The sequence below is a fragment of the Planococcus circulans genome, assembly GCF_020023385.1.
Taxonomy (GTDB): Bacteria; Bacillota; Bacilli; order Bacillales_A; family Planococcaceae; genus Planococcus.
Genome location: NZ_JAIQCL010000005.1, coordinates 57,672 through 115,342, shown reverse-complemented (window position 1 = coordinate 115,342; position 57,671 = coordinate 57,672). Strand labels below are relative to the sequence as shown.

58 protein-coding genes (2 of these 58 cut by a window edge) are annotated in these 57,671 nt (G+C 46.5%); 51 read left to right on the top strand and 7 right to left on the bottom strand.

Translation table 11 applies throughout. The features are described 5' to 3' along the window. The 11 genes from K8U60_RS10130 to K8U60_RS10080 form a co-directional block, all read left to right on the top strand. Positions 1-76 carry the end of a YqeG family HAD IIIA-type phosphatase gene (locus tag K8U60_RS10130; protein WP_223638075.1) on the top strand. The gene continues 446 nt to the left of window position 1, outside the view, so only the last 76 of its 522 coding nucleotides appear in the window; its start codon lies off the left edge, out of view; it ends in the stop codon at positions 74-76. Next, positions 73-1,176 (top strand): ribosome biogenesis GTPase YqeH, encoded by a 1,104-nt coding sequence (gene yqeH, locus K8U60_RS10125; RefSeq protein WP_223638073.1) that lies wholly within the window; start codon positions 73-75, stop codon positions 1,174-1,176. Before K8U60_RS10130 ends, yqeH begins: the two co-directional genes overlap by 4 nt. Positions 1,177-1,187: 11 nt before the next feature. Continuing rightward, on the top strand, positions 1,188-2,015 hold the full coding sequence (gene aroE, locus K8U60_RS10120; RefSeq protein WP_223638071.1) for a shikimate dehydrogenase: 828 nt from the start codon (positions 1,188-1,190) through the stop codon (positions 2,013-2,015). After that, the gene (gene yhbY, locus K8U60_RS10115; protein ID WP_142827770.1) at positions 2,002-2,301 is read left to right on the top strand and encodes a ribosome assembly RNA-binding protein YhbY; all 300 of its coding nucleotides are present in this window, start codon (positions 2,002-2,004) and stop codon (positions 2,299-2,301) included. The genes aroE and yhbY overlap by 14 nt, the downstream gene beginning before the upstream one ends. Then, entirely contained in the window at positions 2,298-2,885 is a 588-nt protein-coding gene (locus K8U60_RS10110; protein ID WP_223638069.1) for a nicotinate-nucleotide adenylyltransferase, read from the top strand. Before yhbY ends, K8U60_RS10110 begins: the two co-directional genes overlap by 4 nt. Beyond that, complete coding sequence (gene yqeK / locus K8U60_RS10105) at positions 2,854-3,429, top strand: bis(5'-nucleosyl)-tetraphosphatase (symmetrical) YqeK (protein WP_223638066.1); 576 nt, start codon at positions 2,854-2,856, stop codon at positions 3,427-3,429. The genes K8U60_RS10110 and yqeK overlap by 32 nt, the downstream gene beginning before the upstream one ends. Further along, complete coding sequence (gene rsfS, locus K8U60_RS10100; RefSeq protein WP_223638063.1) at positions 3,426-3,764, top strand: ribosome silencing factor; 339 nt, start codon at positions 3,426-3,428, stop codon at positions 3,762-3,764. The genes yqeK and rsfS overlap by 4 nt, the downstream gene beginning before the upstream one ends. After that, complete coding sequence (locus tag K8U60_RS10095; RefSeq protein WP_223638059.1) at positions 3,761-4,483, top strand: class I SAM-dependent methyltransferase; 723 nt, start codon at positions 3,761-3,763, stop codon at positions 4,481-4,483. Before rsfS ends, K8U60_RS10095 begins: the two co-directional genes overlap by 4 nt. 174 nt (positions 4,484-4,657) lie before the next feature. After that, positions 4,658-5,245, top strand: a complete 588-nt coding sequence (locus tag K8U60_RS10090; protein WP_223638056.1) for a helix-hairpin-helix domain-containing protein — start codon at positions 4,658-4,660, stop codon at positions 5,243-5,245. Positions 5,246-5,326: 81 nt separating this feature from the next. Further along, complete coding sequence (locus tag K8U60_RS10085) at positions 5,327-5,899, top strand: ComE operon protein 2 (protein WP_223638053.1); 573 nt, start codon at positions 5,327-5,329, stop codon at positions 5,897-5,899. Positions 5,900-6,003: 104 nt separating this feature from the next. Continuing rightward, complete coding sequence (locus K8U60_RS10080; protein WP_223638050.1) at positions 6,004-8,172, top strand: DNA internalization-related competence protein ComEC/Rec2; 2,169 nt, start codon at positions 6,004-6,006, stop codon at positions 8,170-8,172. Positions 8,173-8,732: 560 nt separating this feature from the next. Here the strand turns inward: K8U60_RS10080 and K8U60_RS10075 are convergent. Then, positions 8,733-8,867 carry a YqzM family protein gene (locus K8U60_RS10075; RefSeq protein WP_008431587.1) on the bottom strand — a complete coding sequence of 45 codons (135 nt, stop codon included), beginning with the start codon at positions 8,865-8,867 and terminating at the stop codon, positions 8,733-8,735. A 157-nt stretch (positions 8,868-9,024) separates the two neighbouring features. On the opposite strand from K8U60_RS10075, the gene holA reads away from it, so the two are divergent. Beyond that, a complete protein-coding gene (gene holA / locus K8U60_RS10070; RefSeq protein WP_223638047.1) occupies positions 9,025-10,053 on the top strand; it encodes a DNA polymerase III subunit delta in 1,029 nt (342 codons plus the stop codon). Between the two features lie 51 nt (positions 10,054-10,104). On the opposite strand, the gene rpsT is transcribed toward holA, so the two are convergent. Further along, entirely contained in the window at positions 10,105-10,353 is a 249-nt protein-coding gene (gene rpsT / locus K8U60_RS10065; protein WP_223638044.1) for a 30S ribosomal protein S20, read from the bottom strand. 216 nt (positions 10,354-10,569) lie between these two features. Between rpsT and lepA the strand changes: the two genes are divergently transcribed. From lepA to recO, 20 genes are all read left to right on the top strand, one after another. Next, positions 10,570-12,399: a translation elongation factor 4 gene (gene lepA, locus K8U60_RS10060; protein ID WP_223638042.1), complete on the top strand. Its 1,830-nt coding sequence runs from the start codon at positions 10,570-10,572 to the stop codon at positions 12,397-12,399. Between the two features lie 59 nt (positions 12,400-12,458). After that, the gene (hemW, locus tag K8U60_RS10055) at positions 12,459-13,598 is read left to right on the top strand and encodes a radical SAM family heme chaperone HemW (RefSeq protein WP_223638039.1); all 1,140 of its coding nucleotides are present in this window, start codon (positions 12,459-12,461) and stop codon (positions 13,596-13,598) included. A 90-nt stretch (positions 13,599-13,688) separates the two neighbouring features. Beyond that, positions 13,689-14,723, top strand: coding sequence for a heat-inducible transcriptional repressor HrcA (hrcA, locus tag K8U60_RS10050; RefSeq protein WP_223638037.1), 1,035 nt, complete (start codon positions 13,689-13,691; stop codon positions 14,721-14,723). Positions 14,724-14,740: 17 nt separating this feature from the next. Then, positions 14,741-15,355 carry a nucleotide exchange factor GrpE gene (gene grpE, locus K8U60_RS10045; RefSeq protein WP_298830295.1) on the top strand — a complete coding sequence of 205 codons (615 nt, stop codon included), beginning with the start codon at positions 14,741-14,743 and terminating at the stop codon, positions 15,353-15,355. Positions 15,356-15,376: 21 nt separating this feature from the next. After that, positions 15,377-17,203: a molecular chaperone DnaK gene (gene dnaK / locus K8U60_RS10040; RefSeq protein ID WP_223638035.1), complete on the top strand. Its 1,827-nt coding sequence runs from the start codon at positions 15,377-15,379 to the stop codon at positions 17,201-17,203. 109 nt (positions 17,204-17,312) lie between these two features. Further along, on the top strand, positions 17,313-18,431 hold the full coding sequence (dnaJ, locus tag K8U60_RS10035; RefSeq protein WP_223638033.1) for a molecular chaperone DnaJ: 1,119 nt from the start codon (positions 17,313-17,315) through the stop codon (positions 18,429-18,431). Between the two features lie 129 nt (positions 18,432-18,560). After that, a complete protein-coding gene (gene prmA / locus K8U60_RS10030) occupies positions 18,561-19,502 on the top strand; it encodes a 50S ribosomal protein L11 methyltransferase (RefSeq protein WP_223638030.1) in 942 nt (313 codons plus the stop codon). Positions 19,503-19,514: 12 nt separating this feature from the next. Continuing rightward, positions 19,515-20,255, top strand: a complete 741-nt coding sequence (locus K8U60_RS10025; RefSeq protein ID WP_223638027.1) for a 16S rRNA (uracil(1498)-N(3))-methyltransferase — start codon at positions 19,515-19,517, stop codon at positions 20,253-20,255. A 123-nt stretch (positions 20,256-20,378) separates the two neighbouring features. After that, the gene (deoC, locus tag K8U60_RS10020; protein ID WP_223638024.1) at positions 20,379-21,047 is read left to right on the top strand and encodes a deoxyribose-phosphate aldolase; all 669 of its coding nucleotides are present in this window, start codon (positions 20,379-20,381) and stop codon (positions 21,045-21,047) included. 95 nt (positions 21,048-21,142) lie between these two features. Continuing rightward, positions 21,143-21,316, top strand: a complete 174-nt coding sequence (rpsU, locus tag K8U60_RS10015) for a 30S ribosomal protein S21 (RefSeq protein ID WP_006828698.1) — start codon at positions 21,143-21,145, stop codon at positions 21,314-21,316. 342 nt (positions 21,317-21,658) lie between these two features. Then, positions 21,659-22,984 (top strand): NfeD family protein, encoded by a 1,326-nt coding sequence (locus tag K8U60_RS10010; RefSeq protein WP_223638022.1) that lies wholly within the window; start codon positions 21,659-21,661, stop codon positions 22,982-22,984. A 4-nt stretch (positions 22,985-22,988) separates the two neighbouring features. Then, positions 22,989-23,975: a flotillin-like protein FloA gene (gene floA, locus K8U60_RS10005; RefSeq protein WP_223638019.1), complete on the top strand. Its 987-nt coding sequence runs from the start codon at positions 22,989-22,991 to the stop codon at positions 23,973-23,975. A gap of 30 nt (positions 23,976-24,005) precedes the next feature. Further along, positions 24,006-24,500, top strand: a complete 495-nt coding sequence (locus tag K8U60_RS10000) for a hypothetical protein (RefSeq protein WP_223638016.1) — start codon at positions 24,006-24,008, stop codon at positions 24,498-24,500. 233 nt (positions 24,501-24,733) lie between these two features. Then, positions 24,734-25,693, top strand: a complete 960-nt coding sequence (locus tag K8U60_RS09995; protein ID WP_223638013.1) for a PhoH family protein — start codon at positions 24,734-24,736, stop codon at positions 25,691-25,693. Positions 25,694-25,871: 178 nt separating this feature from the next. After that, positions 25,872-27,992, top strand: coding sequence for an HD family phosphohydrolase (locus K8U60_RS09990; RefSeq protein ID WP_223638010.1), 2,121 nt, complete (start codon positions 25,872-25,874; stop codon positions 27,990-27,992). 14 nt (positions 27,993-28,006) lie between these two features. Beyond that, a complete protein-coding gene (gene ybeY / locus K8U60_RS09985; RefSeq protein WP_223638007.1) occupies positions 28,007-28,489 on the top strand; it encodes an rRNA maturation RNase YbeY in 483 nt (160 codons plus the stop codon). Beyond that, a complete protein-coding gene (locus K8U60_RS09980; protein ID WP_223637992.1) occupies positions 28,476-28,829 on the top strand; it encodes a diacylglycerol kinase family protein in 354 nt (117 codons plus the stop codon). The genes ybeY and K8U60_RS09980 overlap by 14 nt, the downstream gene beginning before the upstream one ends. Positions 28,830-28,848: 19 nt before the next feature. After that, positions 28,849-29,259, top strand: a complete 411-nt coding sequence (locus K8U60_RS09975) for a cytidine deaminase (protein ID WP_223637990.1) — start codon at positions 28,849-28,851, stop codon at positions 29,257-29,259. Continuing rightward, positions 29,243-30,160, top strand: a complete 918-nt coding sequence (era, locus tag K8U60_RS09970) for a GTPase Era (RefSeq protein ID WP_223637988.1) — start codon at positions 29,243-29,245, stop codon at positions 30,158-30,160. Before K8U60_RS09975 ends, era begins: the two co-directional genes overlap by 17 nt. 12 nt (positions 30,161-30,172) lie before the next feature. Then, a complete protein-coding gene (gene recO / locus K8U60_RS09965; protein ID WP_223637986.1) occupies positions 30,173-30,955 on the top strand; it encodes a DNA repair protein RecO in 783 nt (260 codons plus the stop codon). 223 nt (positions 30,956-31,178) lie between these two features. Here the strand turns inward: recO and K8U60_RS09960 are convergent, their stop codons facing one another. After that, a complete protein-coding gene (locus K8U60_RS09960; RefSeq protein ID WP_223637984.1) occupies positions 31,179-32,555 on the bottom strand; it encodes a glycine--tRNA ligase in 1,377 nt (458 codons plus the stop codon). A gap of 324 nt (positions 32,556-32,879) precedes the next feature. On the opposite strand from K8U60_RS09960, the gene K8U60_RS09955 reads away from it, so the two are divergent. The 10 genes from K8U60_RS09955 (at position 32,880) to K8U60_RS09910 (ending at position 44,418) form a co-directional block, all read left to right on the top strand. Next, positions 32,880-33,518: a helix-turn-helix transcriptional regulator gene (locus K8U60_RS09955; RefSeq protein ID WP_223637982.1), complete on the top strand. Its 639-nt coding sequence runs from the start codon at positions 32,880-32,882 to the stop codon at positions 33,516-33,518. Positions 33,519-33,528: 10 nt separating this feature from the next. After that, entirely contained in the window at positions 33,529-34,335 is an 807-nt protein-coding gene (locus K8U60_RS09950) for a pyruvate, water dikinase regulatory protein (protein ID WP_223637980.1), read from the top strand. 469 nt (positions 34,336-34,804) lie between these two features. After that, complete coding sequence (gene dnaG / locus K8U60_RS09945) at positions 34,805-36,610, top strand: DNA primase (RefSeq protein ID WP_223637977.1); 1,806 nt, start codon at positions 34,805-34,807, stop codon at positions 36,608-36,610. Positions 36,611-36,643: 33 nt separating this feature from the next. After that, complete coding sequence (rpoD, locus tag K8U60_RS09940) at positions 36,644-37,798, top strand: RNA polymerase sigma factor RpoD (RefSeq protein ID WP_142827801.1); 1,155 nt, start codon at positions 36,644-36,646, stop codon at positions 37,796-37,798. 154 nt (positions 37,799-37,952) lie between these two features. Further along, positions 37,953-39,092, top strand: coding sequence for an acyl-CoA dehydrogenase (locus tag K8U60_RS09935; protein ID WP_223637974.1), 1,140 nt, complete (start codon positions 37,953-37,955; stop codon positions 39,090-39,092). A 250-nt stretch (positions 39,093-39,342) separates the two neighbouring features. Continuing rightward, complete coding sequence (gene cccA / locus K8U60_RS09930) at positions 39,343-39,732, top strand: cytochrome c550 (RefSeq protein WP_223637971.1); 390 nt, start codon at positions 39,343-39,345, stop codon at positions 39,730-39,732. A 62-nt stretch (positions 39,733-39,794) separates the two neighbouring features. Continuing rightward, on the top strand, positions 39,795-40,508 hold the full coding sequence (locus tag K8U60_RS09925) for a tRNA (adenine(22)-N(1))-methyltransferase (RefSeq protein ID WP_223637968.1): 714 nt from the start codon (positions 39,795-39,797) through the stop codon (positions 40,506-40,508). Further along, positions 40,495-41,607: a Nif3-like dinuclear metal center hexameric protein gene (locus K8U60_RS09920; RefSeq protein WP_223637965.1), complete on the top strand. Its 1,113-nt coding sequence runs from the start codon at positions 40,495-40,497 to the stop codon at positions 41,605-41,607. Before K8U60_RS09925 ends, K8U60_RS09920 begins: the two co-directional genes overlap by 14 nt. 343 nt (positions 41,608-41,950) lie before the next feature. After that, the gene (locus K8U60_RS09915; protein WP_223637946.1) at positions 41,951-43,420 is read left to right on the top strand and encodes a glycoside hydrolase family 32 protein; all 1,470 of its coding nucleotides are present in this window, start codon (positions 41,951-41,953) and stop codon (positions 43,418-43,420) included. 32 nt (positions 43,421-43,452) lie between these two features. Beyond that, positions 43,453-44,418 carry a carbohydrate kinase family protein gene (locus K8U60_RS09910; protein WP_223637943.1) on the top strand — a complete coding sequence of 322 codons (966 nt, stop codon included), beginning with the start codon at positions 43,453-43,455 and terminating at the stop codon, positions 44,416-44,418. Between the two features lie 89 nt (positions 44,419-44,507). Here K8U60_RS09910 and K8U60_RS09905 read toward each other — a convergent pair whose 3' ends face one another. Beyond that, positions 44,508-45,488, bottom strand: coding sequence for a 4-hydroxy-3-methylbut-2-enyl diphosphate reductase (locus K8U60_RS09905; protein ID WP_223637940.1), 981 nt, complete (start codon positions 45,486-45,488; stop codon positions 44,508-44,510). A gap of 130 nt (positions 45,489-45,618) precedes the next feature. Here K8U60_RS09905 and K8U60_RS09900 point away from each other — a divergent pair, with 130 nt between their 5' ends. From K8U60_RS09900 to K8U60_RS09880, 5 genes are all read left to right on the top strand, one after another. Further along, the gene (locus K8U60_RS09900) at positions 45,619-46,914 is read left to right on the top strand and encodes a DEAD/DEAH box helicase (protein WP_223637938.1); all 1,296 of its coding nucleotides are present in this window, start codon (positions 45,619-45,621) and stop codon (positions 46,912-46,914) included. Between the two features lie 12 nt (positions 46,915-46,926). Next, on the top strand, positions 46,927-47,820 hold the full coding sequence (locus K8U60_RS09895; protein WP_223637935.1) for a deoxyribonuclease IV: 894 nt from the start codon (positions 46,927-46,929) through the stop codon (positions 47,818-47,820). A gap of 193 nt (positions 47,821-48,013) precedes the next feature. After that, positions 48,014-48,781: a metal ABC transporter ATP-binding protein gene (locus K8U60_RS09890; RefSeq protein WP_223637933.1), complete on the top strand. Its 768-nt coding sequence runs from the start codon at positions 48,014-48,016 to the stop codon at positions 48,779-48,781. Then, positions 48,778-49,632, top strand: coding sequence for a metal ABC transporter permease (locus K8U60_RS09885; RefSeq protein WP_223637930.1), 855 nt, complete (start codon positions 48,778-48,780; stop codon positions 49,630-49,632). Before K8U60_RS09890 ends, K8U60_RS09885 begins: the two co-directional genes overlap by 4 nt. Next, positions 49,629-50,039, top strand: a complete 411-nt coding sequence (locus K8U60_RS09880; protein WP_223637927.1) for a Fur family transcriptional regulator — start codon at positions 49,629-49,631, stop codon at positions 50,037-50,039. The genes K8U60_RS09885 and K8U60_RS09880 overlap by 4 nt, the downstream gene beginning before the upstream one ends. A 48-nt stretch (positions 50,040-50,087) precedes the next feature. Here K8U60_RS09880 and K8U60_RS09875 read toward each other — a convergent pair whose 3' ends face one another. From K8U60_RS09875 to K8U60_RS09865, 3 genes are all read right to left on the bottom strand, one after another. Next, complete coding sequence (locus K8U60_RS09875; RefSeq protein ID WP_223637924.1) at positions 50,088-50,678, bottom strand: hypothetical protein; 591 nt, start codon at positions 50,676-50,678, stop codon at positions 50,088-50,090. A 13-nt stretch (positions 50,679-50,691) separates the two neighbouring features. Then, entirely contained in the window at positions 50,692-51,819 is a 1,128-nt protein-coding gene (ispG, locus tag K8U60_RS09870; protein ID WP_317851921.1) for a flavodoxin-dependent (E)-4-hydroxy-3-methylbut-2-enyl-diphosphate synthase, read from the bottom strand. Between the two features lie 176 nt (positions 51,820-51,995). Continuing rightward, positions 51,996-52,520 (bottom strand): DUF1189 family protein, encoded by a 525-nt coding sequence (locus K8U60_RS09865; protein WP_223637921.1) that lies wholly within the window; start codon positions 52,518-52,520, stop codon positions 51,996-51,998. Positions 52,521-52,687: 167 nt separating this feature from the next. Between K8U60_RS09865 and K8U60_RS09860 the strand changes: the two genes are divergently transcribed. From K8U60_RS09860 to K8U60_RS09845, 4 genes are all read left to right on the top strand, one after another. Continuing rightward, positions 52,688-54,319, top strand: coding sequence for a Na/Pi cotransporter family protein (locus tag K8U60_RS09860; protein WP_223637916.1), 1,632 nt, complete (start codon positions 52,688-52,690; stop codon positions 54,317-54,319). Between the two features lie 222 nt (positions 54,320-54,541). Then, the gene (locus K8U60_RS09855; protein ID WP_223637914.1) at positions 54,542-55,021 is read left to right on the top strand and encodes a DUF456 domain-containing protein; all 480 of its coding nucleotides are present in this window, start codon (positions 54,542-54,544) and stop codon (positions 55,019-55,021) included. Positions 55,022-55,167: 146 nt separating this feature from the next. After that, positions 55,168-55,776, top strand: a complete 609-nt coding sequence (locus K8U60_RS09850; protein WP_223637910.1) for a superoxide dismutase — start codon at positions 55,168-55,170, stop codon at positions 55,774-55,776. Between the two features lie 112 nt (positions 55,777-55,888). After that, positions 55,889-57,671: the 5' portion of a peptidoglycan D,D-transpeptidase FtsI family protein gene (locus K8U60_RS09845; protein ID WP_223637907.1), read on the top strand. Its footprint extends 395 nt past the window's final position; 1,783 of the gene's 2,178 nt are visible here — the first part of the coding sequence; the start codon lies at positions 55,889-55,891; the stop codon falls past the right edge of the window.

Sequence of the window (57,671 nt, the reverse complement as noted above, 5' to 3'; positions counted from 1 at the left end):
CAACCGGAGAGTCGAACGCAGAATCATGAAGAGATTGAAAGATAAAGGACAATTGATGTGGGAGGAAGAAAATTGAGTGAAATGCCAACTTGCATCGGATGCGGTGTACAGATTCAAACAGAAAACAAGGAAGAGGTAGGATATGCTCCGCCCTCTTCATTGGAAAAAGAAGAAATTATTTGCCAGCGTTGTTTCCGCCTGAAGAATTACAATGAACTTCAACCGGTTTCTTTGACGGATGATGATTTTCTGCGTATTTTAAACGGCTTAGGGGAACGCGATGGCCTAATTGTGAAGATTGTCGACATTTTCGACTTTAATGGCAGCTGGCTTCCGGGCCTTCACCGCTTTGTCGGAAATAACGATATCTTGTTGATTGCTAATAAAGCGGACTTGCTGCCGAAATCAGTCAAACAGCATAAACTGATCCATTGGATGAAACAGGAGGCCCGCAAGCTGGGCTTGCAGCCAATCGATGTGTTGACTGTCAGTGCCCATAGAGGGACTGGAGTTCCGGAAGCGATGGAAGCCATCGAAAAATACCGCAAAGGCAAAGATGTCTATGTGGTCGGCTGTACGAATGTGGGGAAATCGACGTTCATCAATCGCGTCATCAAACAGGCTACAGGACAAGCTGATGTCATTACAACTTCCCATTTCCCGGGAACCACGTTGGATATGATCGAAATCCCATTGGATGACAAACGTTCATTATTCGATACGCCAGGCATCATCAACCATCATCAATTGGCGCACCATCTCCAAACGGCAGATCTTAAGCAGATCATGCCTAAAAAAGAGATCAAGCCGCGCGTCTTCCAATTGAATGCGGAACAGACGTTATTTGTTGGCGGATTAGCTCGTTTCGACTTTATCCAAGGTGAACGCTCGTCTTTCACTGTCCATATCGCAAATGACCTGCCGATTCACCGTACCAAACTGGAAAACGCAGATGCTTTATATGAACAGCATTTGGGTGATATGCTGGCACCGCCATCGGCCGAATACAAAGATGATTTTCCGGAATTGGTGCGCCATGAGTTCAGCGTCAAGGAAGCGAAGACCGATATCGTCTTTTCGGGGCTTGGCTGGATTACCATTCAACACGGCAATGCTGTCATTGCTGCCCATGCACCTAAAGGTGTAGAAGTTCTATTGCGCCCATCGTTGATCTAGGAGGTTTTTAGATGAAGAAATGGTACGCGGTGATCGGTGATCCGATCTCCCATTCCTTATCCCCATTCATGCACGATACATGGTTTAGTGAACATGGCATTGATGCAGCCTATATTCCGGTTCATGTGGAACCGTCACAGCTGGAAAAATCATTCGAAGCCATGAAAACGCTGGGAGTCAGCGGTTTTAATATCACGCTTCCGCATAAACAGTCGATTGTTCCGTTTCTGGGCAAACTGGAAGAAAATGCCATGCAGATGAATGCCGTGAATACGGTGAATTTCGATGGGAAACAGTATGTCGGTTCCAATACGGATGGTGATGGCTTTGTCCAATCCATGCTTGTTCATCCTGTCGATAAAGCATCTAAAGTCTTGCTGATTGGAGCGGGTGGTGCAGCAAGAGGCATCGCTTTCGCGTTGAAGCGCGCCGGGTTCAGTGACGTCACGATCACCAATCGGACTTTCCGCCGGGCGGAGGAGCTGGCTGCTGAAACTGGCGGTTCCGCTATAACGCTTAAGGAATCCGAGGAACAATTGGCGGAATTTGCGATTCTGATCCAAACGACATCTGTCGGTTTGGCGACGGGCGAAGCTTTGCCGATTTCCCTGGAGCAGGTCAAGGCGGGAACTTTGGTGGCGGATATCATCTATGTTCCACTAGAGACACCTTTTTTAAAGAAAGCCGAAGAAAAAAATTGCGTTATATTGAATGGTGTCGGCATGTTTGTCTATCAGGGTGCAATTGCATTCGAAAAGTGGACAGGCGTACAGCCGGATACTGAAAAAATGATCAAATTGATCACAGAAAAACTAGGAGGCACTTATGTTAACAACTAAACAAAAAAGCTTTTTGAGAAGCGAAGCACATCATCTTGATCCGATTTTCCAGGTAGGCAAAGGCGGAGTCAACGAAGCCATGCTCGTTCAAATCAAAGAAGCATTGGAAAAGCGTGAATTGGTGAAAATCAGCATTCTTCAAAACAATGAAGATGGCAAAGATGAAGTGGCGAAAGCTCTTGCCAAAGGCACAAAATCACAATTGGTTCAATTGATCGGCCACACAGTGATTCTTTATAAACAATCGGTCAACAACAAAAAGATCGAGCTGCCGGTTAAAAGATGAAAAAAGTCGGGATTCTGGGCGGAACGTTCAATCCACCTCATCTCGGCCATCTGATTATGGCCAATGAAGCGTATCATTCAGCCGGATTGGACGAAGTGCGCTTCATGCCCAACTATATTGCACCACACAAGGATGTGGCGGGAGCCAGTGCGCACCAGCGTTTGGAGATGACGGGACTGGCCATTTCAGGCCGTCCGCAATTCCGGCTGGAAGCTTTTGAAATCGACAGCGGCGGGGTTTCCTATTCGTTTGACACACTGACGCGGCTGACTGAAAAAGAACCTGATAAGGAGTTCTACTTCATCATCGGAGGCGATATGGTGGAAGGTTTGCCTTCCTGGTATCGCATCGACGAATTGGTGAAGTTGATTCGCTTTATCGGAGTCAAGCGTCCGGGTTATAATATAGAAACACCTTATCCTGTCATGATGATTGATTCACCCGAATTACTGCTGTCATCCACGATGTTGAGAGAGCGTGCCGCTAAAGGCGGACCCCTCACTTTTTTGGTGCCTGATAAAGTAGAAGCGTTTATCCGAGAGGAGGGCTTATATGGATTCCAGCGAAATGCTGCAGAAAGTTAAGGAACGGCTGCCTGAAAAACGCTTTACGCATGTGCTGGGCGTGGTGAAAACAGCAAGAGAACTCGCCAAGGAATTTGATGTATCCGAGTCTAAGGCGGAAACTGCCGCGATTTTGCATGACGCAGCAAAATTTTCAGATCGGGAGTGGATGAAGTCCATTATCGTCTCTGAGAAGCTGGATCCCCTATTGCTCGATTATCATGCGGAACTTTGGCATGCACCTGTGGGCGCGTATATGGCGAAAACTGAATTTGGCGTGGAAGATGAAGATGTTCTGAATGCTATCCGTTACCATACAACCGGACGCGCGGAGATGTCTGATTTGGAAAAAGTCGTCTATATTGCCGATCTGATCGAACCGAACCGCAAATTTTCAGGTGTTGAAGAATTGCGACAATTAAAAGAACAGGGATTGGATGTTATGATGGAAGCCTCGGTCAAACATTCCATCGAATTTTTAGTATCGAAAAATCAACCGGTATTTCCGGATTCACTGAAGTGCTACAACTACTTCGTGCAACAGAAAGGGAAAGTGAAAGAATGACTAAAGAAACTTTACTACAAGTAGCTTATAATGCTGCAGAAGATAAAAAAGCGGAAGACATTGTTGTCTTGAATATGGAGGGGATTTCGCTTTTGGCTGATTTCTTCGTCATCTGCACAGGAAATTCCGATCGCCAAGTTCAGTCGATTGCAAGAGAAATCATGGATAAAGCACATGAAGAAGGCCATGAAGTGAAAAGCATCGAAGGATTCGATTCAGCGCGCTGGATCCTTGTCGATCTTGGCGATGTCGTGGCACATGTCTTCCACAAAGACGAACGCTCATACTATAATTTGGAACGCCTGTGGAGAGAAGCTCCGCAAATGGAAATATGAAATACGGAAAATTTGCCGCAGTCTATGATGGACTGATGGAGGATATTTCTTATGAAAAGTATGTGGAGTGGGTCGCTTCCCATGCTCCGTCCGGCAAATTGCTGGATGTGGCGTGCGGAACCGGCACATTGTCACAGCTTTTTGCTGAAATGGGCTATGACGTGACTGCCAGCGACTTGTCGGAAGACATGCTGACGGTCGCCAATCAACGTTTCCAGGAAGCAAACCAGTCGATTCCGGTACTTCAATTGTCCATGGACAACCTGGAGGGCCTGGACGGCTTTGATCTTGTCACGATTGCGATCGATTCCTTGAATTATCTACAGACGGAACAACAGGTCCAGCAGACGTTCAAGGAAATCTATGCTTCATTGAATCCGGGCGGCCATTTTTTCTTTGATGTGCATTCCATCTTTAAAGTGGATGGAGTCTACATGGACAGCCCGTTTGTCTACGACGCGGAGGAAATCGCTTATATCTGGCATACAGAGCCTGGTGAAGCAGAACATAGCGTGATTCACGATATGACATTCTTTGTCCGCCAGAATGGGTTGTTTGAGCGTTTTGAAGAAACGCATGAGCAGCGCACCTTTTCCGTTGATGTGTACACGAAATGGCTGGAAGCGGCAGGGTTTTCTGTAGAGTCGGTCACCGCCGATTTTTCAGATCAGGCTCCGGACGAAGAAAGTGAACGCATTTTCTTTCATGCCAAAAAATAAAAAAAGCAATTCAGCCATCTGCATTTTGCAGGTGGTTTTTTGCTTGTCCGAAAAGGATGGACAGCAGCCGGTGAATTAATATATAATTCAAACAGCTTCCATTTAATTGCCTTCTGAAGAAATGAGGAATGCCAGCTGAAACCTTCCCAGCTTCAGAAAAACTCCGCATGGCTGTTGATCCCCGCTGCCGCCATTGCGTTATTGATGATCTACTTCTTCTTTCCACAAGAAAAGGCGGAAACAACACCCGCCGCTTCTCTCGAATTGATCAGCGCTGAATCCCCTCAGCAGACAGAAACCCCTGAAAACGAAAATCCCGTAATCGAATCCACATTAATGATAGATATGAAAGGCCAGGTGGTCAGTCCCGGCGTTTATGAGCTTCCGGCAGGATCGCGTATGCAGGATGCCATAGATGCTGCCGGCGGATTTACGCCTGAAGCCGACAGCCGCTCCATAAATCTGGCATTGATTGTTGTTGATGAAACCAGTCTGTATGTTCCAGCGGCGGGTGAAGAAATCATCTTGCCGGCAGCCCAGCAGACAGCCCCAGGCAGTAGTGGGAGCACCCTCATCAACATCAATCTGGCAACAGAAACCGAATTGATGGAACTGCCGGGAATCGGTCCTTCCAAAGCTGCTGCTATACTAGCTTACCGGGAAGAAGCCGGAAGCTTCAAAACGCCGGAAGAATTGACGGAAGTCACCGGGATCGGCGATAAAACCTTTGAACAATTAAAAGAGTTGATCATCGTTAAATAATCGCGATGTGCAACAAAGGCGGTTGACGAAACCGTCGCCTCTGCTACACTTATTTTAACTACACAAGCAGGAGGCAATTAAATGAAGCGAATAACTTGGGACCAATTTTTCATGGCGCAAAGCCATTTGCTCGCACTCAGAAGCACATGTACACGACTGGCTGTCGGCGCCACCATTGTACGCGACCGCAGAATTATGGCTGGGGGGTACAATGGATCGATTTCAGGCGGCGACCATTGCATCGATAAAGGGTGTTACGTTGTCGATGGCCATTGTGTCCGGACCATCCATGCAGAAATGAATGCGTTGCTGCAATGCGCAAAGTATGGCGTCAGCGTCAATGGCGCCGATATGTATGTCAGCCATTTCCCTTGCCTGCAATGCACCAAGTCGATTATCCAGTCAGGAATTTCCCGTTTGTATTATGCCACCGACTACAAAAATCATGAATACGCTATTGAATTATTGGAACAGGCTGGCGTTGAAGTGGTGCAGGTAGTATTCGATGAGCGGAAAATCGATTTTTTGAGTGTGGAAAAATCAGCTCTATATATTGAGCTTCTGGAGAAATTGCGTGAAAAAGGCGGAAGCGAAGAAGAATTGGCCCATTACAGTGAACGGGTGAATCAATTATTCGGAGAAGTCGAAGTCTAAACACCACGATCTTTCTTTACCTGGCAACAGCGACAGCTCTTGCCACATATGCAGCGCATGAAACAGCGGTTCAGCTCGTGTTCATGGCGCTGCTTTTTTGTTGGATGGCTTGGAAAAAGGAAACTTTGTCCGTCATCCTCAGTATCCTGTTGTTTGCCTGCACCGTTTACCTGGTACAAGATATTCGCAGCCAGGATACGTTTGGTTATTCCGGGAGGTACTCAGGAGAACTGACATTCAAGCCAGGAGCAGTCATCGATGGCGACAGCCTCAGAGGGTTTGCGTTGATAAGAGAGGATATTATCGTTTACGCCCGGTACCGTGTGGACTCAGAAGAGGAAAAGCATCTTATGGAGAAGTTAGTGGATGGATCGGTATTTCAGGTGTCCGGCGTTTTCGAAGCAGCTTCAGCACCATCGCACCGCTATTCGTTCAATATGGCCGATTACTTGAAACACAATGGAGCTGCATCTCTCTTGACGATCCAGTCGATGGACGGGGCTCGGACGAATGCTACATGGGCTAATCGGTTACTTGGGAGAAGAGATGCCCTCAAAAATCATATCCGTGCGCATTTCCCGGAAAGTTTGGCTGCGGAAGCGGAAGCGCTATTGATCGGTGAACGTGAAAACATGGATCCTGACGATCAGCGGGTGCATCAAACACTCGGCATCTCTCATTTATTCGCCATTTCGGGACTGCATGTCGGGATAGCGTCCGGCCTTTTGTATGTGATTCTGGTCCGCCTGCACGTCCGAAAAGAGACGGCTTTCCTAATATTGCTGATTGTCCTGCCGCTGTATGCGGTGATAGCAGGGAGTGCGCCTTCGGTATGGCGGGCGGTAAGCATGGTATCGGTGGTGCTGGCTGGAAAACTGCTAGGATTCAAGATTCCTATTGCAAGTATTATGTTAACAAGTATGGTGCTCTTCCTGCTGTGGAATCCATACGCGTTGTATAAAATCGGTTTTCAACTTTCTTATGGAGCGACGTTCGGTATCATCTATTCATTGAAGTTTTTGGGTGGAATCCAATCATCCCTGAAAACGGGGTTTGTCATCACGTTCATCTCTCAGATGACCCTGTATCCATTGCTGCTGTTCCACTTTTATGAACTATCGCTGTCAGCATTTGTGGTCAACAGCTTGTTTGTTCCGCTGTTCACCTTGCTTATCCTGCCGGCCAATTTTCTGCTGCTCTTTCTGACATCGGTATTTCAGCCGGCTGCCGACTTTGTTTTTTACTTTTATGAGCCGCTGCGCAGTGAAGTCGATCGTTTTATGGTTTGGCTGGCGGATTTGCCTTATCAGCTGTGGAATCCAGGAAAACCTGGAGTTTTTACCGTATTTTTGCTGATGGGCAGCGTCTATCTCTTTTATTGTACGGCTGAGCGGAAATTCCGTTTTCGGCAATTACTGATCTTATTGGTACCGGCTCTGCTGTTCACGGCCTTGCCTTATCTCGATCCGCGCTTGAAGGTGACTTTTCTTGATGTCGGACAAGGAGACAGTGCGCTGGTCGAACTGCCTTACCGGCAGGCAGTCTATTTGATTGATAGCGGCGGGCTGCTGCGTTTTGATACAGAGGCTTTCAAAGAGAAAAAAAGGCCGTATGAAATCGGCAGGCAAGTAGTGGCGCCTTATCTGAAAGGGAATGGGATTTCGTCGATCGACACCTTTATCATTTCGCATCCGGATGCAGACCACGCTGAAGGGGCGGAAGAAATTTTCCGGCTTTTCCCGGTCGATGAGCTGCATCTGACTCCGGGTTCCGCATCGAACGCATTGATGGTGCAGCTGGCACCGGATACGGCAGAAGCGAAAGTGGTGTTTCCGGGAGCGGGATCGAATTGGACAGTGGGTGAGACGCAATTCACCTATTTATTGCCAAAGGATGCGGAGTACGAAGGCAACAACGATTCGCTGGTGTTGTTAATGAAGACCGGGGACTACCGGGTTTTATTTACCGGCGACCTGGAAGCGGGAGGCGAGAAGGATCTATTGGAGTCTTATGGGAACGAACTCGCCGGATTGACGGTATTGAAAGTGGGCCATCACGGCAGCAAGACGTCCAGCAGCGAGGAATTCCTGGCCGCACTCAAACCGGCATTGTCGATCTTTTCAACGGGTGCAGATAATCGCTACGGCCATCCGAGCCCCGAAGTGGTGGAACGATTTACCGAATTGAAGCTCGATACGCTGAACACTGCAGAAAACGGCACCATCCGATTGCTTTATGAAAACGGAGAATTGGAGCTTGAGACGATGCGATGACTAGTGAAAAGCGCAGGCAGCCCTGGAGCTCTGACAGGCATAAGACAGTCCAACGAAGCGGCGTTCTTTGCCGTATAGTTGGGTTGGCTTATGACCCAAAGAGCTGGCTGCCGGAGTCTGGACTATAAGAAAAGCGCAGGCAGCCATGGAGCTCTGACGGGCATAAGACAGACCAACGAAGCGGCGTTCTTTGCCGTATAGTTGGGTTGGCTTATGACCCAAAGAGCTGGCTGCCGGAGTCTGGACTATAAGAAAAGCGCAGGCAGCCATGGAGCTCTGACGGGCATAAGACAGACCAACGAAGCGGCGTTCTTTGCCGTATAGTTGGGTTGGCTTATGACCCAAAGAGCTGGCTGCCGGAGTCTGGACTATAAGAAAAGCGCAGGCAGCCATGGAGCTCTGACGGGCATAAGACAGACCAACGAAGCGGCGTTCTTTGCCGTATAGTTGGGTTGGCTTATGACCCAAAGAGCTGGCTGCCGGAGTCTGGACAATGAGAAAAGCGCAGACCAACAAAAAAAGGTTCCGGGTCAGATGACCTGGAACCTTTTTTGATTTAATTACCGTGCTGCAAACTGTACAAGTCCAGCGATGATAAAGATAAGGGCGAAAAATCCAAAGGATACGACGAAGCCCATACCCGCGTCGATTGCATCGTTACGTTTGGACTGTACATTCTGTTCAAATTCATTCATTGAAATCCCTCCTAATTCCTTCTAATTATAAGCGAAGACAACGCAAAAATCTAGATTGAAGTGGACATAAAGAGATGAAATTGTGCGTTGACACATAACTGTCAAATACCCAAAGCGGCAAAAATCCGATATAGTAGAGAGAGGGGAGGCTGATAAGATGATTACTTCCGTGTGGAAATCCATACGCAGCGGACAAATAGACCCTGTTTATCTCATTGTAGGAACAGAAAGCTATTTTATCGAAAAAACTTTGGATTTATTAAAAGATAAATTAACGGGTGGCGGCGAATTGGAGCTGACTTTTTTCGATTTGGATGAAGTGCCTGTCGAACATGTCATCGATGAGGCAGATACCATTCCATTCTTCAGTGACCGCAAACTGATCATTGCGCGGAACGCATCGTTCCTGAAAGCGGCAGAACGCGGCAAAGAAAAAATCAATCATGACCTGAAGGCATTGGAAGCCTGGTTGGAACATCCGCCAGGCAGCTCGGTCACAATTTTCGTGGCGCCTTATGAAAAATTGGACGAACGGAAAAAAGTGACCAAGCTGATGAAGCAACACACCGTTTTGGTGGAAGCGAAATCGCTGCAGACGAATGACCTCGAAAGTTGGCTGATGCACGAAGCGAAAAGTTTCGGCAAGGGCATCGATTTGAAGGCCGCCCAAAAACTGATGGAGATGGCCGGCACGAATCTGACGCTGTTGTCTTCGGAAATCGAAAAGATGTCCCTTTACCTCGGCGCAGCTGAAGGAAATATCACAGTGGAGCTTGTAGAGGGGATGACGGCACGGACCCTCGAACAGGATGCCTTCAAAATGCTGCAGTCCTATTTGGATGGCGACGTCAGCGGGGCGCTCAGCGTCTATTACGATTTGCTGCGGCAAAAGGAAGAGCCCGTCGCGCTGACGGCTTTGCTGGCTTCGCAGATCCGATTTATGATCCAAGTCTATTATCTGCAGAAAAAGGGCTATCATGCCCAGCAGATTTCCAAGCAATTGAAAGCCCATCCTTACCGGGTCAAGCTGCTGGTGGAAAAACGTCAGCAGATTTCCGAACAACGGCTATTGCAGGTGCTCGGTGATTTGGCGGCGATCGACTTGCAGCTGAAAACAGTCAGCGGCAACCGTGACCGCATCCTCGAATTCTTTATCATGAAGCGTGCGGGACAGATGAAACGCTGAAAAGAATAGAAAAAAGCCGGTTCCTCTAAAGGAACCGGCTTTTTTAAGGTTTTACGCTTGTTTCATCAAGCGAGCTTTTTTACGGGATGCAGTGTTTCTGTGGATCAAGCCTTTAGAAGCAGCTTTTTCTACCTGTCTAATCGCCGCTTTAACAGAATCGCTAGCGTTATCGTCTTTGTTAGTCAAAGCAGTTTCAGCTTTCTTAACAGATGAACGCATTGCTGATTTCACATGTGAGTTTTGAGCGTTTTTCGTTTCGTTCGTGCGCACACGTTTGATTGCAGATTTAATGTTTGGCATATCTTTCACCTCCTAGACAAATAAGAAAGAGAGGAAATTATCCCAACTCTTTAATGTCTCTATACAACATGAGTTATTTTATCAAATCGACGGAAAGAATGCAATAGATACATGCAAAGAAGTTTTCCTTGACAGTGAAATGAATTCGGGAGCTTTCATTGCTCAATGGCCGTGGTACTGCTATAATTCATAGTAGTTTGTATAGGAGTGTGGACCATGAACCAAGAACAGAGATTAGCGCGTCAAAGCAAAATACGTAATTTTTCGATCATCGCCCATATCGATCACGGGAAATCTACGCTTGCCGACCGTATACTGGAAAGAACAAACGCCCTTACCTCTAGGGAAATGAAAGAGCAGCTGCTTGATTCTATGGATTTGGAACGTGAACGCGGCATCACAATCAAATTAAACGCTGTCCAATTAAATTACACAGCAAAAGACGGCGAAACGTATATCATGCATTTGATAGACACACCCGGGCACGTCGATTTCACTTACGAAGTCTCACGCAGCCTTGCTGCCTGTGAAGGCGCCGTTTTGGTCGTTGATGCTGCACAAGGCATAGAAGCCCAAACGTTGGCGAATGTTTATTTAGCCTTGGATAATGACCTTGAAATTTTACCGGTCATCAATAAAATCGATTTGCCTGCTGCAGATCCTGAGCGCGTACGGCAGGAAGTGGAAGAAGTTATCGGACTCGATGCCTCTGAAGCCGTTCTTGCTTCGGCGAAAGCGGGTATTGGAATCGAAGAGATCCTTGAACAAATCGTTGAAAAAATACCAGCACCTACAGGTGACCCGAGTGCGCCGTTAAAAGCGATGATTTTCGACTCGCTTTATGATCCGTATCGTGGAATCGTTTCGTATATCCGTATTGTTGAAGGAACGGTCAAGCCTGGCGACACAATCAAAATGATGTCCAGCGATAAAGAGTTTGAAGTTATCGAAGCAGGAGTGTTCACACCGAGAGCCACGCTCCGGGAGGAATTGACGGTTGGAGATGTAGGATTCCTGACGGCTGCCATCAAAAATGTGGGTGATGCACCGGTGGGTGATACCATCACTCATGCAAGAAAACCGGCATCGGAAGCATTGCCAGGATACCGCCGTTTGAATCCGATGGTTTATTGCGGACTTTATCCGATTGATACGTCAAAATACAATGACTTGCGTGATGCACTCGAAAAATTGGAATTGAATGATGCGGCACTTCAGTTTGAACCGGAATCTTCCCAAGCGCTGGGCTTCGGCTATCGCTGTGGTTTCCTTGGTTTATTGCATATGGAAATTATTCAGGAGCGGATTGAACGCGAGTTTAATATCGACCTGATCACCACTGCACCAAGTGTTATCTACAATGTCCATATGACGGATGAAGAAGTTCTTAAAATCGATAACCCGGCCATGATGCCTGATGCACAAAAAATCGATTATGTAGAAGAACCTTATGTCAAAGCAACGATCATGGTACCGAATGATTATGTCGGTGCTGTTATGGAAATATGCCAGAAAAAACGCGGAAATTTCCTGACGATGGATTATCTGGATAATTCACGTGTCAGCATCATTTATGAGTTGCCGCTGGCGGAGATTGTCTACGATTTCTTCGATCAATTAAAATCCGGCACAAAAGGATACGCCTCTTTCGATTATGAGTTGATCGGCTATAAAGAGTCGAAACTCGTGAAGATGGATATTCTGCTTAATTCGGAGCAGGTCGATGCTCTCAGTTTCATCGTTCACCGTGACTTCGCCTATGAACGCGGCAAAGTCATCGTCGATAAATTGAAGAACTTGATTCCGCGCCAGCAGTTTGAAGTGCCGATCCAAGCCGCTATCGGCCAGAAGATCGTTGCGCGCCAGACCATCAGCGCCATGCGTAAAAACGTCCTTGCTAAATGTTACGGGGGAGACATTTCCCGTAAGCGGAAACTTCTTGATAAGCAAAAAGAAGGTAAGAAGCGCATGAAGCAGGTCGGATCTGTTGAAGTTCCCCAAGAAGCCTTCATGGCGATCCTGAAAATGGACGACCAATCAAAATAAACGAAAAAAAGGAGGCGGGAATTTCAGCCTCCTTTTCTTATTAGAAAAGAGGAAATAAAATGGTAAAAGGATTGTACATCCATATTCCATTCTGCCACCAAATCTGTTTTTACTGCGATTTCAATAAAGTCTTTTTCAAAGACCAGCCAGTGGATGCCTACATCGATTCAGTAGGCAAAGAATTGGCTTTATGGAAACAACAGGGAGCACTCGATCAGCCGCTGGAAACGATTTTCCTTGGAGGGGGCACGCCGACGTCCCTGACGCCTGCCCAATTGGAGAAGCTGCTTGGCTATATCCATCGCTATGTGCCGATGGCTGCCGACCTGGAATGGACCTCAGAAGCCAATCCCGATGAACTGACCAAAGAGAAGATGCAGGTGTTGTTTGACGGAGGCGTCAATCGCTTAAGCATGGGCGTCCAATCATTCGATGAAGACCTGTTGAAACGGCTTGGCCGGACCCATAGCAATTCAGACGTCAAACGCGCGGTCGATTCAGCCCGTTTGGTCGGCTTCGAGAATTTGAGCTTTGATTTGATGTATGGCTTGCCTGGGCAGAGCATGCAGCAATGGGACGACACGCTCGAGCAGGCATTCGCTTTCGACTTGCCGCATTTTTCTGCGTATTCTTTGATTATTGAACCGAAGACGGTTTTCTATAATTTGATGACCAAAGGCAAACTCAATACCGTAACGGAAGATCTGGAAGCTGATATGTATGAAAAGCTGATGAATGAAATGGACAAACGGGGGTTGAAGCAATACGAAATCTCCAACTTTGCGCGTCCAGGGCATGAGTCGCACCATAATTTATTGTATTGGGACAATGTCGAATACATCGGCGTCGGTGCCGGTGCCCATGGCTACGTGGATGGCGCCCGTTATTCGAATGCCGGTCCGTTGAAGAAATACATGGAACCGCTGGATAGAGGCGAACGGCCGATCCTCAATACCCATGAAGTGCCGGTCCATGAAAAGATGGAAGAAGAGATGTTTTTGGGTCTCCGGAAAACGTCCGGCGTTTCCTTGCTGCATTTCCAAGAGAAATTCGAAAAACCGATACAGGACGTATATGGCGCTATATTGGAAAAAGAAATCGCCAAGAAAAATCTGGAGATTGCCGGTGACTTTATCCGTCTGACCAGAAAAGGCCGCTTCGTCGGCAACGAAGTTTTTGAACAATTTTTATTGGCATAAAGCTCTTCCGTTGACATCGCTCATTATATTTGTTAATTTAAATGTAGTATTAGCACTCGGGTACTTAGAGTGCTAACAGAGGTGATGATCATGTTAACAGAACGGCAACTGCTCATCTTAAAGGTGACAGTGGATGATTATATTCAATCAGCTCAGCCGGTGGGATCGAACCAACTCTCCAAGAAACCCGAAATTCCTTTCAGTCCGGCGACGATCCGCAATGAAATGGCGGATTTGGAAGGGATGGGCTTTTTGGAAAAAACACATACGTCTTCCGGACGCATTCCTTCCGAAAAAGGGTATCGCTATTACGTCGACCATCTGTTGACGCCAAGGCCGTTGCCGCAGCAGGACATCGTGCAATTGCGCTCAATTTTCGAAGAAAAACTGACAGAGACTGAAGAAGTCATTAAACGCTCTGCAATGATCCTTTCGGAATTGACCAATTACACGTCCATTTTACTGGGTCCTGATGTGCGCAGGCATATCGTCAAGAAATTGTCGATCGTGCCATTGACGCAGGACGCGGCGGTTGCGATTATCGTAACCGATTCGGGTCATGTGGAAAATCGGGTATTTTCCATTCCGCCGGGGCTCAACCCGTCGGATATAGAAAAAATGGCGAATATCCTCAACGAACGGCTGGTCGGGGTATCGCTGAACAATCTGCATCTGCGGCTCGAACAAGAGACCTTGACGATTTTAAAGCAGCATGTAGAACGTTATGGCGAACTGTTCCATACGTTCAGACAAGCGGTTTTACTGCCGCATGATGATGAAAACATCTATTACGGCGGAAAGCTCAACATCCTGAAACAGCCGGATTTCCACGATCTTCAAAAGATCAGGGATTTGATGGATGTTATGGAAGAAGCCAAGCACATTCCGATGATCCTGCCAGTAGGAAGCCAAGGCCTCCACATTCGAATCGGCTCGGAAAACACGCTGTCGGCAATGGAAGACTGCAGTGTCATTACGGTGTCGTATGATATCGGAGAAGAACAGACGGGTTCGATCGCTATAGTCGGTCCGAAACGGATGGATTATAAACGCATCGTATCCATATTGGATCTATTGAGCGGCGATTTATCGAAAGAGCTGACCCGTATATTCAAAGGAACGTGAACAAAGGAGGAATAGATTTGTCTAAAAAAAAGGAACCATTAAAAACCGAAGAACAAGAAGTAGCTGAAGATATGGCTGCAAAAGAGCCTGTCACTGAAACGGTTACGGAAGAGCAAGCGGAATTCGCTGACTCGGAAACTCCGGAAATCGACCTTACTGCTGATCAGGAACAAGAAGAAACAGTTGACGAAACTGAAGAACTTCGCAAACAGCTTGAAGCAGAGCAAAACAAATATTTGCGCCTATTGGCCGATTATGATAATTTCAAACGGCGTACTCAAATAGACAAAGAAATGGCCAATAAGTTCCGCTCGCAATCCTTGCTGTCGGATATCCTGCCGGTACTGGACAATTTCGAGCGCGCATTATCGCTCCAAACCACCAGTGAAGAATCCGCTTCCCTATTAAAAGGCGTCGAGATGGTACAAAAATCCCTGATCGAAGCAGTAAACCGGGAAGGCCTGGAAGAAATCAAAGCTGTGGGCGAACCATTCGATCCGAATTTCCATCAGGCGGTCATGCAGGAAAAAGATGATTCAGCTGAAGCAGGAACTGTTCTGCAGGAATTGCAAAAAGGCTATGTCCTAAAAGGACGAGTACTTCGTCCGGCAATGGTAAAAGTAAACGAATAAAAATTATTGGAGGAATTCTTAATGAGCAAAATTATCGGTATTGACTTAGGTACAACAAACTCAGCAGTCGCAATTCTAGAAGGCGGCGAACCAAAAATCATTCCAAACCCAGAGGGCAACCGTACAACACCTTCTGTTGTAGCTTTCAAAAACGGTGAACGCCAAGTCGGCGAAGTGGCAAAACGCCAGTCGATCACGAACCCGAACACCATCCAGTCTGTAAAACGATTGATGGGTACACAGGAAAAAGTGACAGCTGAAGGCAAGGAATACACGCCTCAGGAAGTATCTGCAATGATTCTTCAGTACATTAAAGGATACGCTGAAGAATATCTTGGCGAAAAAGTAACAAAAGCGGTTATCACAGTTCCTGCTTATTTCAACGACGCAGCGCGCCAGGCTACGAAAGACGCTGGACGCATCGCAGGCCTTGAAGTGGAACGGATCATCAACGAGCCGACTGCAGCAGCACTTGCATACGGCTTGGATAAAATGGACAAAGATGAAACGGTTCTTGTCTATGATCTTGGCGGCGGTACGTTCGACGTATCGATCCTTGAGCTTGGCGATGGCGTTTTCGAAGTAAAATCCACTGCCGGCGATAACCGTCTGGGCGGCGATGATTTCGATAAATTGATCATCGATTATTTGGTGCAGGAATTCAAGAAAGAAAACGGCATCGATTTGTCGAAAGACAAAATGGCTACTCAGCGCTTGAAAGATGCTGCTGAAAAAGCGAAAAAAGACCTTTCAGGTGTTTCTTCAACTCAAATCTCATTACCGTTCATCACTGCAGGAGAAGCCGGACCGCTTCACCTGGAAGTTACAATGAGTCGTGCTAAATTCGATGAATTGACTTCTTCATTGGTCGAACGCACAATGGGGCCAACTCGCCAGGCATTGAAAGATGCAGGAGTTTCAGCTTCTGAACTTGACCGTGTCATCCTTGTCGGTGGATCTACTCGTATCCCGGCTGTACAGGAAGCTGTCAAGAAAGAAACAGGAAAAGATCCGCATAAAGGCGTTAACCCGGATGAAGTGGTAGCAATGGGTGCTGCGGTTCAGGGCGGCGTTTTGACTGGTGATGTTAAAGATGTTGTACTATTGGACGTGACACCATTATCACTTGGTATTGAAACAATGGGTGGCGTGTTCACAAAATTGATCGAGCGCAACACAACGATCCCGACTTCAAAATCACAGACATTCTCAACTGCCGCTGACAACCAGCCGGCTGTAGATATCCATGTATTGCAAGGGGAGCGCCCGATGGCAGCAGCCAACAAAACGCTTGGCCGTTTCCAATTGGCTGATATCCCGCCAGCACCACGCGGCGTGCCACAAATCGAAGTAAGCTTCGATATCGACAAAAACGGTATCGTCAGCGTTAAAGCGAAAGATCTTGGAACGCAAAAAGAGCAGACCATCACGATTCAATCCAACACTTCATTGACTGACGACGAGATCGAACGCATGATCAAAGAAGCGGAAGAAAATGCAGAAGCGGATGCGAAAGTGAAAGAAGAAGTGGAACTTCGCAACGAAGCGGACCAAGCTGTCTTCACAACTGACAAAACAATCACTGATCTTGGTGAAGTTGTTTCTGAAGAAGAGAAAAAACAAGCAGAAGATGCACGCGACGAACTGAAAGCGGCATTGGAGTCGGACAATAGTGAAGACATCCGTGAGAAGAAAGACAAACTTCAGGAAATTCTGCAAGGCCTTTCGATGAAAGCTTATGAGCAGGCAGCAGCAGCTCAGCAAGCCGGACAAGAAGAAGGCGCAGCCCCAGGCAACGACGATGTAGTTGACGCTGAATTCGAAGAAGTAAATGATGATAAAAAGTAAGACCTTGAAAAGTCAAAGCAAAGCAACATGCTTTGGCTTTTTCAATGTTTTTGCAACAGTGATTTAAACCGTGTACAATTACAGTTGATTGCTAGAGGGAGAGTGACTTATGAATAAGCGAGATTATTATGAAGTACTTGGCGTATCCAAGTCCGCTTCTAAAGAAGAGATCAGAAAAGCTTACCGGACTTTATCAAAAAAATTCCATCCGGATATCAATAAAGAAGCCAATGCTTCCGAGAAATTCCAGGAAGTAAAAGAAGCCTATGAGGTATTGAGCGATGAGCAGAAACGTGCACAGTACGATCAATACGGCCATCAGGATCCGAATCAGGGCTTTGGCGGCGGATTCAGCGGCGCCGATGGTTTCGGTTTCGACGATATCTTCAGCACCTTCTTTGGCGGCGGTTCGAGACGCCGTGACCCGAATGCTCCACGCAAAGGCGATGATCTGCAATACTCGATGACCATCGATTTCATGGATGCCGTATTCGGCAAAGAATCGGAAGTTGAAATTCCGAAAGATGAGACATGTGACACTTGTGACGGTTCTGGTGCTAAACCTGGAACCAAGAAGAAAACATGTCCGTATTGTGAAGGCTCCGGCCAGATGAATGTTACGCAGGACACGCCTTTTGGCCGTATGGTCAACCGCCGCGCCTGCCAGCATTGCGAAGGAACCGGTCAGATCATCGAAGAGAAATGTACGACTTGCCATGGCGAAGGAAAAGTGCGCAAAGTCAAAAAAATCAAAGTCACCATTCCAGCGGGTGTCGACGATGGCCAGCAATTGCGTGTTACAGGCCAAGGCGCGCCGGGTGTCAACGGGGGACCTGCCGGAGATCTGTATGTCGTTTTCCGCGTAAGACCGCATAAACAATTCCAGCGGGAGGGCGATGACATTTACCTGGATATTTCGATCACCTATCCACAGGCTGCTTTGGGTGACGAAATTGAAGTGCCGACCATTTCCGGCAAAGTGAAATTGAAGATTCCAGCTGGTACACAAAGTGGAGCGCGTTTCCGCTTAAAAGGCAAAGGCGTCAAAAATGTCCATGGCTACGGAACCGGCGATCAACACGTCATTGTCCGCATCAAAACACAGACAAAACTGAGCGAAAAACAAAAGCAGCTGCTGCGTGAATTCGCTGAAATCAGCGGTGATATCCCTGAAGAACACAGCAGCTCTCTTTTTGCAAAAATCAAACGCACCATCAAAGGTGAATGATTCGAGCTGTTAAGGATGAAGAGTTCATTGTTCGTGGTGAATTAAAGCAATTCAAATTTTACAAACAGAAGACTCTTGCGTAAAGCAGGGGTCTTACTGACTGTAGAAGCGAAAAGGAGCTGGGCAGAATTGAAATGGTCAGAACTGGCGATCCATACGACAAATGAAGCGATTGAAGCGGTTTCCAATATTATGCATGAAGCAGGAGCAAGTGGTGTAGTCATTGAGGATTCAGAAGACTTGACGAAAGAAAGAGAAGATCGCTTCGGCGAAATCTATTCGCTGGATCCGGAAGACTTTCCAGTGGATGGAGTTGTTCTGAAAGCTTATTTGCCGGTCAACAGCTTCCTGGGCGAGACGATAGAAGCCATCAAGTCGGCGATCAACAACCTCGTTGCATTCGACATCAACTTGGGCAAAAACGAAGTGACCATCAGCGAAGTGAACGAAGAGGAATGGGCAACATCCTGGAAGAAATACTACCATCCCGTGAAAATTTCCAAACGTTTCACGATTGTTCCCACATGGGAGACATATAATCCGGTATCGAGCGATGAATTGATCATCGAATTGGATCCGGGAATGGCGTTCGGGACAGGAACCCATCCGACCACTGTCATGAGCCTCCAGGCGTTGGAGAAGATTGTGCAGCCGGACGACCGTGTCATCGATATCGGTACGGGATCAGGGGTATTGGCGATCGGAGCAGCATTGTTGTCCGCCAAAGAAGTTTATGCGCTGGATTTGGATGAAATTGCTGTGAAAGCAGCAGGCATCAATGTCAAACTGAATAAAGTTCAGGACATTGTGACGGTGGAAGAAGGCAATCTGGTCGATAAAATAGATCAGCCGGGTGATGTGGTCGTCGCCAACATTCTGGCGGAAGTCATCATGTCATTTACCGATGACGCATTCGGCATCGTTAAACCGGGTGGCCGCTACATCACATCAGGCATCATAGCAGCGAAAAAGAATGATGTAAAAAACGCTCTTGAAGCTTCCGGATTCGTCATTGAAGACGTCATGATGATGGAAGACTGGGTAACCATCATTTCAAAAAAACCTGAATAACGGGGTGCCACAATGCAGCGATATTTTATAGAAGGCAAGATTCCTGAAAATCGAATAGTGGCGATAACCGGCGATGATGCAAAGCACATCGCCAAAGTTATGCGCCAAACGGCCGGAGACTACTTGATTGCGGTCATGGAAGGCAAGGCTTATCTTGCAAAGATACTGGCTGCTGACTTTGATGTGGAAGTAGAGTTGGGTGAAATACTGGAAATCCAGGTGGAGCTGCCGAAAAAAGTGACGATCGCTTGTGGATTGCCGAAAGGCGACAAACTGGATTTAATCACCCAGAAAGCCACCGAACTCGGGATGTATGCCCTGCTGCCATTTTCTGCAGAGCGTTCCATCGTAAAATGGGATAGTTCCAAAAGCGAGAAAAAAATCGGACGGCTCCAGAAGATCGCCAAGGAAGCAGCGGAGCAGTCGCACCGGACACATGTCCCTGAAATACATTGTGTCCATAGCTTCAAGCAATTGCTGGCCAAAGCTTCTTCTTCCTATGACACAATTATCGTGGCTTATGAAGAAGAAGCGCGGGAAGGCGACAGAACGCGGTTTGCTGAAATTTTGAAATCATTGTATGATAAAGATTCAGTCCTGATCATTTTTGGTCCGGAAGGTGGAATTTCTGAAAAGGAAGTGGCCGCACTGAAAAGCACTGGAGCCATCTTCACTTCTCTCGGCCCCCGTATTCTGCGGACAGAAACGGCGCCTTTGTATGCATTGGCCGCCATTTCCTGTGAATTCGAATAGAGCTGAGAGTTTGTTCCGGACATCATCAAAATTACTGGGCACTGAGCTGCAGTGACATTTCCCGGTTGGGGGAAATTGCCTGATAGACAAAATGACTTTTTAATAGAATGGGGATTTTAAATCATGACGAACATTGCATCATATATTGACCATACTTTACTGAAACCCGAGTCGACAGAAAGCCAGGTCGTTCAATTGTGCAAAGAAGCAGCTGAATACAAGTTCGCGTCTGTATGTGTCAATCCGACATGGGTTGAAACTGCAGCAGCTGAGCTTGCCGGCAGCGGAGTGAAAGTATGCACCGTCATCGGATTCCCGTTAGGGGCATCAACTCCTGAAACAAAAGCTTTTGAAACGACTGACGCCATTTCAAAAGGCGCCGGTGAAATTGATATGGTCCTGAACGTCGGCGCATTGAAAAGCGGCAATACCGACCATGTGAAAAAAGATATCGAAGCAGTCGTCAATGCGGCAAAAGGCAAAGCGATCGTAAAAGTGATCCTTGAAACCTGCCTGCTGACTGACGACGAAAAAGCCACTGCTTCGCGCTTGTCCAAAGAAGCGGGAGCTGACTTTGTTAAAACTTCTACTGGCTTCTCAACTGGTGGAGCAACTGTAGAGGACGTCAAATTGATGCGCCAGACAGTCGGTCCTGATTTGGGAGTGAAAGCTTCCGGCGGCGTACGCAGCCTGGAAGATGTTGAAGCGATGATTGAAGCGGGAGCTACACGCATCGGAGCAAGCTCTGGCGTGAAAATCATGCAGGGACTAACTTCAGATTCCGATTATTAACTATTGACCTTTTTTAGGGGATACGGTATAATTTCTGAGTATATAACACTTGTTGTTCTTCGCTTCAACGTGTGTTCGGAGGGAGGGAAAAAGAGATGTCAAAAACTACAGTTCGTAAAAACGAATCGATTGAAGATGCTCTTCGCCGCTTCAAACGCACTGTTTCTAAATCTGGAACAATGCAAGAGGTAAGAAAGCGCGAGTATTATGATAAGCCGAGCGTGAAACGTAAATTAAAATCAGAAGCTGCGCGTAAACGTAAATTTTAATTGACTTTAAGAAGTATAATCGACTTTTAAAAAATATGAACGACCAGCTTAAACCATCGACACGTTGAACGTGTCGGTGGTTTTTCTATTTGTCACATTTGTAAGCGCATTCTTTCGTTATTCCAGATACTTTCCTTTATAATGGGATTATATAGGGTGAGTGGAATTGTGCATGCATTTCTCAAGCAGGCACTCACTAAACCCACCACGACTAAAGTGCCATGACAGCTTCCTCGTCAAGTTGTTAGGCTCCATTCATCTGGAACAGAAAGTTGAAACCTAATTCCTGTTCATCCGTATATATACAAACAGTAAATTTGTAATGCGAAAGGAGAGATCCAATTGAGCAGAGTCAAAGTCTTTATTGGTTTTGGACTTTTACTGTTATCGTTTCTGCTCATGCTCCCGGCTATCCAGGCTGACACTTCGACAGTGTATGTCATACCGATCGAAGATGAAGTTGAAAGAGGACTGCAGGCTTTTATCGAACGGGGCATTGAAGAAGCGGAAGACGCTGGAGCCGAAGCCATCATATTTGAAATAGATACACCGGGGGGATTTGTGGACGCGGCAGATGGCATTGCCCGTCAGTTAAACAAAACTTCACTGGAGACATTGGCTTTCATCAATCAGGATGCTCTTTCTGCAGGTGCATTCCTGGCCTTGCACAATGATGAAATTTACATGCATCCCAACGGCCGCATTGGAGCCGCACAGGTGATTGACATGTCCGGAAATGCAGCTGCTGATAAAGCGAACAGTGCTTGGTTGGCTTCTATGAGAAGCGCAGCTGAGACAGCAGACCGTAATCCGGAGTATGCGTTGGCTATGGCAGATGCCTCAATCAGTCTGCCTGAACTCGGCTTAGCCGAAGGGGAGCTATTGACTCTCGGTGCAACAGAAGCCGAACAGGTGGGTTACTCGGAAGGAACTGTATCTTCCTTGGATGAACTGCTTGTTTTAAAGGGCTTTGAAGATGCCGCTGTAGTGACGATCGATGAGACTTTTTCGGAAAGTCTGGCCCGTTTTCTGACCAATCCGATCGTCGTGCCGATTCTCCTATCTTTTGCGGGGTTAGGCTTGCTGCTGGAATTGTTTACACCGGGAGTCGGAATTCCGGGACTCATTGGCCTGTCCTTTTTGCTGCTGTTCTTTTATGGACATCTGGTGGCGGGCTTAGCTGGCTACGAATCCATCATTCTATTGGTTATCGGATTCGGGCTTTTGGTGGCTGAGTTCATCATCCCGGGCGGTGTCGCCGGATTCTTGGGAGTAGCTGCCATTCTCGGCAGCATTCTTTTGGCGGGAGGGGACCTGAAAACCACCGCCATAGCAGTACTAATTGCAATGATAGTAGCAACAGTGGGGATGGTGATTGTAGTGAAATTCTTTGGTAAACGGCTTGATTTGTTCAAACGGATTATCTTGACTGATGCCACCGATACGGAACATGGTTACGTATCGACTACAAATCGCCCGGAACTTGTCGGTAAGATTGCTCATTCAGTGACGGCACTTCGTCCATCCGGTACCATCCGGCTGGATGACGAACGCATCGACGCCGTCTCTGAAGGCAGGTTTATCGACAATGGAAAGGATGTTAAGATAATCAAGGTAGAAGGTTCACGAATTGTTGTTCGCGAACTTGAAAAACAAGAGGAGGAATAAGAGAATGGGACTTGAAACAATTGGTTTAGGTGCAGCAATAATAGGGATTATCATCATTTTGGCAATTTTCTTCACTTTCGTGCCAATCACTTTATGGATTTCAGCATTAGCGGCAGGGGTAAAAATCAGCATCTTTACACTGATCGGGATGAGATTGCGCCGAGTTATTCCATCACGGATTGTAAACCCGCTGATCAAAGCGTCAAAAGCAGGATTGACTGTAAGCATCAATCAATTGGAAAGCCATTACTTAGCCGGCGGTAACGTTGACCGCGTCGTCAATGCATTGATTGCGGCTCATCGCGCCAATATCGAATTGCCATTTGAACGTGCTGCAGCCATCGACCTTGCAGGGCGTGATGTATTGGAAGCAGTTCAAATGTCCGTTAACCCGAAAGTTATCGAAACACCATTTATTGCAGGTGTGGCGATGGATGGAATCGAAGTTAAGGCAAAAGCCAGAATTACAGTTCGTGCCAATATTGACCGTTTAGTCGGTGGTGCAGGTGAAGAAACAATCGTTGCCCGTGTGGGTGAAGGTATCGTTTCGACACTCGGTTCCAGTACGAGCCACAAAAAAGTTCTTGAAAACCCGGACTTGATTTCCCAGACAGTCCTATCGAAAGGTTTGGACTCTGGTACGGCATTTGAAATCCTATCGATTGATATCGCAGACGTTGATATCGGCAAAAACATCGGAGCGGAATTGCAGACAGAACAAGCTGAAGCAGATAAGAAAATTGCACAGGCTAAAGCTGAAGAGCGCCGCGCAATGGCCGTAGCAAGCGAACAGGAAATGAAAGCGAAAGTTGTGGAAATGAGAGCGAAAGTTGTGGAAGCGGAAGCGGAAGTGCCGCTTGCAATGTCCGAAGCGCTTCGCACAGGAAATATCGGCGTTATGGATTATGTCAATTATAAGAATGTCCAAGCGGATACAGGTATGCGAGAGTCCATTTCGAAAACAGGCATGGATAAATCCGACGATAAATAATGGGCGTTGACCATAAGGGAGGTTTGTCGTATGGAAGCTCTCATATTTGGACTTGTCATCATGGCGATAAGCGCTTTTTTCAGTAAAGGGAAAAAGGAGTCAGCTGATGATGCTCCGGCAAGGCCGGTCTCGACACCAAAATCGACTGGTAGGGACAACCGTTCCGGACAAAGAACGTTCAAACGAGTAGAAGATTATGCGAAAGAAATTTATGGAGAACTTCAGAATCAAAAAACTCAACAGCCTGAGCGAACAGAACAGGTCAAGAGAAAAGCTGAAGAAGCTGTTAAACGGACTCCGGTTCGGGAAGCGCGCAAGGAAGTGCAGCGTCGTGTGACTTCCCGAAACAAACAAAGTGAAATACAGGATCTTATTTCCGCATCGGAAGCGCGGGTTTTACAAAATGAGCCAGCTGTAACGCAGGCTGTAAAAAGCACTGATGAACTTTTGCCATTAAGTGGTGAAGACGTCCGAAGAGGCATTATCATGGCGGAAATTTTAATGCCGCCAAAGTCTAAAAGGTAACAGCAGTCGTCCAGTGGAAACTGGGCGACTTTTATTTATATAAATAATATTATTATGTAAACAAATTGCATGATTTAATTTAGGTGTCGATGTTCAATCGTTATTCTGGGGAGCTGGGACATGGCTGAGAAAATCTTTTGTACTGGCCATTATCAGACAAATGTTTTACAAGTGATTATCTTTAATGATAGAGTGAAAACAGTAGTAAATACTCGATTCCAAGGAGCGTCCACATGACAGAAAATAACCTACTCGAATTACATGTGAAAGACCCAAATGAAGCGGTTCAGCTGCTCGGGATATCAGACAATCATTTAACATTAATCGAAGAAGCTTTCGACATTCAAATCATCACCCGTGGTGAAGTCATCAAATTATCCGGTTCCGAAGAAGGCAGGCAGACGGGGAGATTATTAATAGAACAGTTATTGAAGGTAATTCGAAAAAACATCAATATCGATCAGCGTGATATTGTTTCCGCTATCGAAATGGCCAAAAATGGCACGATTGAATATTTTGCAGAACTATATGACGAAGAAGTGGCACGCAATGCCAACGGCAGATCCATCCGTGCTAAAACGATTGGCCAACGCCATTATATCCACGCAGTGCGAAGCAAAGACCTGGTATTTGGAATTGGACCTGCCGGCACAGGAAAAACCTATCTGGCAGTTGTCATGGCCGTGCAGGCATTGAAAAACGGCCAAGTGAAGAAAATTATTTTGACACGTCCTGCCGTAGAAGCGGGAGAAAGTCTCGGCTTTTTGCCGGGTGATCTGAAAGAGAAGGTGGACCCATACCTGCGTCCACTGTATGATTCCCTGCACGATGTACTGGGGCTGGAGCAGACCAATCGCTTGATCGAACGCGGCACCATAGAAATTGCCCCTCTCGCTTACATGAGAGGGCGCACTTTAGACGAAGCATTTGTCATTCTTGATGAAGCACAGAATACCACCAAAGCGCAGATGAAAATGTTCTTGACGCGCCTTGGCTTCGGTTCGAAAATGATCATCACCGGAGATAAAACGCAGATCGATTTGCCAAAGGGAGCAGAATCTGGATTGATTGCGGCTGAGACGATTCTAAAAGGTGTCCGCAACATCCATTTCCAGTATCTTGAAAGCGGCGATGTGGTTCGTCACCCACTAGTTGCAAAAATCATAGAAGCCTATGAAAATCAGCCTACCTAAAAAGGATGAGGAAAGATGCAGGGAGCGTTCCCTGCATCTTTTTCTTTCGTTGAATTTGATCTTGCCTAGATTGTTTAAACCCGTAAATATGGAGATAATTTCAAATTTTTAGAAATACACGGTGAAATCCATTTCTTTAGTTGTTATGATGGAAATAAGAAATGCGGGGTGTATGGGCATGCGTCAACGAGCACAAAAAATCTTCGAAAAAATGGGTTACCGAAAATTGATAGCGATAGGCGTCTTATTGACCGGCATGATGCTCTATGCTTTTTTGATGGACTCCGTTCAGGGAGATACATATGATATCCGGTTATTCCAATTATCACCCGAAACCATCCGCTCTGAAAAAACAGTAGAAGATCCGATTAAAACTGAGTTGGAAAGACAACGGCTAGCGGAAGAAGTGGCACCGAGCTATCAATTCATGGATGAAATTGCGGCTAACCAATCCGCTGTAATCGAATCTCTTTTCGGCTATATACTCGATGCGAAAGCTCCAACTGAAGAAGAGCAGGAAGAACTTTCCCGAGAAGCGATGATTGCAGAGCTTAGGGAAGAATTGCGCTTGATGGAGACCAGCGAAAATGGCCTCCGTTTAACAGAAGACATGTTGAATTCTTTAGTGTCTCTGCCGACTGAAAGACTCGTTGAAGTCCAAGAAGAATTAGACCGGCTGCTTCAATCTTATTTGAGCGAACCGGTACGCGTTGAGGAAGTCGCGCGAATCCGCACGGAAATTGAACAGGATATCCGGCGCAATGAACAGATTCCGGCTGACGTGGTCCAAGCGGCAGTGGCTGTGGGCCGTTTCGGCATCATCCCGAACGAACTGGTCAATGAGGAACTGACAGCTAGCCAGGTGGAGCAGGTGCGAAGCAGTGTAGAGCCAACGCGCATACTCCAGGGACAGGTCCTTGTCCAGGAAGGGCAGATTGTGGACAGGGAAGTCTATCGACAGCTGGAACTGGCTGGAATGACAGAAGAGCAGCTGAACTATAAACCGTTGCTCGGGCTATTGATTTTTGTCTTGATCGCTATGGGACTCTTACTGACGGTGATCTCCCGTTCACAAAAAGATGACAGAAATAAAACGACTGAACTGTTGGTCATGATTGTAGCAATCGCCATTTCGCTTTCGCTTATGAAATTATTGTATGCGGTCAGTGGAAATTTTGATCTTGTTATTGCCTTTCTTTTCCCAACGGCGCTTGCAGGTATGCTTGTCCGCCTGCTGGTCAATGAGCGGGCGGCTGTTTTTGTCACGATCCTGCTCAGTGCAGCAGCTGGAATCATGCTGCAAAGCGGCTATTCGGCCTCTTTGCAGGTGGACGTCGCCCTTTATATCCTGTTCGGTGGATTGACTGCTATTTACTTGATTGATCGGGATGGCGGCCGAGGACGCCTGCTGCAGATCAGCTTGGCGGTGGCAGGGGCCAACGTACTGTTTGTCGCTTTTTACCTGCTGATCGGACAGGCGCAATACAGCTGGTCGGAAATCGGGTTTTATTTTACAGCTGCTGTTGTATCGGGCTTATTGTCCGGTGCATTGGCAATTGGTTTGCTGCCGTTTTTCGAGTCGGCATTCGGTATGCTGTCGGCCATGCGGCTGATCGAGCTGTCCAATCCGAATCATCCATTATTGAAAAAAATCTTGATGGAAACGCCGGGCACCTATCACCATAGCCTGATGGTCGCCAATTTGGCGGACGCTTCCTGTGAAGCGATTGGTGCCAACGGCCTGCTGGCCAGAGTCGGCTGCTATTACCACGACATCGGAAAAACCAAACAGCCGCAGTTCTTCATTGAAAATCAAGTGAATATCGAAAATCCGCATGACCGTCTGCCGCCGGAAAAAAGTCGGGACATCATCCTCGCACACGGTGTGCAAGGAGCCCGGATGCTTAAAAAATACAAGATGCCCAAGGAAATTGTGGATGTGGCGGCGCAGCACCACGGCACCAGCTTATTGAAGTTCTTCTATTACAAAGCGAAAGAAACGGATCCAGATACCAAAGAGGAGTCCTACCGCTACGTAGGGCCAAAGCCGCAAACCAAGGAAATCGCCATCATCTGTATTGCGGACAGCCTGGAAGCGGCCGTGCGTTCGATGAAGGAACCAACATCAGAAAAAATAAAAAAATTGGTGGAATCGATTGTAGAAGATAAACTGAAGGATGGGCAATTCGAGGAATGTGATATATCCTTGAAAGAGCTGAAGAAAGTAAAAGCGGTTATGTGCGAAACCTTGAATGGCATCTTCCATTCCCGCATCGAATATCCGAAAGAAACCAATTGACAGGAGGAACTGCTATGATTGCAATCGATTTTATGGATGAAACGGAAAGCCTGAAACAGCAGGAACTGGATTTTGTGCAAAAAATACTGGAGCATGCAGCAAAAGAAGAGGGATTGGGGCAGTCGGAAGTATCAGTGACTTTTGTCACCAATGAAATGATCCGTGACATCAACCGCGAATACCGCGGCAAAGATCAGCCGACAGATGTCATTTCGTTTGCCATGGAAGAATTAGGAGAAGGGGAAACAGCCATCATCGGTTCACCTGAGCCGAGGATGCTCGGGGACATCATCATTTCGCTGGACCGCACAAAAGAGCAGGCCGCCGATTACGGCCATTCGTTCGAGCGTGAACTGGGCTTTCTGGCTGTCCACGGCTTTTTGCATCTGCTGGGGTACGACCATATGACAGAAGAAGACGAAAAGAAAATGTTTTCCCGTCAAGAGGAGATCCTGGTTTCACTCGGAATCACGCGTGATAAGCATGACGGCGCGTAGATTTTTCCGCTCTTTCCAATTTGCAGCTCAAGGCATCGGGACCGCCTTAAAGCGTGAACAAAACATTCGCTTTCATTTTCTGGCTGCTGTAATTGTCGTGCTCGCCGGATGGTTGACGGGGCTGTCTTATTTGGAATGGCTGATGGTCATCCTGTTGATCGGCGGCATGATTGCGCTGGAGATGGTCAACTCGGCCATCGAACGGGTTGTCGACCTGGCGACAGCAGAACTGCATCCGCTTGCCAAACAGGCCAAGGATATGGCGGCAGGTGCCGTTTTGGTATTTGCGGCAGCAAGTGCTATAATTGGATTACTGATATTTCTACCCAAATGGTTTTAAATTCGCAGAGGTGATAAACATGGAAAAAGAACAATTGATGAAGCAAGCGATAGCGGCACGCAGCAATGCATATGTGCCTTATTCGAAATTTCCTGTCGGTGCAGCCTTGCTGACAGCTGACGGCAAAGTATACATGGGCTGCAATATTGAAAACGCTGGCTATTCCATGACGAATTGTGCAGAGCGCACAGCGGTGTTCAAAGCTGTTTCTGAAGGTGATAAGACGTTTGTGGCACTCGCTGTGTCTGCAGACACTCCGGGGCCTGTATCGCCTTGTGGTGCATGCAGACAGGTGCTGGCCGAGTTTTGCTCGCCGGACATGCCGGTTTACTTAACAAATTTAAAAGGTGACGTCCAGGAAACAACTATCAGTGAATTGCTTCCCGGCGCATTTTCAACGGAGGATTTAAAATATGCAGCCAGAGAATAACGGATTCAAATCAGGGTTCATTTCAATCATCGGTCGTCCGAATGTCGGCAAATCGACATTCCTAAACCGAGTAGTGGGCCAGAAGATTGCCATTATGAGTGACAAGCCCCAAACCACACGCAACAAAGTACAAGGCGTCGTGACCACCAATGAAAGCCAAATGATTTTCATTGATACACCTGGCATCAACGAACCCCGCCATAAATTGGGTGACTTTATGCTGAAGGTTGCGAAAAACACGTTCCGTGAAGTGGATGTGCTATTGTTTGTCGCAAGCGGCGTCGACCGTGTCGGCAAAGAGGACCGCTATGTGCTGGATATGCTGAAAGGCATCGATGTGCCGGTATTTCTGGTCATCAACAAGATCGACCAGGTGCATCCGGATAATTTGCCGAAAATCATCGAATCGTACCGCAAGGAATTCGATTTTGCAGAAGCGATCCCGATTTCAGCATTGCAAGGAAATAACGTCGAGAACCTATTGGCCAAAATCAGCGAGCGCCTTCCCGAAGGCCCACAATACTACCCGGCTGACCAAATCACCGACCACCCGGAACGCTTCATCATTTCCGAGTTGATCCGTGAAAAGGCCCTGCATTTGACGCGCGAAGAAATTCCGCATTCCATTGCAGTGGTTATTGAAAAAATTGCGCCGGATTCCGAAAACAAGGACATGATCCGTGTCCAAGCGACCATCATGGTCGAGCGCGACTCCCAAAAGGGCATCGTCATCGGCAAAAAAGGGGCGCTCCTTAAGGAGATTGGGACCCGTGCACGCCAAGACATCGAGAACCTGCTTGGCTCGAAAGTGTATTTGGAACTTTGGGTCAAAGTGCAAAAGGACTGGCGCAATAAAGCGATGCATCTGCGCGATTTCGGCTTCAGAGACGACGAATACTAAGGAGTCCTTCCCATGCAAAGTCAAGTAGAGGGAATTGTCATTCGTACGATGCCTTACGGCGAAACGAATAAGATCGTCACCCTGTTTACGAAAGAAGCGGGGAAGATCACCTGCATGGCGAGAGGGGCGAAAAAGCCCGCGAGCCGATTGGCTGCCATCACCCAGGTTTTTACCCATGGAACGTTCTCCATCTACAAAGGAAGAGGCATGGGGACCTTGCAGGCAGGTGACCCATTGGAGTCATTGCGGCATATTCGGGAAGACATCATGTCGACCGCCTATGCCAGTTATGTCACCGAACTGATTGACCGGCTGACCGAGCAGGATGAACCGCAACCCGTCATTTTTGACATGCTGTACCAGGCACTCCATGCTATTGACGAAGGCTATGATCCGGAAGCGATCACTTTGTTTGTGGAGTGGAAGATGCTGCAGACGGCAGGCCTTGCGCCTACACTGCATCAATGCGCAAACTGTGGAGCGACGGAAGGGGAATTCGCCTTTTCGTTTCAGGAATTGGGTTTTCTCTGCCACCGCTGCTTCCAGATCGACCGTTACATCATCCGCTTGAGCCCGGCTTTAGTGAAACTGATCCGCACCTTCTATTTTGTGCCGATTGAACGGGTAGGTTCCTTGACTTTGAAAAAAGAATCCAAGAGCCTGCTTAAACAAATTGTCCGTACGATTTACGAAGAAAAAGCTGGAATCCGCTTGAAGTCCAGGAAGTTCCTCGAGCAGTTGGAGCGGACGCCGGAATTTTTACCGAAAAAAGAAGAGTTGCCGAAAGACGAATAGTCTTTCGGCAACTCTTTTTGTTTTGCTTTTAGATAATGAAGGAGTTGGGAAATCGCTTTATGTCTGCCCGAACTGACCAGGCACTTCCGCTTTTCTTATTGTCCAGCTCCAGCACCTAGAACCTCGGGGTCTTAAGTCCGATTGCCTGTGCGGCTGAAAATACGCTGCTTCGGCAAACTGCCTTAAGCCTGTCGGTTCTAAACAGGTGCTTCCGCTTTTCTAATTAAAACTGAATATGCTTTTCGATATAAGCCTGTACTTCAGCGATCGGCATGCGTGTCTGCTCCATGGAATCACGGTGGCGCACGGTTACCTGGCCATCTTCGACAGAATCGAAGTCGTAGGTAATGCAGAACGGTGTACCGATTTCATCCTGGCGGCGGTAGCGTTTGCCGATGGATTGGGATTCGTCATACTCAACCATGAAATGCTTGGCAAGGTCGGAGAAGACTTCTGTTGCACCTTCAGCCAACTTCTTAGACAATGGCAAAACAGCAGCTTTGTAAGGAGCCAATGCCGGATGGAAGCGTAAAACAGTGCGTTTTTCGTCATTTTCAAGTTCTTCTTCACTGAATGCATCCACAAGGAATGCCAATGTAACACGGTCAGCACCCAGGGAAGGTTCGATGCAATACGGCACGTAACGTTCGTTTGTTGCTGGATCGATGTAATTGAAATCTTCTCCGGAATGCTCCATATGGCGTTTCAGGTCAAAGTCGGTGCGGTCAGCAATGCCCCAAAGCTCGCCCCAGCCGAATGGGAATTTGTATTCGATATCCACAGTGGCGTTCGAGTAATGCGAAAGTTCATCTTCCTCATGCTCGCGCAGGCGGATATTGTCTTCGGTAATGTTCAAATCCAATAACCATTTTTTGCAGAAATCGCGCCAGTAAGCGTACCATTCCAAGTCTTCACCAGGCTTGCAGAAGAACTCAAGTTCCATTTGTTCGAATTCACGCGTCCGGAAAGTGAAGTTGCCCGGTGTGATTTCATTGCGGAAACTTTTGCCGATTTGGGCAATCCCGAATGGCATTTTCTTGCGCATTGAACGCTGTACGTTCTTATAGTTGACGAAAATTCCCTGAGCCGTTTCGGGACGCAGGAAGATCTCATTGGTTGAAGCCTCTGTAACGCCTTGGAACGTCTTGAACATCAAGTTGAACTGGCGAACTTCTGTGAAGTCCTGTTTGCCGCATGTCGGGCATTTTACTTCATGTTCCTGGATCAGTTCCGCCATCCGTTCAAAAGACAAGCCGTCGACAATCATTTCGATGCCTTTGGCGTCTAATGCATCTTCGATCAATTTATCCGCGCGGTGGCGGGTTTTACAACTCTTACAGTCGATCATCGGGTCGTTGAAGTTGCCGACATGTCCTGAAGCGACCCAAGTTTTAGGATTCATCAGGATAGCTGCGTCCAACCCTACATTATAAGGAGATTCCTGAACGAATTTTTTCCACCATGCTTTTTTGATATTGTTTTTCAATTCAACGCCAAGTGGGCCATAATCCCACGTATTCGCCAATCCTCCATAAATTTCAGAGCCGGGGAATACAAATCCTCTGTGTTTCGCTAATGCTACTACATCTTCCATTGACATAAAATTACCTCCATAAAATAAAAAAATCGTACCCATCCACGGACATGTCATCATGTCCGAGGACGAGTACGTTAAGACCCGCGGTTCCACCTCGATTGACTGCAAAATGCAGCCCGCTTAAAATAAAAAATGGCTCTGGATCACCTTTTCCTGTAGTTGCAGGCTTTCACCATCCCTGCTCGCTTCTGTTACAGTACTTATCTATCCGTCATTGCCTCTGTTAAGTTCCTTCATATTGTACCATGGCGAAGTTTTCTTCGCAATATCGTGTTGATTAGTATATAATAATTGGTATTGAGTATAACATATATATATTTTGAGGCGGTGAGTCCAATCGAACTCAATAAACGGCAAGAAGAAATATTACAGATCGTCAAAGGCAATGGTCCGATTACTGGCGAACAGATTGCGGATCGACTAAACTTAACAAGATCAACGCTACGACCTGACTTAGCCATCCTGACAATGGCAGGCTTTTTAGATGCCCGTCCACGTGTTGGCTATTTTTATTCGGGCAAAAAACCGGGCCAGGATGTTACGGACACCATGAATAACATGAAGGTCAAAGACTTTCAGTCGATTCCGGTCGTCGTCAGGGAAGATGTCAGTGTATACGACGCTATCAGCCAGATGTTTTTGGATGATGTCGGCACGCTTTTTGTCGTGGACAAAAAATCGCATCTGACCGGGGTGCTTTCAAGAAAAGACTTGCTCCGTGCCAGTCTGGGCAGCCAGAACCTGACAGGCATTCCTGTACATATCATCATGACGCGCATGCCGAACATCACGTACTGCGCGAAAAACGAATCCCTGATACAGGCAGCGCATCGCCTGATCAATCAGCAAATCGATGCCTTGCCAGTGGTGGAAGAACAGCCGGATGGCTTCAAAGTCGTCGGCAGATTAACAAAAACGAATATTACTCGTGCGTTTTTATCGCTATCGGAAAACCACGATTTGTGAGGTGCCAACTATGAATTCACTCCGTTTGTTCATTGTCTCCGATTCGGTCGGAGAAACAGGGGAACTGGTCGCAAAGGCGGCCATCAGCCAATATCTTAATAATGATCAAAATGCTATACTGAAACGCTTTCCATATATCGATTCCATCGACCATCTGCAGGAGATCATTAAATTGGCTGTTGCTCAAAAAGCCTTCATCGTCTATACGCTGGTCTCCCAGGAACTGCGTAATTATATGGAGGCTGAAACCGCTAAGTTTTCCGTGGCTGCAGTGGATCTGATGGGCCCTCTTTTGGATGCATTGGAAAAAGAACTCGATGCACCTCCGCTGCAGGAAGCAGGCCTAGTCCGTAAATTGGATGATGACTATTTTAAAAAAGTGGAAGCCATCGAATTTGCCGTCAAATACGACGACGGACGGGATCCACGCGGCATACTGATGGCCGATATCGTCTTGGTCGGAATTTCAAGAACATCCAAGACGCCTTTATCCCAGTACTTGGCACATAAACGCTTGAAGGTCGCGAACGTTCCGCTGGTGCCGGAAGTTGATCCGCCGGATGAGCTATACCATGTAGATCCAAAAAAATGCTTTGGATTGGTGATTTCACCGGACAAGCTCAACAGCATCCGCAAAGAGCGGTTGATTGCACTCGGATTGAACGATGATGCCAATTATGCGAAGTTGGACCGCATCCACGAAGAAATCGGCCATTTCCATAAAGTGGTGGATCGTATCGGTTGCGAAATCCTTGATGTGACAAATCGCGCTGTAGAAGAAACCGCCAACCTGATATTAAGCAAACTTCAAAAGTGATTTCGGGAAAACCACCTGTACTGGCGGTTTTTCTTTCTTTTTGGTGGATTTTTTCATAAAAACGTTTTATAATGAAGAATTGTGGCTAAAGCTTATTATATAAGTTAAATTGAATAGTGTTTGAAGAGGGGTATTCTGATAGGGGTATCTAGATCCAACTCCGCTTTCTCACTTATCTTCATGGATGAGAAGCAGGCGAGGCCTCCCGTCGTGCCTGCATTCAAGGGCTTGTGCCGAACTGACTCAGGCTCGATGTCCGAGTAGATCTCGGCATTTTGTTGTTTAGTGAGGAGCGGCGGTATGGAGCAATTTCTTCCACTCCTTTCCTCTTACCTATTTTGGAATACGTATTCATTTTTTAGCTTAGAATGTGTCAGAAATAGTTTGCTTATCTTTTTGTCGAAAAATGAAGGATTTTGTCTTTGTATCACGAATTAAATAAGTTAAGCAAACAAAGATGGTGAAAATAATGTCCAATCGAGTTCCAGAAGAAGTGATCGAGAAAATCCGTTCCAGCACAGATATTGTGGATGTCGTGGGTGAGTATGTTCAGTTAACAAAAAGGGGCCGCAATTGGTTCGGCCTTTGCCCTTTTCATGGAGAAAGCACGCCGTCTTTTTCGGTCACTGCCGATAAGCAGATTTTTCATTGCTTTGGCTGTGGAGCTGGTGGCAATGTCATCACTTTTCTGATGGATATTGAAAACATAACATTTCAGGATGCTTTATCGAGACTCGGAAGCCGTTCAGGCATAGATGTCGATATACAGGCCCCTGCCGATTCCGGTCCGGTGCAATCAAAAAGTGATCATCAACTGATTTTGATGCACGAGTTTGCTGCGGACATGTACCACCATATTCTATTGAATACGGAAGAAGGCCAAGTGGCATTGGACTATTTGGAAAATAGGGGCTTTACCCGGGAAATCATCGAGAAAAATAAAATCGGATGGTCGCTTCCGGAATGGAATTATATGGCGTCGGCGCTGAAGCGAAAAGGCTTTAGCGAAGAAGAACTCGAAACAAGCGGATTAGCGATTGCCCGTGAGCAGTCAAGCGGCTATTTTGATCGATTTCGTGGGAGGATCATGTTTCCGATCATGAATGAAAACGGCAAAGTCATCGCCTTTTCAGGAAGGGTCCTAGAGCAGACTAAACAGGAAGCCAAATATATGAACAGCCCGGAATCTCCGATTTTCCAAAAAAGCCAAGTGCTCTATAATGTACATCATGCCAGAAGCGCTATACGAAAAAATCGGAAAATCATCTTGTTTGAAGGGTTTATGGATGTCATTGCAGCGGGTAAAGCAGGAGTTGACAATGCTTTAGCAACGATGGGTACATCACTAACTGCTCAGCATATCCGCCAAATGAAGCGTTTCGCCCAGGAAGTCGTTATCTGCTTCGATGGCGATGATGCAGGTTGGGAAGCCGCTAAACGCGCTGCAATCGCCCTCAATGAAGATAATTTCAAAGTGGAAGTGGCAGTCCTGCCAGGCAAAATGGACCCAGATGACTTTGTCCGCGAAAAAGGGGCGGAAGCCTTTAAGGAACAGATCATCGGCAAACCGCATGCATTTATTGCATTTGCCATGATGCACGCCCGCAGGAACAAGAATTTCCAGTATGAAAACGACCTGCTGCAATATATTCAGGAAGTGCTGCAACTTCTGGCCGGTAGATCCTCGCCTCTAGAGCGGGATTTATATATAAAGCAATTATCAGAGGAAACCGGATTATCTCAAGAAGCGATCCTACAGCATTATCGGAAATTGGAAAACAAGACGATCGAACGGAACCGTCCTGAACCACAAGCACCTGTAGCGAAGATGGCAAAAAAAGAGCCGAAACGGGTCACTTCACTGCATAGGGCGGAACGGATACTTTTATCGCATGCCCTGGCAGATCCGTCAGTTATGGATAAATTAGCGGTTGAAGACAATGGCATACCCTTTGTCAGTGAGGAATTCCAGGCGCTGTACGTTCAATTGCTCGGTTTCTATGAAGAATGGGATAAAGCTGATTTCCATAAATTCCTGGAGACTTTGCAGGATGCAGAACTCCGCAAGCTTGTCATGGAAACTGCATTATCCGAACGCGATCCGGAACATGCGGATGAAGAAATTTCCGATTGTTTAAAGCATCTGCAAAAACATCGGGTCGAACAGCAAATCAATCTAAAAATCCAGCAATCAAAAGAAGCGGAAAAACAGCATGACCTTAAGCGCGCTTTACTTCTTGCACAAGAAGTGATTGCTTTACGGAAATCATTGTAAGTTAATTCCGGTTTTTTTAAAGGAGGAAGTCACATGGCTGAGAAATCTGAACGCCAAACTGAAGTTGAAGCTAGCAATGTACCATTGACTACTGAAGGTCCGGAAGCAACTGTCGAAGAAGCGAAAAAACAGCTCATCGAAACAGGTAAAAAAACCGGAGAGCTCAATTACGAACAAATTGCCGATAAATTAGCGGTTTTCGAAATGGAATCCGATGCAGTGGAAGAGTTTATCGATCAACTGGAAGGCCACGGCATCGAATTGGAGCGGAAATCCGATGATGAAGAACATTTGGATCGCTTGATGAAACCGACTGAAGATAAATTCGACTTGAATGATTTAAGTGTACCGCCTGGCGTCAAAATTAATGACCCTGTCCGGATGTACCTGAAAGAAATCGGCCGTGTCGACCTGCTTAAAGCGGAAGAAGAAGTCCGCTTGGCTAAATTGATCGAACAAGGTGATGAAGAAGCGAAAAAACGTCTTGCTGAAGCCAACCTGCGTTTGGTCGTCAGTATCGCTAAGCGATATGTCGGCCGCGGGATGCTGTTCCTGGATTTGATCCAGGAAGGGAATATGGGCTTGATTAAAGCCGTCGAGAAGTTCGACTACTCAAAAGGATTCAAGTTCAGTACTTATGCAACGTGGTGGATTCGGCAAGCTATTACACGTGCTATCGCTGACCAGGCGCGGACAATTCGTATCCCTGTCCATATGGTTGAAACCATCAATAAACTGATCCGTGTACAGCGCCAGCTGCTTCAGGATCTTGGCCGTGAGCCTTCTCCGGAAGAAATCGGGGAAGAGATGGACCTATTGCCTGAAAAAGTGCGGGAAATCCTGAAAATCGCTCAAGAGCCTGTTTCATTGGAAACGCCGATCGGTGAAGAAGATGATTCGCATTTGGGTGACTTTATCGAGGATTCGGATGCGCAATCGCCATCTGATCACGCTGCCTATGAATTGTTGAAAGAGCAATTGGAAGATGTGCTGGACACTTTGACCGACCGTGAAGAAAACGTGCTGCGCCTTCGTTTCGGCTTGGACGATGGCCGTACGCGGACATTGGAAGAAGTGGGCAAAGTGTTTGGTGTTACGCGCGAGCGGATTCGCCAGATTGAAGCGAAAGCTTTGCGAAAACTGCGTCATCCTTCCCGTAGCAAACGCCTGAAAGATTTCCTTGAATAGAAAAAAAGACTTGAGCCGCTGCCGGATTTTCCGGAAAGCGGCTCTTTTTTATGAATCAGACAAAAAGGAATTCCAGTTAAAGCTTGAGTTTGTCTTAATTTTCCCTATATAATGAAAGTTGTAAGCGTATTCATGACAAAGGGGATGTACACAAATGGATTTCGATTTGACACAAGAACAACAAATGATCAAAAAGACCATCAAGGAATTTGCCGATAAGGTGGTGGCACCAGGTGCCATTGACCGCGACCGTTCCAAAGCATTTCCGACTGAAATCTTTAAACAGCTGTCCAACATGGGGATGATGGGCTTGCCGTTTGATGAAAAGTATGGCGGAGCGGGATCGGACACCACCAGTTTTGCTATTGTGACAGAAGAATTGAGCCGTGCCTGTGCATCTACAGGCATCACCTACTCTGCGCATATTTCACTTGGCGGGGCGCCGCTGAATTTATTCGGGACTGAAGAACAAAAAGAAAAATACCTGGCGCCGATCTGTACCGGCGAATCATTCGGTGCTTTCGGATTGACGGAACCCAATGCCGGATCGGATGCTGGAGGAACTGAAACCCGCGCGGTGGAAGATGGCGACGATTGGGTCATCAATGGTTCGAAGGTCTATATCACGAATGCCAGCTATGCCAAACATTTGGCGATTACTGCGATTACCGGTATGAACGATGGCAAGAAGGAAATCAGCGCCATCATCGTACCGACGGATGCTGAAGGCTTTACCATCATCGACAATTACGAAAAAATGGGACTGCATTCATCCAATACGACGGAATTGGTGTTGGACAATGTCCGGGTGCCGAAAGAAAACCTGTTAGGCAAACGTGGTGACGGCTTTAAGCAGTTCCTGGTGACGCTTGACGGCGGGCGTATCGGCATTGCCGCTATGGCTGTAGGCATCGCCCAGGCGGCGTTTAACAAAGCGCTAGCTTATTCAAAAGAACGCAAGCAGTTCGGCAAGCCTCTATCCGAGTTCCAGGTAACTCAATTCAAGCTGGCGGATATGGCCATGAAGATTGAATTGGCACGCAATATGGTCTATAAAGCTGCTTGGCTGAAAGATCAGGGACGTCCGTTCACGAAAGAGGCTTCAATGGCGAAGCTTTATGCTTCTGAAATCTCCATGGAAGTGGCCGACGAAGCCATTCAGATCCATGGGGGATACGGCTATATGAAGGAATATGAAGTAGAGCGCTATATGCGTGATGCAAAATTATTGGAAATCGGTGAGGGCACTTCTGAAATTCAGCGTATGGTCATCGCACGCCAGATCGGCTGCTGAGAATTTTAAAAGCCCCGCTGCATGCGGGGCTTTTATCGTTGCAGAAATTTTTGTTGGATATTTCTTTTATCAGGAAAGTATCGTGGAAAAGCTATGCCAGCCTGTGACGAATAAAAATTAAATTACCGTTTTTGTCACAAAGAAGGAAAAGTTGCCTGATAAGACTTTTCGTTTCATGGATAATACAGTACAATAATGAATGATACGAATAATATCATAAAGCAGAACTTAGTAGAGGGAGGGGTAACGGATGCAAAAAAATGCAATTGTACCTTATATCTTAATCATGGCGTTCGGTATTGGTTTAATTTTCTTCTTATCAATAGAAGGAGTTAACAACGAAGCTGAAATCGCAGAAGAACATGCAACAGAAGAAGGCGGCGGAGAAGCTGCTGAAGGTGAAGAAGGCGGAGAAACAGCTGAAGGGGATTTCGATCCTGAAGCACACGCACAGGCAAACTGTATTTCTTGTCACGGTTCAAGCTATGAAGGCGGAGTAGGTCCATCATTAGTTGGCACTGAACTTCCACAAGAAGATATCGAAGAAATTTTGATCAACGGTAAAGGCACGATGCCAGGCGGGCTTGTTCCAGAAGAGAACGTAGCAGCAATGGCTGAGTGGGTATTATCACTCGAATAGCATCTAAAAACCCTTAGTTCTTCTGGAGCTAAGGGTTTTTCTGTCAAATTAGGAGGATTTCAATGAATGCTCAACAATTATCACACCGGTTGACAAGAGTGGCCTATCACGTGCCTAAAGGCGCGGTGGTCGCAGATATCGGCAGCGATCACGCTTATCTGCCTTGTTACCTGGTATTGAACGGAGTAGCGGACAAGGCAGTTGCTGGAGAAGTTGTCAAAGGCCCTTTTGAATCGGCCCGGAAACAAGTACAGCAGGAAGGCCTTACCGGACAGATTGATGTCAGGCTGGCAAGCGGACTTGATGCCATCCAGCCTGAAGACGGCATTACTGCTGTCACCATTGCAGGTATGGGCGGTCCGTTGATCTGCTCGATTTTGGAGCAGGGGAAAGAACGGCTTGATGGGATGGAACGGTTGATTCTGCAGCCGAATGTCCATGCCAAATCCATCCGTGATTGGGCAGCTGCGAACGACTGGGTTATTACAGAAGAAGAAATATTAAAGGAAAATGAAAAGATTTATGAAATTCTGGTGCTTGAAAAAACGTTGTCACCTGTTTTATTGACTCAACAGCAATTATTGATGGGGCCGGAACTGATGAAGCAAAAGACGGAGATTTTCCGTGAAAAATGGATCCGTGAAAGCGAACAATGGAAAAATATTGTCGCTTCAATGGAAGCGACAGCCCAGACGATGGAAATCATCGGGAAAAAACAGGAATTGATCGAAAAAATTCAATTGGTGGAAGAGGTGCTGCAGCGTGAAAATTCCTAATGGCCAGCAAATCATTGAAGAATTCGAGAAATGGTCGCCCAAGTATCTGGCAATGGAAGGCGATCCAATCGGTTTGCATGTAGGATCGTTGAATAAGAAAATCGAACGGGTCCTGGTGACACTGGATGTCAATGAAGAAGTCGTGGATGAAGCGATTGCCAAAGGCGCGGGATTGATCATTGCGCATCATCCTCCGATTTTTCGTCCGTTAAAAAACCTGCAGACCGATTTTCCACAAGGACGTCTGATGGAAAAAATCATCAAATCCGATATTGCCGTCTATGCCGCACACACGAACCTGGATGTAGCAACTGGCGGAGTCAATGATTTGTTGGCGGATGCCCTGGGATTGAAAAACACCAGCGTTCTGGTTCCGACCTATGAAGCGGAATTGGTGAAAATTGCGGTCTTCGTTCCGGAAAGCCATGAAGAGGCCGTTCGTGATGCCTTCGGCAAAGCAGGAGCCGGAGCGATCGGCGATTATGAATACTGCAGCTATACCTTATCCGGTACCGGCCGTTTCCGCCCGACTTTTGAAGCAGATCCCTATATCGGAGAAGCCGGGAAAATGGAAGTGACGGCTGAATCGAAAGTGGAAGTCGTCGTCCGCAAGAACGAAAAAGATCGCGTCATCAAAGCGATGATCGCGGCGCATCCCTACGAAGAAGTGGCATATGATGTCTTTACTTTGGAAAACAAAGAAATTGCGATGGGGCTGGGACGCGTCGGAACATTGGAGACCCCGATGGCATTGAGCGAATTTGCCGATTGGGCAAAACAGCAATTGGATGTTCCATCCCTGCGCATGGTTGGCGATCCCAATGCCACCATCAAAAAAGTGGCTGTACTCGGAGGCGATGGCAATAAATACATCCAGCAGGCCAAGCGCGCGGGAGCGGACGTCTATGTCACAGGCGATTTGTATTTCCATGTCGCACAGGATGCAGAGGCGATGGGGCTTCATGTCATCGATCCAGGACATCATGTGGAAAAAGTGATGATCCAGGGCGTTGTGGACCATATGTCCAAGCAGCAGCCGACTTGGCAATGCGAATTCCTGCCGTCACAGACAAATACAGAACCTTTCCGGTTCATTTAAAAGAAGAGGCTGTGGCCTCTTCTTTTTTGCATTCATATATTGATTAACTAGCTTGTTTTCCAGGTTGTCTGATAAGCTGATTGGGGTTTTTTATGGTATAATAAGGTAGAAATTAAAACGAAGTTGCGTTGCCACGAACGAATATCATCCTCATTTCAAACATCACCGAACAAAATCGTTCTTATCGATCCATTCGAGTTATCTTTATTTAACAACTGCAGATGCCAGGAAGAAAGGTGAATTTTGAAAATCCTTTATGGAAGCGCTTCCATAAAGGATTTTCAGCGGGGGAAAGGGTTTCATCGAAAGATTTTGCTTTTACTAAAAGGAGAATAAACAAGAGATGGAATTACAACGAGAGAAAAAATACATCCGACTCGATCAGGTGAGCCAAAAAGAGATAGACATGCTGATTTTAAGGGTCAATGGCTGCTCGTGGCGGCAAACGTTCCATATTCAACCAGTTTCAGGGCTTCTCAATGATCCGAATGGTTTCTGTTACTATAACGGGGAATACCATCTGTTTTATCAATGGCATCCGTTAGGTCCTTTTCATGGGTTGAAATATTGGTACCATACCAAATCCACAGATCTTGTAAACTGGAAGAATGTCGGAATAGCCATCCAACCAGACGATTATTTTGACAGCCATGGAGCCTATTCCGGAAGTGCCATTGAGCATAACGGAAATATCTATTTATTGTATACGGGCAATACGCGGGATGAGAATTTTGAAAGACATCCACATCAATGCATAGCCATTATGGATGCACAAGAAAACATCATCAAATTGGAAAAATCAGTTCTCGATAAAGTTCCGATAGGATATACAGAGCATTTCCGTGATCCGAAATTATGGAAAGAGGGAGAAAGGTTTTATGCGGTGATTGGAGCGCAAAGGACCGATAAAACCGGATGTGTCTGTCTATTAAGTTCATCGGACTTGCTGGAATGGAATTTTGAAGGAGAACTTGCTACCGCATTGGATTTATTTGGTTTTATGTGGGAATGTCCGGATTATTTTGAGATAGAAAATCAAGGTGTTCTGATTTTCTCTCCGCAAGGGCTGGAACCGGAAGGGGATCTGTATCAAAATATTTACCAGGCGGGTTACGTGCTGGGCAAGAAGATAAATCTGCAACTACAGGAATTGGCTCATGGAAACTTTGTAGAACTCGACAGGGGTTTTGATTTTTATGCGCCTCATACCATGGAAGATCCAGAGGGCAGACGTCTTATGGTCGCCTGGATGGGATTGCCTGAAATCGAGTATCCCAGCGATATAAATGGATGGGCACACTGTTTGACCCTTCCAAGAGAATTAGTGGTTCAAGATGGAAAGATCATACAAAAACCTGTTCAGGAACTTCAGTCACTTCGTAAAACGAAAGTCGAAGCAACGGATAGAATTTCACATGAAAAGAAAGCGTATGATGGATTTTCTGGCGTCACTTACGAACTTATATGTGAGTTTGAACAAGGGGATGCCTTAGAATACGGAATAGAATTCCGTGCGGGAGAAGAAGAAAAAACGGTGATCAAATATGATGCGATGCAAGGGAAAGTTATACTGGATCGTACACTGTCAGGCCAAGTAATCGGCAGCACGTTTGGAACTGAAAGAAAATGCGGAATGACTGAAACCGTATACAAGTTCCATTTGTTCGTTGATGCTTCATCTGTCGAAATTTTTGTGAACGATGGAGCAGAAGTATTCACTTCCCGTATTTTCCCGGATAGAAAAAGCAAGGAAATTCGTTTTTTTGCAACGGGTGGAACCGCAGCGTTTAAAGCAGTGAAATGGGACTATTGATAGCGTGGCGATTAAAGAGGGAGAGGTGCTGAATGGGAAAATTATTTTCGATTGGTGAAATCTTAATCGACTTCATCCCCCACGAAAAAGGATCCGCATTAAAAGACGTCGTTTCTTTTACGCGGGTTCCTGGTGGTGCCCCAGCAAATGTAGCTGTTGCGGTAGCAAAGTTTGGCGGAACGGCTTCGCTGATCACCAAATTAGGGGAAGATGCCTTCGGTGATTACCTATTGGAACAATTGATAAAGTTCGGTGTCGAAACAGATAAGATTTCAAGAACAAAGGAGGCGAATACCGGTCTTGCCTTTGTGTCATTGCGCGAAGATGGAGAGCGCGACTTTTCGTTTTATAGAAATCCTTCGGCAGATCTGCTTCTTGAAGATTCAGAAATAGATGCCGACTGGTTCAACCAAGGGGATTTTTTGCACTTTTGTTCTGTAGACTTAGTCAAGAGTCCGATGAAACAAGCACATATCAAGGCGATTCAAGCAGCCAAAATGAGTGGCGGAATCATTAGTTTCGATCCAAACGTGCGTCTGGCTCTTTGGGAAGATCCACAGGAATGCCGGAAGACAATTTTGGGATTTCTCCCGATGGCGCATATTGTTAAAATCTCCGACGAAGAACTGGAGTTTGTTACAGGCATAGCGGATGAACAAAAAGCTGTTCGGTCTTTATTTACAGGGGATGTACTAGCCGTAGTCTTGACTAAAGGGGCGGAAGGAGCAGATATTCACGTACAACACAAAAAATATTCATCTATGGGATATTCTGTGGAAGTAGAGGACACCACTGGTGCAGGAGATGCATTCATTGGCGGTTTCTTGTACCAGCTTTTGGATCTGCATGCACAACAAGCTGATGTAGAATTTTTAATAAGTGAGCACCATAAAGAAATACTGGCATTTGCAAATGCGAGCGGAGCTTTAGCTACTACAGGTAAAGGGGCACTCTCTTCATTGCCCACTAAAGAACAGGTCTTGCAATTAATGAAATGAAAAATTTCCTATCATATCGATCATACAGAACCTAAAGAAAAGGCTGCCTCCAAAAGTCAGGAAACTAACTTTTAGGGCAGCCTTATGTTTTATTCGTTTATCGGATACGGCTCGATGCGATCCGATGGTTTCGGATGCTTGATTTTCGGAAGAATTTTATTGAGCGGCACAGACCGTGTCAGTGCATGGGTGCTCGGGTCAGCCGGGTCATAAAGATCCAGGAACTTCATCACTTCTTTGACGATCGGTGTCGGCGTGGAAGCGCCTGCTGTAATGCCGACGGTTTCAACGCCTTCCAGCCAGTCCAATTTCAGTTCGGATAGATCCGAAATACGGTAGGCAGGAGTTCCAGCGATGTCTTGAGACACCTGGGCCAAACGGTTCGAGTTATTGCTCATCGGATCACCGATGACGATCAATAGATCCGCTTCGCCGGCCTGCTGCGCAACAGCTTCCTGGCGCACCTGGGTAGCCAGGCAAATTTCCTTATGAACTTCGGAATGCGGGAATTTCTCCTTCAGGCGTTTCATCATGTCGACAACGTCCCACTGGCTCATTGTCGTTTGGTTGGTGACGATGATTTTTTCAGCATCGATTTCCAGACGGTTGACGTCTTCTACAGATTCCACTAAATGGACCATGTCCGGCGCGACGCCGATTGCGCCTTCCGGTTCCGGATGTCCACTTTTGCCGATATAGACGATCTGATAGCCATCAGCTGTCTTCTCGCGGATCAAGTCGTGCGTCACGGTGACGTCAGGGCAGGTGGCATCAATTGACACCAGACCTTTGCGCCGTGCCAGTTCTCGGACTTGCGGAGAGACACCGTGGGCTGTGAAAATCACAGTACCGGTTTCGACTTTTTCTAAAATTTCCAAGCGGTTTGTGCCGTCCAATGTGATGATGCCGTCTTCTTCAAACGCATCTGTCACATGTTTATTGTGGACAATCATTCCTAGTATATAAATGGGGCGTGGCAAAGTTTCGTCCATCGCAGCATTCTTTGCGATGACCATGGCATCGACCACTCCGTAGCAATATCCTCTTGGCGATATTTTCATAACCTTCATCAAGTACCGCGCTCCTTTCAAAATCATACATTCATTATAACGGAGACGGCACAGCTTTACAAAAGTTGCATCGCGTAATGTCCCTATTTTATGCTATAATGTCTAGAGCGTAAGGAGGGAATTTAATCCCATGACAAAATTCAACGAATATCCATTCAAACCGTTTCTATTGGAAGCGGTAGAAAAACTCGGGTTTACAGAACCGACACCGATCCAAAAGGAAATGATGCCCCATATATTGAAAGGCTCAAGTGCAATTGGACAATCCCATACTGGGACTGGAAAAACGCATAGTTTCATTATTCCGATCGTAGAACGCATCGACGTCAGCAAACAGGAAGTGCAGGCGGTAATCGCAGCACCGACACGTGAACTTGGAACGCAGATCTTCAACGAGTTGCAGAAACTGGTTGTCGGATCCGGCATTGAAGTGAAATCGTTTATCGGTGGAACAGACAAGCAACGTTCAATCAATAAATTGAAAACACAGCCTCATATCGTTATCGGAACACCTGGGCGCCTGAGAGACCTCGTCAAAGAAAATGCTCTTTTGGTGCACACTGGCAAAATTCTTGTAGTGGATGAAGCGGACCTTGCTTTCGACCTTGGATTTATCGAGGAAATCGATCAAGTAGCAGGCAAAATGCAGGAAAAATTGGAGATGTACGTTTTTTCAGCGACTATTCCAGAAAAATTGAAACCTTTCCTGAAAAAATACATGGAGTCGCCAATCCATGTGAAAATCGGCGATAAGCGTCCGACTGCAGACGGACTGGACTTTTATTTGGTTCCTGTACGCAGCAAAAAGAAAATGGAGCGCCTGCAGGATGTTATGAAAGTCATCAATCCTTATTTGGCCATCATTTTCGTCAATACCCGCACGAATGCGGATTATGTTGCTGACCAATTGGCGAAAGAAGGCATCCGTGTCGGCCGTGTCCATGGCGACTTGGCTCCACGTGAACGCGTTAAGATGATGCGGCAGATCCGTGATCTTGAATATCAATACATCGTTGCGACAGACCTTGCAGCTCGTGGAATCGATATTCAGGGCGTCAGCCATGTCATCAACTATGAGTTGCCGGAAGACCTGGAGTTCTTTATCCATCGTGTTGGCCGTACGGCTCGCGCAGGGATGAAAGGGGTAGCCATAACGTTATTCAAACCAGAAGACGACGACGCAATCGTCCGGATTGAAAAAATGGGCATTCCTTTCCAGCAAAAAGATATCGTCAAAGGCGAATTCGTCGATTTGAAAGAGCGCCATAGCCGTACGACCCGTACAAGAACAACGAATGAAGCGGACGCGAAAGCAAAAACCATGGTGCATAAACCAAAAGCGGTAAAACCGATGTACAAGAAGAAAATGAAGTGGAAAATGGACGAAATCAAAAAAATGGAACGACGCAAAAATCGCAAAAAGTAAGGAGATAGTTTCATGCTATTAGGATCTCACGTATCAATGAGCGGCAAAGGAATGCTGCTTGCAGCAAGCGAAGAAGCCGCTTCCTACGGAGCGTCGACTTTCATGATCTATACCGGTGCACCGCAAAACACGCGCCGCAAACCGATTGAAGAATTGAATATCGATGCAGGGCTTGCCCATATGGCCGCCAATAATTTAACGAATATTGTCGTCCATGCGCCGTACATCATCAATTTAGGCAATACCCAAAAACCTGAAACCTTCGCTCATGGGGTAGAATTTCTTCAAAAGGAAATCGAGCGGACAGCGGCTCTCGGAGCAAAACAAATCGTTCTGCATCCAGGTGCCCATGTCGGAGCTGGAGCAGATGCGGGAATCGCAAAAATCATCGAGGGTTTGAACGAAGTGCTGACGCAGGATTATCCGGTCAACATCGCACTTGAAACCATGGCTGGAAAAGGCACGGAATGTGGCCGCAGTTTTGAGGAAATCGCCGCGATCATTAATGGCGTGACGCATAACGAGCGCTTATCCGTGTGCTTTGACACTTGCCATACGCATGATGCAGGCTATAACATCAAAGAAGATTTCAATGGCGTGCTGGAAGAGTTCGACCGCATTGTCGGTATCGAGCGGCTTCAAGTACTTCACATCAACGACAGCAAAAATGTTCGCGGAGCTGGCAAGGACCGCCACGAAAATATCGGCTTTGGTGAAATCGGCTTTGATGCCTTGAATGGAATTGTCCATCATCCGGATCTTATGCATGTACCGAAAATCCTCGAGACGCCTTATGTCGGACTGGATGCCAAAAATAAGAAACCACCGTATGCATTTGAAATCGAAATGTTCAAAGCGGGCATCTTTTCACCAGGTGCCATCGAAGAGTTAAAATCGCCACTATAGGATGTAAGATATTGAAGCTGGAGACTGGCCCGATTTTAAGGGGCTGCCTTCAGCTTCTTATTTTATGGATTACAGAAAAGAGATCACGGGCTGCGAAGTTATTTAAGCTCAATCTATTTACAATACCGGTGAACTCTACTATACTTTCTTAAGGTAAATCGTAATCATTATTAATTAGAAAAGAGGCGACACAATGGTCGCGCCATTGATTGACATTAAAGACATCAGCTTTGAATATGAACAAACAAAAGCACTTGATAACATTTCCATGAAAGTGGAGGAAGGCGATTTTCTGGCAATTTTGGGTCCGAACGGCTCCGGGAAATCGACTTTGCTGAAAATAATGCTGGGGCTCATGAAACCGAGCAAAGGGAAAATTGAGCTTTTCGGCATAGACGCGAAAAATTTCAAGAACCGCGAATGGATCGGCTATGTCTCCCAAAAATCCAATTCGTTCAACTCAGGATTTCCCGCGACAGTTGAAGAAGTTGTAGCAGGCGGTCTGGCTAAGAAAACCGGGTTGTTCCATCGTTTGCCAAAATCTGCCCATCAAGAGGTAGCAGAAGCACTGGAAGCGGTTGGCATGCAGGACTTTATGGGCCGGAGCGTCAGTGAGCTGTCGGGGGGCCAACAGCAACGGATTTTCATCGCCCGCGCATTGGTGGCTAAACCGAAGATCCTGATTCTTGATGAACCGACTGTCGGTGTCGACCATCAGAATGTCCAGGCATTCTATGATATGCTGGCTTCACTGAATCGTGACAAGAATATCACACTGGTATTGGTGACGCACGATGTCGATACAGTGACAGACCGGATCACGCATGTGGCCTGTTTAAACCAGACCATCCATTTCCACGGATTCAAAGAACAGCTTCACACGATGAGCGATGAACAGCGTGAAGCGTGGTACGGCCATTCTGTCCGGAAAATTCACCATATCGGAGGAAGCCACGCATGATCGAAGCTATATTATCCTACGAATTTTTACAGAACGCCTTTGCGGCCGGATTGATCATCGGGGTCATTGCGCCGCTTCTCGGCGTCTTTATCGTTGTCCGCAGGCTTTCGTTGATTGCAGACGCTTTAAGCCATGTAACGCTTGCAGGGATAGCAGGGAGCCTCTATTTAAGCCAAAGCGTTGCTTCACTGGCATTATTGAACCCGCTGTTTCTTGGGATTGCGGCGTCAGTAGCCGGTTCGGTACTGATTGAGCGATTGAGAAGCCTGTACAAGCATTACGAAGAACTGGCGATTCCAATCATTTTATCAGCCGGCATCGGCTTCGGGGCAATCTTCATTTCCCTGGCGGAAGGTTTTTCAAATGACTTGTTCGGATATTTGTTCGGCTCGGTTTCAGCTGTCAGCAGGGAAGACTTGTTGATTGTTGCCGCAATAGCAGTAGTAGTATTGGCATTCATCTATTTCTTTTTCAAAGAATTATTTGTGTTGTCTTTTGATGACGAATACGCGAGAGCATCCGGCCTGCCTGCAAAATGGATTCACTTTATCTTCATGATCGTTACGGCATTGGTCATTGCCGGGTCTATGCGCATTGTCGGCATTCTTTTGGTGTCTTCGTTGATGACGATTCCGGTGGCAACTGCCATGCGGGTGACTAAAAGCTTTAAACAGACAATTATCCTGTCTATCGTCTTCGGTGAGATTTCGGTCATCACGGGGCTTGTCACTGCCTTTTATTTTGATTTGGCACCGGGCGGCACAATTGTCGTCACTTCTATATTCCTGTTGCTTTTGGTCATTGCCTATAAAAAGATCATGGTTTCACTTAAAAAAGGAGCGATCGCATGAATTTAACCAATGCATGGAATATCCTGAAGGAAAACGGTTTTAAGGAAACATCAAAACGCAATCAGATTCTGGAGTTGTTCGCCAATGATGAACGTTATTTAACGGCGAGGGATTTGCTGGATGTCATGCAAAAGGATTATCCAAGCATGAGCTATGACACGGTGTACCGCAATTTGGCGACTTTTGTATCGCTTGGCATATTGGAAGAAACGGAATTGTCAGGTGAGCGCCATTTCCGCATGCAATGTGAAAGTGATCACCATCATCACCATTTCATCTGCATGGATTGCGGCAAGATAAAAGAAATTCCGGTGTGTCCGATGGATATGCTCGGAGCCGCCTTGCCGGCATACGAAATCGCCAACCATAAGTTTGAAATATACGGAAAATGTCCGGAATGCAAATAAAAGCGAGAGTGGGAAAAACCCACTCTCGCTTTTTGTTGGTATCAACTGCTATTTGCCGCTCAATGTCTTCTGGATGCTGAATTCATTTTTGACCCATTCATTCGCTTCGAGCCAATCGTAAACGCGTATGACGTTGTCAGGTACCGGCTGCCGGTTATAAGGGGTGTCGAACAGGACAACTGGGATATCCAGCTCTTCTGCGATCTCCACGGCATTATCATGTTTGTCCTCGAAGAACAAATGGACATTGTGGCGCTTCGCTGTTTCGATTTTCTTATGGGAGCCGATCAACTCGATATGGTCATAGGCGATGGCATGTTCTGCGAACCAATCGAAAGTGACGTCGCGGACATTGTCACCTCTGGCTGAAATGTAATACAGTTCATATTGGTCTTTCCAGTTGTTCAGGATGTTCTTGGCATTTTCCGAAACCGGTGAAGCCGCGTAAATCTGCGGCTCGGAATCCCGGAACCAGGAATAGAATTCACCCTGAGCCAGATGGGGAAGGGCAGCGGTCAAATCATATTCCTTGATATCATCCAATGTCAATTCACTCTTGAACTTTTCATTTATGTGAGGGATGAGCGACGTTGGTGAAGTCACAGTCCCATCAATATCAATTCCAAAACGGTATCTCAATGTGCTCACAACCTTATACTTGTTGTTGTTCCATTTCTTTTTCTTTTTTCTCTGCAGCTTGCTTCGCGAAATACTCTTCCGCCAATTTATCGATTTCGACCTTCAATTCGTCGACCATGGTTTCTTCCGGAACTTTCCGGACGGTTTTGCCGTGCATGAACAGCAAGCCTTCGCCGCGTGCACCGGCGATGCCGATATCCGCTTCACGTGCTTCACCCGGTCCGTTGACTGCACAGCCGAGAACAGCCACTTTCAATGGCGCTTTGATGTGGGAGATGTATTCTTCCACTTCGTTGGCGATTGCAATCAAGTCGATTTCGATGCGTCCGCAAGTCGGGCATGAAATCAGGGTTGCTGCGTTAGAGGAAAGGCCGAAAATCTTCAGCATTTCACGCGCCACTTTAACTTCCTCGACTGGATCAGCACTCAATGAAACCCGAAGTGTGTTGCCAATGCCTTTGGCGAATAACGCTCCAAGGCCGGCAGCACTTTTCACTGTGCCGGAAAACAAGGTACCAGATTCCGTGATTCCGAGATGCAAGGGATAATCGAACGCTTTTGAAGCTAACTCATAGGCCTCGACAGCCAGGCTGACATCTGATGCTTTCAATGAAACGATGATGTCATGGAAATCAAGATCTTCCAGGATCTTAATGTGGTGAAGGGCACTTTCAACCATGCCTTCAGCTGTTGGATAGCCGTATTTCTCAAGGATTTTGCGTTCCAATGAACCAGCGTTGACGCCGATACGGATCGGAATGCCTTTTGCTTTTGCGGCATTGACAACAGCTTCCACTTTTTCGCGGCGTCCGATGTTGCCTGGGTTGATGCGGATTTTGTCTGCACCTTGTTCAATAGCGATCAAAGCCAATTTATAATCAAAATGGATATCCACTACGAGTGGAATATTAATGCGTTCTTTGATGGCGCCGATTGAATACGCAGCTCGCTCATCCGGGCAGGCTACACGGACTATCTGGCATCCTGCTTCTTCCAGACGCAGAATTTCAGCCACAGTCGCTTCTACATCGTGCGTTTTGGTGGTTGCCATACTCTGTATAAATAATTCATTGCTGCCGCCGATCGTCAAATCTCCGACTCTTACGGGGCGTGTCTTTGAACGGTGTGTCATTTCGCTCATGAAAAAATCTCTCCTTTTTGATGGTGGCCTGTTCTATCGGCTCACATATCTTTGTCCAGCAACTGTCGGATTTCCCAAAAGTTGTCGGCTCTATTCCGTTACCTATAGCCATTTTAGCAGTGTAGCGCTCAAAAAGACAAGAAAGACGGCTGATTATCACCGTTCTTTACAATAATTTAACGTACTGTTTGTGTCTTTTGCATCGGTGGTTTTTTTGGATAATAACCGACAGCCAAATACAAATACAGGATGGTCAGCAGGCTGGTGGCAAGTGAAACGCCCAAGCCGAAATCAAAAAAGCTTAAAATAAATGCCAGCAATGTCGGAACTGTGACACTGAGAGCGGCCGTTCTCCATAAGTGTCGGTATTCACCGCGGCGTTTTCTGGCGTTTAATATCCACAAGCCAATCAGCGCGAACAAACTGATCTTGATGAAATGATAAAGAGTAGTGGAAACAAATAAAAAAATCAAAGCAAAGGGGTAAAGCAGCCATTCAATATCCTCCACAAATTCAATGAGGCCGTCTATACTGCTGGTCGTATCACCTAAACCGAGGGTCCATTCAACAAAAGAGGCGACTGTCAAAAGAGCCACAAAAACAAAAATAAACTGCATAATTTTGCCGATGGTCATAATACGGACGGCTGCCTGTCTTTTAGGTTCCATCAAACTCGCTTTGAATAATTGATATATATTCACGATCATCTTCCTTTCATCTATATAATAATCGTACCATGTCGGAAGAAGAAAAAAATCCTGCTTTGTTACGGGAATGTAAATTTTAAATAAAGGTGTTTACAAATTCTAAGTAAACTATTCATAATAGGTTAGGTGTGAATATGAAATTTAGGAGTTGAATAAGTATCGTGGAAATGAACTGGCAAGAAATCCTCTTTTCCTTTTTTGGCGGATTAGGGATTTTCCTATTTTCGATTAAGTTTATGGGTGATGCTTTGCAGAAAGCAGCAGGCGATAAACTTCGCGACATCCTGGACCGCTTTACGACAAATCCATTCATGGGTGTCCTGGTCGGGATAATCGTAACCATCTTAATTCAATCAAGTTCAGGTACGACCGTAATCGTTGTTGGATTGGTTAGTGCCGGGTTTATGACATTGAGACAGGCAATTGGTGTCATCATGGGTGCGAATATCGGTACTACTGTCACAGCCTTCATCATCGGGCTGGATGTCGGAGCTTACGCTTTACCGATCATGGCAGTCGGAGCCGCAATGATTTTCTTCTTAAAGAAAAATCAGATTCAAAACATCGGACAGGTCATTTTCGGTTTTGGTGGACTTTTCTACGGTATGGAACTAATGAGCGGGGGCATGAAGCCGCTTCGTGAATTGCCGGCCTTCATCGATATGACGATCAGTCTAAGTGAATTCCCGATTCTTGGTGTTGTCGTCGGTACAGTATTTACGCTGATTGTTCAGAGCTCCAGTGGTACAGTCGCAATTCTGCAAGGGCTTTACGATGAGAACATCCTGACGCTTGCAGCTTCCTTGCCGGTTCTGTTCGGAGATAACATCGGAACGACCATTACAGCCGTCCTTGCAGCGTTAGGGACGTCAATCGCGGCGCGCCGTGCTGCAGCAGTGCACGTGCTGTTCAATATCGTCGGTTCGGTCATTTTCTTGATTTTACTGATTCCATTTACCGCTTACGTAGAATGGATATCCGGAGTACTGGCATTAGAACCGAAAATGCAGATTGCCTTTGCCCACGGATCCTTTAACGTAGCGAATACAATTATTCAATTTCCATTAATAGGTGCCTGGGCATATTTGGTCACAAAAGCCATCCCGGGTGAAGAAGTATTGGTTGAATTTAAACCAAAACATCTCGATATCCATTTCATCGAACAATCACCATCAATTGCACTTGGACAGGCAAAAGAAGAAATCCTGCGCATGGGCGAGTATTCAGTCCAAGGATTGCAGGAAACTTATTCCTATTTGATGACCAAAAGCAAAAAGAACGCGGAAATGGGTTATCAGCTGGAGGATGCCATCAATAATCTCGACAGCAAAATCACAGATTACCTGGTGCTCATTTCAGCTGAATCCATTTCAGCAGCTGATTCCACTCGCCATACGATGTTGATGGAAACCGTCCGGGATATTGAACGGATCGGAGACCATTTTGAAAACATCATTGAATTGGTCGATTATCAGGAAAACAACAAAGTGAAAATCACCGAAGATGCAATGGAAGATTTAACGGAAATGTTTACATTGACTATTGCAACGGTCCAAAAAGCATTGAATGCATTAAATACGACCAGCCATGAGCTGGCTCGTGAAGTGGCCGAACAGGAAGACCTGATCGACAAAATGGAGCGCAAATTCCGTAAAAAGCACATCCTGCGCTTGAACGAAGGCGCATGTACAGCACAAGCTGGAATCGTCTTTGTCGACATCGTCAGCAACCTGGAACGCATCGGTGACCACGCAGTAAATATCGCAGAAGCGATCTTGGGTAACAGAGCTTAATTAGAAAAGCGGAAGCGCCCGTGTAGATTCGACGGGCATAAGACAGACCAGCAGTGTGGCGTTTTTTGCCACGCAGCTGGGTTGGCTTATGACACTAGAATCTGGGCGCTTCAAGCACAAAGCAATAACAAAAAACACAAAAAGCTCTTTTTCATCACGCTTTACATTTTAAAAAATGTAGGGCACGATGGAAGAGAGCTTTTTTATAGGGAGGAATACAAGATGGAGGTAATCGGCTGGATTGTCATCCTGCTTTGTTTCGTAATCGGTTTTATCGGTTTGGTTTACCCGATCATACCGGCAGTGCTGTTCATTTTCGGCGGCTTTGTCATGTATGGGCTGTTTTTCAGCTTCAGCGATCTGCCCTGGTGGTTCTGGGCGATCCAAAGCCTGTTCGTCATTCTGCTGTTCGGAGCGGATGCCATCGCCAATGCCTTTGGCGTCAAAAAGTTCGGCGGTTCCAGAGCCGGCTTATGGGGCAGTACAATCGGCTTGATCATCGGACCTTTTGTCATCCCCATCATCGGCATCCTGATCGGTCCATTTGTCGGCGCCATCATTGCAGAAATCCTGTTCAATAAATCTTCTTTGAAAAAGTCGTTTCTTTCCGGAATCGGCTCTGTCGTCGGATTCATCACGTCCGTCTTCACCAAAGGAATCATTCAGGTAGTCATGGTCGTTATTTTCTTTTTCACCATTTGAACCGGTCCAATCCCACAGACTGCTAAATCAGGTTAAATCAGTCAAAGGTCTGAATAAAAGGATTTGCCGTGCATTATGTTTGTGTAGGTCAGAAAATTTTGATAGGCTAAGAGAGTAGACCAATAGACTCAAGGAGGAATTTTATCATGGCATATGAATTACCGGAATTACCTTACGCGTACGACGCACTTGAACCGCACATCGACAAAGAAACAATGAACATTCACCACACAAAACACCACAACACGTACATTACGAACGTAAATGCGGCTTTAGAAGGCCACGAAGATCTAGCTTCAAAATCTGTGGAAGAATTGATTTCTGATTTGAACGCAGTACCTGAATCAATTCGTACTGCAGTTCGCAACAACGGCGGCGGACATGCCAACCACTCGTTATTCTGGAAGCTATTGTCTCCAAACGGCGGCGGCAACCCGACTGGCGCTCTTGGCGAAGCAATCAACAGCAAATTCGGAAGCTTTGACGAATTTAAAGAAAAATTCGCAGCTGCCGGCAAAACTCGCTTCGGTTCAGGCTGGGCTTGGCTTGTTCTTTCTAACGGCGAATTGGAAGTAACGTCAACTCCTAACCAGGATTCACCATTGATGGAAGGCAAAACGCCATTGCTTGGCCTTGATGTTTGGGAGCATGCTTACTACTTGAAGTACCAAAACAAACGTCCGGATTACATCAATGCATTCTGGAACGTAGTGAATTGGGAAGAAGTATCCAACCGTTACGAAACATCGAAATAATTGTCACTAATTGAAACTTTGCACACACTTTTTCGTCTGAAAAAGTGTGTGCTTTTTTTTGTGTGATGATATACTGAGAAGTGGATATTTTTGCGAAAGGAGCAAACGCCTCATGAAACCGCCTCAAAAAAGACGCGTATCCCATGCGAGAGTGAAACTGCAGTCCAATACCGTCTTTCGGATGAATATCCTCTTTTTCACCATTTTCTTGTTGTTTTCCGTACTGATCCTCCGGTTAGGGTTTCTCCAGATCGTTAAAGGAGAAGACTACGCACGTGCAATAGCGAGGACTGAAGAAGTCCCTGTCAACACCAGCGTGCCAAGAGGCCGCATCTTTGATAGCGAAGGGCGGATTCAAGTCGACAACACACCGGTCAATGCGATCACTTATACAGCGATGCAAACGACCAAAAGAGAAGAAATGCTGATTGTGGCAAAAGAATTGGCGAATTTGATCGAAAAAGACGATGACAAAGTGACACTCCGGGATAAACAGGATTTTTATATACAATTGAACACCGAAAATGCCAACAAAAAAGTCACGGATGAAGAAAAAGCGGCAATCGCCGCTGAAGACATCACCGAAAAGGAAAAGCAGCGTAAGCTGGATTCCTTAGTCAGAGACAAGATCACTGACGAAGAACTGGCGAGTTTAACTGCTGAAGACTTGGAGATTCTTGCCATCTATCGGGAAATGACTTCCGGCTATGCACTGGCTCCCCAAATGATCAAAAATGAGGGCGTCACAGATGAAGAGTTTGCGCGTGTCTCGGAGCGGCTGACTGACCCAAAACTCAAGGGCGTCAATACCGTCACGGATTGGAAACGCGTCAAATCAACTGATTTGACGATACTTGGGAGCACGACGACGCCAGAAACCGGAATTCCTGCCAATAAACTGGATTATTACCTGGCACGCGATTACTCGCGCAACGACCGCGTCGGCATCAGCTTTTTGGAACAGCAGTATGAAGACGTGCTGCAGGGGCAAAAGTCGGTCGTCAAAAATATCACAGATGGTCGAGGAAGCGTCATCGAAACACTCCCTGTAGATGAAGGGGAAGCGGGTAAAGACCTCGTTCTTTCTATCGACAGCGAATTGCAGAGCGAACTTGAAAAAATTGTCGAAGATAAATTGCTCCAGTTGAAAGCAGGTCCGAGTTCTAAATTGGTGAAAGATGCTTACTTGGTGATGATGAATCCGCAGACTGGAGAAGTCCTTTCAATGGTAGGAAAGCGTCTCGGGAAAGATGAAAACGGCAAGCAGGTTATCAACGATTACGCGTTCGGCAGTTTTACAGCCGCTCATGAAATGGGATCGACCGTCAAAGGTGCGACGCTATTGACCGGTTATTCGCAGGATGTAGTTGATTTGAATGAAGTCCAGATTGATGAACCGCTGAAATTTGCGAGTACACCTCAAAAGAACTCCATTTTCAATACGCAGTTGTTCAACCGCATTCCCATGACGGATCTGATGGCCATCGAGCGTTCTTCCAACGTCTATATGTTTAAAATTGCGCTGAAGATTGCAGAAGCCGAATATCAATATAATCGAGGTTTGTATGTGGATCCAAAAAGCTTCGAAGTCATGCGGAATTCATTCGCACAATTTGGACTTGGCGTAAAAACGGGCATTGATCTGCCGAATGAAGCGCCAGGTTTTATTGGTGGAACTTCTCCTGGCCCTAAACTTCTCGATTTAGCCATTGGGCAGTTCGACACGTATACACCGCTGCAATTGGCGCAGTATATTTCAACCATCGCCAATGATGGATTCCGGATGGAGCCGCATGTTGTCAAAGAAATCCGCAAAGCTTCCAGAGACGGTGAAACACTGGGGCCGATCGAAACCATTATTGAACCTAAAATCTTGAATCGCATCAATAATACGC

Coding starts and splice junctions, on each gene's coding strand:
- K8U60_RS09855 (WP_223637914.1), top strand. CDS start 54,542: ATGGAGGTAATCGGCTGGATTGTCATCCTGCTTTGTTTCGTAATCGGT.
- dnaK (WP_223638035.1), top strand. CDS start 15,377: ATGAGCAAAATTATCGGTATTGACTTAGGTACAACAAACTCAGCAGTC.
- rpsU (WP_006828698.1), top strand. CDS start 21,143: ATGTCAAAAACTACAGTTCGTAAAAACGAATCGATTGAAGATGCTCTT.
- K8U60_RS10025 (WP_223638027.1), top strand. CDS start 19,515: ATGCAGCGATATTTTATAGAAGGCAAGATTCCTGAAAATCGAATAGTG.
- K8U60_RS09850 (WP_223637910.1), top strand. CDS start 55,168: ATGGCATATGAATTACCGGAATTACCTTACGCGTACGACGCACTTGAA.
- hemW (WP_223638039.1), top strand. CDS start 12,459: ATGGTAAAAGGATTGTACATCCATATTCCATTCTGCCACCAAATCTGT.
- yhbY (WP_142827770.1), top strand. CDS start 2,002: ATGTTAACAACTAAACAAAAAAGCTTTTTGAGAAGCGAAGCACATCAT.
- K8U60_RS09895 (WP_223637935.1), top strand. CDS start 46,927: ATGCTATTAGGATCTCACGTATCAATGAGCGGCAAAGGAATGCTGCTT.
- K8U60_RS09975 (WP_223637990.1), top strand. CDS start 28,849: ATGGAAAAAGAACAATTGATGAAGCAAGCGATAGCGGCACGCAGCAAT.
- rpoD (WP_142827801.1), top strand. CDS start 36,644: ATGGCTGAGAAATCTGAACGCCAAACTGAAGTTGAAGCTAGCAATGTA.
- rsfS (WP_223638063.1), top strand. CDS start 3,426: ATGACTAAAGAAACTTTACTACAAGTAGCTTATAATGCTGCAGAAGAT.
- ybeY (WP_223638007.1), top strand. CDS start 28,007: ATGATTGCAATCGATTTTATGGATGAAACGGAAAGCCTGAAACAGCAG.
- yqeK (WP_223638066.1), top strand. CDS start 2,854: ATGGATTCCAGCGAAATGCTGCAGAAAGTTAAGGAACGGCTGCCTGAA.
- holA (WP_223638047.1), top strand. CDS start 9,025: ATGATTACTTCCGTGTGGAAATCCATACGCAGCGGACAAATAGACCCT.
- K8U60_RS09880 (WP_223637927.1), top strand. CDS start 49,629: ATGAATTTAACCAATGCATGGAATATCCTGAAGGAAAACGGTTTTAAG.
- deoC (WP_223638024.1), top strand. CDS start 20,379: ATGACGAACATTGCATCATATATTGACCATACTTTACTGAAACCCGAG.
- K8U60_RS09905 (WP_223637940.1), bottom strand. CDS start 45,488: ATGAAGGTTATGAAAATATCGCCAAGAGGATATTGCTACGGAGTGGTC.
- K8U60_RS09900 (WP_223637938.1), top strand. CDS start 45,619: ATGACAAAATTCAACGAATATCCATTCAAACCGTTTCTATTGGAAGCG.
- K8U60_RS09990 (WP_223638010.1), top strand. CDS start 25,872: ATGCGTCAACGAGCACAAAAAATCTTCGAAAAAATGGGTTACCGAAAA.
- K8U60_RS10085 (WP_223638053.1), top strand. CDS start 5,327: ATGAAGCGAATAACTTGGGACCAATTTTTCATGGCGCAAAGCCATTTG.
- cccA (WP_223637971.1), top strand. CDS start 39,343: ATGCAAAAAAATGCAATTGTACCTTATATCTTAATCATGGCGTTCGGT.
- K8U60_RS09950 (WP_223637980.1), top strand. CDS start 33,529: ATGAATTCACTCCGTTTGTTCATTGTCTCCGATTCGGTCGGAGAAACA.
- K8U60_RS09925 (WP_223637968.1), top strand. CDS start 39,795: ATGAATGCTCAACAATTATCACACCGGTTGACAAGAGTGGCCTATCAC.
- K8U60_RS09935 (WP_223637974.1), top strand. CDS start 37,953: ATGGATTTCGATTTGACACAAGAACAACAAATGATCAAAAAGACCATC.
- lepA (WP_223638042.1), top strand. CDS start 10,570: ATGAACCAAGAACAGAGATTAGCGCGTCAAAGCAAAATACGTAATTTT.
- recO (WP_223637986.1), top strand. CDS start 30,173: ATGCAAAGTCAAGTAGAGGGAATTGTCATTCGTACGATGCCTTACGGC.
- K8U60_RS09915 (WP_223637946.1), top strand. CDS start 41,951: ATGGAATTACAACGAGAGAAAAAATACATCCGACTCGATCAGGTGAGC.
- K8U60_RS09890 (WP_223637933.1), top strand. CDS start 48,014: ATGGTCGCGCCATTGATTGACATTAAAGACATCAGCTTTGAATATGAA.
- K8U60_RS10075 (WP_008431587.1), bottom strand. CDS start 8,867: ATGAATGAATTTGAACAGAATGTACAGTCCAAACGTAACGATGCAATC.
- ispG (WP_317851921.1), bottom strand. CDS start 51,819: ATGAGCGAAATGACACACCGTTCAAAGACACGCCCCGTAAGAGTCGGA.
- hrcA (WP_223638037.1), top strand. CDS start 13,689: ATGTTAACAGAACGGCAACTGCTCATCTTAAAGGTGACAGTGGATGAT.
- era (WP_223637988.1), top strand. CDS start 29,243: ATGCAGCCAGAGAATAACGGATTCAAATCAGGGTTCATTTCAATCATC.
- K8U60_RS09910 (WP_223637943.1), top strand. CDS start 43,453: ATGGGAAAATTATTTTCGATTGGTGAAATCTTAATCGACTTCATCCCC.
- K8U60_RS09960 (WP_223637984.1), bottom strand. CDS start 32,555: ATGTCAATGGAAGATGTAGTAGCATTAGCGAAACACAGAGGATTTGTA.
- K8U60_RS09885 (WP_223637930.1), top strand. CDS start 48,778: ATGATCGAAGCTATATTATCCTACGAATTTTTACAGAACGCCTTTGCG.
- rpsT (WP_223638044.1), bottom strand. CDS start 10,353: ATGCCAAACATTAAATCTGCAATCAAACGTGTGCGCACGAACGAAACG.
- K8U60_RS10080 (WP_223638050.1), top strand. CDS start 6,004: ATGGCTTGGAAAAAGGAAACTTTGTCCGTCATCCTCAGTATCCTGTTG.
- K8U60_RS09980 (WP_223637992.1), top strand. CDS start 28,476: ATGACGGCGCGTAGATTTTTCCGCTCTTTCCAATTTGCAGCTCAAGGC.
- aroE (WP_223638071.1), top strand. CDS start 1,188: ATGAAGAAATGGTACGCGGTGATCGGTGATCCGATCTCCCATTCCTTA.
- floA (WP_223638019.1), top strand. CDS start 22,989: ATGGGACTTGAAACAATTGGTTTAGGTGCAGCAATAATAGGGATTATC.
- dnaJ (WP_223638033.1), top strand. CDS start 17,313: ATGAATAAGCGAGATTATTATGAAGTACTTGGCGTATCCAAGTCCGCT.
- dnaG (WP_223637977.1), top strand. CDS start 34,805: ATGTCCAATCGAGTTCCAGAAGAAGTGATCGAGAAAATCCGTTCCAGC.
- K8U60_RS10000 (WP_223638016.1), top strand. CDS start 24,006: ATGGAAGCTCTCATATTTGGACTTGTCATCATGGCGATAAGCGCTTTT.
- K8U60_RS10110 (WP_223638069.1), top strand. CDS start 2,298: ATGAAAAAAGTCGGGATTCTGGGCGGAACGTTCAATCCACCTCATCTC.
- K8U60_RS10095 (WP_223638059.1), top strand. CDS start 3,761: ATGAAATACGGAAAATTTGCCGCAGTCTATGATGGACTGATGGAGGAT.
- K8U60_RS09995 (WP_223638013.1), top strand. CDS start 24,734: ATGACAGAAAATAACCTACTCGAATTACATGTGAAAGACCCAAATGAA.